The following is a 57,671-nucleotide window of genomic DNA, read 5'->3' as shown; positions in this document are numbered from 1 at the left end:
CCCCGGAAAAGGAATGTTGATCAAAGACATGTGGTCGACGCTGGAAACCGCCGAGCAACTGCTGTACGCGTTGCAGGGGGTGCTGCAACCCGAGCCCGGAAGCAGCCGTCCCCTCGTGGGCCAGTACTTTACTTCTCAGTTTCAGTGCGCCGCAGGCAGTAGCTTTCTGCGCGTAGAGCCGGGAAAAATCGTGCCCGCGCACCCGTTGGTGCAAGCCCACGGGCGGGTGGCGTACCTGACCGCCCACAACCCGGACAACGTGCGGCTCACCGACGTGGCCAACCGGGAGCGGCACGCGCAATTGCTGGCCGAGCTGGAGCAGCGGGGCATCGCGTGGCAGCCCGCGTACGGACGGGCGTGCCCTGCCGTGGGCGATGCCGAAGAGCTGGCCCGGCAAGCGCAGGCTGGCTTTTGGCGCGAAGACGGAGTGTGGCTGCTGGGTACCACTCGCCGGCTCGCCCAAGCAATTGGCAAACAGTTCGGGCAGCGGGCCGTGGTGTATGCTGAGGCTGGCGGCGTGGCCGAATTGCTGAAAGGCATCAGCCCGGGTAGCGGGCCTCGCGCCCAAGTGCCATAGGCCCAGGTGAGTCCACAGCCGAGGAAGGCCCTGCCTATCTGGCTACTCAACATCTTCCGCTGACCTTTCCCATGAGTACTTCTTCTACCCGTTCTATACCAAACATGACGCAGCCTTTATCCGACGCCGAGCTCGACGTCTTCCTCCAACCTGTGCCGGTAATGGCCCAACAACGGGAACAAGCCCTGTACGCGCACCTGCGTCCGGACTTGCCCGCGGACTACGCCGGCCCGGTGGCGCTCGCCGACCTGCGCCTGCGCCTCAGCCCTTGGCACTGGCTGCGGGGAGAGCTGGGCCACGACGATTTTTCGCGCCAACTTCAGCACCAACTCGCCGAAGCGCGCACCGATCCGGAGCAGGCCGAGGACCTGACCACCGTCGCAGGGGTGGCCTCCTGGGTAGGGAACCACCTCGAGGAAACGACCGACGAAGAGGTATCCTGCTTTCCGTGGGATGCCGAGGAGTGGGGCGAATGGGGTGCTTTATCGGAACTACGGGAAACTTCGCAGGGGCACTTTCTGCCCCAAGAGTTGGACCTGCGCGCCGTCACCTTTGATCGACCTTCCGACACGCGCACGATGGGGTTTGCCGTGCTGCAAATCCGTTGGCAAGCCGCGGAATCGGCTACGCCTTGCTGGGGCCCAGTTTGCATCTATGCAAACCCGGAAAAGGGGCCCCGCAAGGCGCCGTGGCTGATGAGTGCGGGCACTGTGCTGCTGGAGGACCCGGGCAGCGGCGAACAGGCCGAACTGACGCCGAGCTGGTCACTCGAGTTTGGAGACGAAGATCCGGATGGCAGAGCCGAATGGGTGGGGAAACAACCGCGCTTCGAAGCCGGCACGGTCGGAAAAGATGACCCGGGTGTTGCTCCCGCCTGGCTAGCTGCCGGCTTGCACTACGTGGCCGGTCAATTGTATCGGGCAGACACCAAGCAGGCCCTACGACTCTCGCTGCACTCTGCCTAGGAGTTTACCTCGCACGCATAACACGTTCAGTGCCTCTTTTCAATAGCAAGTAATCTATGACCATCCCTGCAGAAGAACCTTCGACAATCTCGCATGCCGGTTTCTTATGGATGAACCGGCAGTCCTACCGGGGGAGCACGTGGGTTGAACAGTTTCTGACCGGGTGGGCCGACCGCGGGTACCTGCTGGTAAGCGTGGCCCAAGACGTGGCTCCCCACGGCGATGCGCTCTTCCGGCAAACCCGGGGGCCGGCGGCCGCCCCGTTGGCGGCCGCGGACTACTGGCAGCGGCAAGGGGCGCTGCACGAGCAGTTGCGCCGCCACGGGCTGTTGCACATGCCCATCGGGCTGGGGCCCGATGCCGCCGCGCCGCTGGCGCTGGCCTGGTTGGTGCCCGCCCCAGCCCGGGGGTGGGCGAGTGCCTTGGCTGGCTTTCAGACGGAGTTGACGTTGGATGCGGGGCTGCGCATGCGCTGGCTGGGAATGCTGGCGGGGCAGCTCGTCACGCCCCAGCAGCCGGCTCAGCGCGCGTTGCTACAGCCCCCGGGCGCGGACCAGCCCGCTCGCTGGCGTTACGGCAACTACTTGGGCGACGAGCCCCTGCAGGGTACGCAATGCGAGCGCGTGCGCACCCTGCTCGGGGCCCTGCCCCGCTACGCCCGCGATGCCAGTACCCCGCCGCTGCCCGCGGACCCTGCTGCGGCCGAGGAGTGGCCATTCCTGTTTAACAAACCGGTGGGCGGCACCTTTGAAGGCATGTCCCGGGTCAACGGGCACAGGGAGCTGCTGGCCAGCGACGAGCAGCAGCCCGGGGATACAAAAGTCAATAGTTACTGGTGGTAATTATTTTTGTAAAGCATTGAAATATAATTATTTAACGACACCTCCTTGCCTTCCCACCCATAGCTCCTTCAAGCTGTAGCAGACGCTGAGCTCGATGTTTTTCTGCAGCCCGTGCCCACGGCTGCTCAACAACGCGATAAAGCCGTTATCGTGAATTTGCGCCCCGGCATGCCCACCAGCTTTGCCGGCTCCGTCGCACTGGGGACCTGCGCCTGCTCCTCAGCCCTTGGCACGGGCTGCAGAGGGAACTGGGCCACGACGACATCACGCGCCAGCTTCAGCTCGAGAAAGGACGTGCTGACCCGGGGCAGGCAGATGATTTATCCACCGTCAAAGGAGTGGCCTCTTGGGTTCAGCACCATTAATACTTTATGGGACGAGTGCAAGGAGAAATCTATAAGGGCTGCTTCCAGCGACTTTTGGTTTGTTGTTTAGAAGGAGGCGCGAAGAGGGGTATAACCTTGGTACTTAAATGGAATCGACTTCCCATAGTTCAATAAGCCGCTTGAAGACATTGTACGCTTCCGCCTGCTCTAACTCAGGCCAATGATTTGAGGAGTAGACTGTGCAGCCAAAGCTGCCGCGGTGCCGCTGAGAAGCCAATTTGGTTAAGCCAACCTTTCTTGCTTCCTTAGCTTGGCTAAACAGAAGGTCTTTAATTTTTCTTAAAGCACTTATGCTGCAGACCATAATTAAAGCACGGGGTATCAAGCAGAAATGGCTTGCCTCAAAGCTAGGCGTCTCCGAAGTAACCGTAAGCAATTGGTGTAGCGGTAAAACAGCGCCTACTAGTGAGCACCTAGAAAAGCTTTGTGCTATTCTCCAAGTAGAAATGCATTTGCTGAAGCCATAATGACAGAAAAGAAGTATCGATTGTCTTTCACGGCGGCTTCATTACGCCTGCCAGAAATGTCGAAGCTGGCGAAATTGTACCTAGATGACGAAGCAAGCAGCGTAAATAAAGAGCAAGTAATACGAGGAAGAAATACGCCCACAACCGAGAGAGAATTCAGGGAGATAAAACATAGAATTGATACATTAACTACTAAGCAAATAACAATTCTTGCGCACAGCGACGTTATTGGCCAGAAGCATATTGCCCTCTTGGCAATGTGTAAATTATACGGCTTCTTAAGAGACTTTATAATCGAAGTACTGCGTGAAAAGGCGATAGCTTTTGATTATCAAATCACCGAAGGAGAATACGCCACTTTTTTCAAAAGAAAATGTGAAACACACCCTGAACTGGAAGATCTAACGGATACTACGGCTAAAAAAATAAAGCAGGTAACGTACAAGATCCTGGAGCAGACAGGGCTCATTGATAACGTTGCATCAAAGAAAATAAATACACAAATTCTAGATCATACCGTTATCTCTGCTGTAGCCGAAGAGGATCCTGAATGGTTGAAAGTGTTCTTACTAACAGATTACGAATTGGTGAACTTGCGCGCATAATATGAAAAATACCACCGCTGCTTTCGAGCATCTATACCATTCTATTTCAGCAGATAACTTTCTAAGGATGAAGTCCTTAGGAGGCGAAATACCATTTTTCATTTTTCCCTTCGAGGCTACGGATCAGGTAGTAGTTGACAAAGCCACCAAAGGCTTGATAAATAAGCTAAATAACAATGGCGTTTCCGTATTAGAAATAAACTTATATGATTTAGCTCTGCAAATTATCAACGAAGCGCTCCAGGATAACGAAGAAATATTCGAACTTGAAAAGAGCATGAGTAAACAAGAATTTAAAGAAGCTATCCAGTCCCTTTTAGATATCAATGAAGTATTGATGCCCCGAATAAAAGGTTTAATTAATGCAAGCGATAAAAAGGTATACTTCTTAACTGGCATTGGGTTAGTGTTCCCTTTTATTCGATCCCATAACGTTCTAAATAATTTACAGAACATTGCCAAGCGAGCACCAACCGTTACCTTCTTTCCAGGAAAGTACAATGGGTACTCTTTGGAGTTGTTTGGCCTTTTGAAGGACGACAACTATTACCGAGCATTTAACATGGAAAATTACAACTACTCCGCATGAGCTTGCAAGAAATTTTTACAAAGTCTATTAATCGTCCCATTGAAACGGTAATTAAAGCGGATGACCAAGACAATATTCGTCAGGAAGTAGAAGAATATGTCGTAACAAATGAAGTGGCGAAGAAGATACGGGACTTCTTCGCCGCCTACACCAATTACTATGGCGCCAATGGCGTCTGGATTTCGGGCTTCTTTGGCTCCGGCAAGTCGCATCTGCTCAAGATTCTCTCTTATGTTCTGGAGAACCGAGAGGACAGTGGCCTTCTGCTGGGAGAGGTATTTGCAAGCAAGTTAGTTGGAGATGAGATGCTTAAGGCTGACGTGGTCCAGGCCACTCGCATCCCTTCGGAATCCATCCTCTTTAATATCGATCAGCAAGCCCAGATCACCAGCAAGCAAGAACAGGATGCGATTCTCACGGTCTTCTACAAGGTTCTAAATGATCACTTAGGCTTCTTTGGTGGACAAAACCATGTGGCGGACTTTGAAAGATGGTTAACTACGGAAGGGGTTTACGAGGCGTTCAAGCAGAAATTCGAGCACGATCTAGGCGAGCCCTGGACAACGGGCCGCCGGAAGTACTTCTCGCCGAAGGTCAAAGATGCCATAGACCGGGTCCTGACCGCACTTCATGGCCCGACTGCGGAAGGGTATAAGAACGTCATCGACGACTTACGGAAAGACAGTGCCATCTCCATAGAGGACTTCTGCACGAAAGTCAACCACTACATAGAGACCAAACCGAAAGGCTTTCGGCTGAATTTCTTTGTGGACGAGGTGGGGCAGTACATCAGCGACAATACCAAGCTGATGCTCAATCTGCAGACGATTGCCGAGACGTTAGCCACCCGCACCAAGGGCCAAGCATGGATCTTAGTGACCTCGCAAGAGGACATGGAAAAAGTAGTGGGCGACATGAACAAGGCCCAGCAAAACGACTTTTCCAGAATTCAGGCCCGGTTCAAAATCAAAGTTCCGCTTTCCTCGGCGAACGTGGACGAGGTGATTGAAAAGCGCCTGCTGGAGAAAAAGCAGGACGCGCAAAAGCTCCTGGTGCATACGTGGCAAAAGGAGCATGCTAACCTCGAAACCTTATTAACCTTTTCGGAGGTCGGGGTTCAGTTCAAAGGCTATAAAGAGGAGAAGAACTTTGTAAACAAATATCCATTTGTTCCTTATCAATTTGATCTTTTCCAGCAGTGCATCAAGGCCTTATCGCATCATAACGCGTTCCAAGGGAAGAATGCGTCGGTAGGCGAACGTTCCATGCTTGGTGTGTTCCAAGATGTGTTGATGCGGATGGGCAATGCCCAGGTGGATGCCCTGGTCACGTTCGACTTGCTTTACGAAGGAATCCGGTCGACGATTCGCGGGGAGATTCAAAGCTCCATTACGCTAGCCGAGCGTAACCTGGACGATGCCTTTGCAATCCAGGTGCTCAAAGCCCTCTTCTTGGTTAAGTATTACTCGAACTTCAAAACCACTCCCCGTAACATCTCGGTGCTCATGATCGATAACATCCATGTCGATCTGAAAGCGCATGAGCAAAGAATTCAACAGGCGCTGGGCCTGTTAGAGGCCCAGACCTATGTGCAACGGAACGGGGAACTGTACGAATTCCTCACCGACGACGAAAAGGATATCGAGGAGGAGATTAAGGCTACGGACGTAGATGAGTCGGCTATCACCCAGTTACTCAACGAACTGGCGTTTGATGAGGTAATCCGGGACACGAAGATCAAGTACAGTGAGAATAAGCAGGACTATGAGTTCGCGCACAAGATAGATGGCAGTGTTCTGGGGCGTGAGAAGGAGTTGGTAATAGACATCATTACGCCTAACCACGACGATTATGAGCATCGAGACCGGCTAGCGGCTCAGTCAATGGGACGCAACACGATGATGATGGTGGTGCTTCCGCCCAATGAGCGGTTGTTAAAAGATGTACGCCTGTATCTCAAAACGGATAAGTACATCAAGCAAAGTCAGTCCACCAACAACAAAGAGAGCATTAAGCGCCTGCTCTATGAGAAAGGAACCCAGAATAGCGAAAGAAGGCGGACACTTATTCTGCTTCTGAAGCAACTGCTCGGTGAAGCCGATATCCTACTCAATGGCAGTAAGTACGAAGTTGGAAATGCGGCTGATGGCCGCGTTAAGGTGACCAATGCCTTTCAGGGACTGGTTAAAATTGCCTATCCGAACCTGAAAATGCTGGGCTCGACAGCGTATTCAGAGGACACGATCAAGCAGACGATCAAAGCCAAGCAAAACGATCTGTTCGGCACGGATGACAGCACCATGTCAGAACCAGAAAATGAGGTTCTGAACTACATCATCCGCAGAAAGAAGCAATCGGAGCGCACCTCGCTTACGGAGGTGAAAGATCAGTTTGTCAAGAAACCCTACGGCTGGAGCCAGAATGCTATTTGGACGATGGTGGCCCGCCTGTACAAGCGAGGCAAGCTAGACGTGCGGCAAGATGGAGGCCTGCTAGGTGACGATGCCCTCTTAACCGCGCTGCTGAATAACCGCTTGCAGGCCACGACGCTGCTAGAGCCCCAGGTGGATATCGACCCGCAGCTAGTTCGGGACTTGAAGGAGGTCTACAGCGAGCTGTTTGACCAAACCTGTGCGGCCAGCGAGGCCAAGGAAGTTGCCACAGCTTTCCGGAGTAAACTGAGCGAGGAGCTGGTGTTTGTTAAAGAACTGGTGGCACAGCGTACCCACTTCCCGTTTCTGGCTTCTTTGGAGCCACTACGGGATACATTGGATAAGTTGAGCAGGAAGGAGCTCAACTACCTTCTGCTGAGCCGCAAGGAGTTCGAAGATGAGCTGCTCGATGCGAAGGAGAACCTTCTAGATCCGATAAAGCGCTTCTGGAGCAGTGAACTGAAAAAGATCTATGAAGAAATTAGAAGTTTCTTGAAGGGCGACTTATCAAATTTCGAGCACATCGATGGCGACGAGATGACAAAGTTGGAGGCCGCTTCCAGTCATACGAGACCCTATTCGGGCGCGATTATCCAAGAAGCCAAAGCAGCTATGGATTCAATGCGCACAAAGGTATTAGCTAAACTGAAGGAGGAGAAAGAGAAAGCGCTTGCTAGAATTGAGCAACATAGAGAGAGCCTCAAGGCTAACTCTGATTTTCAGAAGCTCACGAATGGGCAGCAGGAAAGCCTCCTGAAGCAACTCTCAGTTTTAGGCGAAAAAGTTGCCGATACGCGATACATCTCCAACATCAGAGGGCATGTAGTCAGCAGCAACGAGCTTTATGTAAGCCTACTGAATGAGATTCAGGCGCTGTTGCGCCGAAATACGCCCCAACCAGAGCCAGATTGTTACCAGAAGTCAGGCGAGGACACACCACCTGCCCAAGAGTCCAAGGTGGAATATGTGCAGCGCACTAAAGTTGAAGTCAGCTTCAAGAAAAGTACGCTCGAGACCGAACAGGATGTAGAGGACTATGTGAGTATCCTCAAGCAAGCCTACATCAAGCAGATCAAAGAAAACAAGCGCATTACGCTGTAGCCCCCTTTCTTCCAGATGAATACGAATAAGCTGAAAAAATTCGCACAGGACGCCCGCAAAAAGCTACTGGCGCAGGTGGTAGCCAAGCTGGAATACGTGCTTACCACCGACACCGCCGAGCTGCGGGAACGGGCGGCGCAGGTTAGCGCCTTGCGAGAAGAACTAAGCCGCACCGGCAAGCTGCAGCTGGTGGAGAAGGTGGCCTACACTTGGTTTAACCGCTTGGTGGCGCTGCGCTTCATGGATGTAAACGGCTATCAGCCGCTGGGCCTGCGCGTGCTCACGCCCAAAGAAGGACACACCCTGCCCGAGTTGCTGGACGAGGCCAAAACGGGGCACGTAGCGGAGGAGCTGAAGGTGAACAATCAGTTAGTATTCGACCTGCTTGACGGCCGCATGCCCAGCGCCAACCCGCAGAACGAGGCCTACCGTGTGCTGCTGATCGGGGCCTGTAACTATCTGCACACCCTGCTGCCGTTCCTTTTCGAGCGCATCAATGACTACACGGAGCTGCTGCTGCCGGACGATCTGACAAGCGACTTCTCTGTGGTGCACGACGTGCGCGAAGGCATGGCGGCCGAGGATTGCCAGCAAGTGGAGATTATCGGCTGGCTCTACCAGTTCTATATCTCGGAAAAGAAGGACGAAGTATTCGCTTCCAAAGCCAAGGTCAAGAAAGAAGATATTCCCGCGGCCACGCAGCTGTTCACGCCGCGCTGGATTGTGGAGTACATGGTGCAGAACACCGTGGGCAAGCTCTGGCTGCAGAACCGGCCCAGTTCCGCACTGCGGGAGCACATGACTTACTTCATCGAATCAGCCTCGTTGCAGAGCGAAGACTACCTAAAGCTGTCTTCTCCGCAAGAACTGACCCTGCTGGACCAAGCCTGCGGTTCGGGCCACATTCTGGTGTACGGCTTCGAGTTACTCTACCACATTTATGAAGAGGAAGGCTTCAACCCCAGCGAAATCCCGCAGCTAATCCTTGAGCACAACCTCTACGGCTTCGAGATAGATGAGCGGGCGGCGCAGCTGGCGGCCATGGCCCTGATGATGAAAGCGCGTAGTTACCAGCGCCGCTTCTTCAAAAAAGGCCAAGTGCCCCAACCCCACATCCTCTGCTTCCAGGACCTCAAACTCGACGAGAATCAGGTAGGAGCCACGCTGGCCAGCTTAGACGTAAAACCCTCCGACGCGCTGCGGCACGACTTGGGCCATATGCGACAGGCCACTAACCTCGGTTCCCTCATCGAACCTCACGCAAGCACGTCGGAAATACGCGCCCTGCTCAACCAGATCGAAGTACGAAAGCCTAGCCAAGCCGACCTGTTCGGCCAGTACGAACGGCTGCAACTACAGTCCGCATTGGCCCAGTTGCAGCCACTTAGCAAGAAGTATAGCTGTGTTGTTGATAACCCGCCTTATATGGGTGGCAACATGAATGTGCAACTAGCTGATTTTGTGAAGCGCAAGTACCCAGATAGTAAGGCTGATTTAATGGCTTGCTTTATGGAAAGGGGTTTGGCAATGCTTGACCCAAAGGGCTTCTTAGGAATGATTAATCAGCAAAGCTGGATGTTTTTAAGTAGCTATGATAATCTCAGAGGTAAAATCATTAATAATTATTTTATAGACACTCTATTGCAAATCGGATACAATAGCTTTCCAGAACTAAATTCCAAAGTTGTACAGGCGGCGACATTTGTCATACAAAATCAGGAAACCACAAAAAGGTTAGGCACTTACTATAACTTAAATGATGCTGCGCAATCAGCAGATAAAAAATCAGTTTTTGAAAGAAAACTAAACAGTAAACACCATTATTTATTTAATCAAAATGATTTTAAAAAAATCCCTGGAAGCCCTATCGGGTATTGGCTGAATAATAAATTCATTGAGATATTTTCCAAGGGTGTTCCCATTGGTGATATATCATCTCCAAGACAGGGCCTTGCATCAAGCGATAATAATCGATTTCTAAAAGATTGGTTCGAGGTTGCTTATTATAGAATCTCTTTCGCTTCTGATTCTCATAAATCCGCAGTTGAATCTAGAGCAAAATGGTTTCCATATAATAAGGGAGGCGCATTTCGAAAGTGGTATGGAAATAATGAGTACGTTATTAACTGGGAGAATGACGGGTACGAACTTCTGAATTATGCCGCAAAACTTTATGGTTCACCTACAAGAACTATTAAAAATATTCAGCACTACTTTAAAAAGTCTATCACTTGGTCGGCTTTAAGTTCAGGAGGGATTTCTTTAAGAAGAAACGGTATAGGATTTTTGTTTGACACAAAAGGACAATGCATATTTTCTGAGAGTGATATTATGCTAAACCAGTTAATGGCATTATTGAATTCAACTGTTAGTAGTGCTCTAATGAAAGTTTTAGCACCAACACTTGATTTTAATTCAGGAGTTATAGCTAAAGTGCCGTACATAGCCGCTAATTACAATAACGACCAAATAGAGCAGTGCGTCGCAATTTCAAAAGCTGAATGGGATTCTCACGAAACATCCTGGGATTTCATTCAGAATGAATTGATTCGAATCAAAAGCTTGGATTTAAAAGAAGCTTTCGATTTATATCAGCAGTATTGGAAAAACAAGTTTTTTCAGCTACACAAAAACGAAGAAGATCATAACCGTCAATTTATTGAAGTCTACGGATTACAGAATGAACTCACACCTGACGTTCCTTTAAAAAACATTACCATTCTGCAAGAAGAAACTAGCATCGAGAATGGCAAGCTAGTGTTTCATGCCGATGAAGTGATGGCCCAGTTCGTAAGCTATTCTGTTGGCTGCATGTTCGGGCGTTATTCGCTGGATGTGCCGGGACTTGTACTGGCTAACCAGGGCGAGACGCTGCAGGACTACTTTCAGAAATTGGAGAAGCAGGAGCAAGGGATTTCCTTTCTGCCGGACGCAGACAACATCATTCCCGTGCTCGACGATGAGTGGTTCGAGGATGATATCGTGGGCCGCTTCTGCGAGTTCCTAAAGGTGACTTTCAGTGAGGCCAACTACGCCAAGAATCTGGCCTTCGTGGAGGAGTGCTTAGGCAAGGACATCCGCAAGTACTTTGTTAAGGACTTTTATGCTGACCACGTGCAGCGCTACAAGAAGCGCCCGATTTATTGGATGTTTTCTTCCCCACAGGGCTCGTTCAACGTGCTCATTTACATGCACCGCTACACCCCCGACACGGTGAGTCACATCCTGAACAAGTACCTGCGCGAGTACCAGGAAAAGCTGCGCACCCGGCGCGAACACCTAGTTCGGGTGGAAGTCGGCGGCTCGGCCTCCGAGAAGGCAAAGGCTAGCAAAGAGAAGGCACGCCTCGATAGCGTGCTGCTGGAGCTGCAGGAGTACGAGCGCAACATTCTGTACCCGCTGGCCACCGAGCGCATTGCCATTGATTTGGACAACGGCGTGCTGGTCAACTATAACAAGTTCGGCAAAGCTGTGAAGCTGGTGCCGGGGCTGAACGACGCAAAAGCTAAGAAGCAGGTCAGCGAGTTTGATTGGGTGAAGGAGGAAGAGACGGTATGAGTCAAATAGCTGAGTCGCTGAAAAGACTCTTTGATAGTCATCGGATTATTTTCTGGCACGACGAAAAAGCAGAGCTCCTGGATAGTTTCCAGGAGCTCGTTTTGCCTGGCGTTGAGTGCATCCAGGTCAATAACAACGAGTTCTACATAAAGCACCGCGTGGTAAAGCAGGTGCCGGAGGGGAAGTTCCTGATTTACCGCTCCGGCCCTCGCCTTGCATTTATCAATAACTGGCTGCTAGACCTGGAACTAGCGCACTACGAATTCCACACCAACCAGGAAGCGACCTTCCTGCAAGAGCTGGGGCTGGAGTACGACTTTAAGGACTTGGTCAGCGAACATATCGAGTTCTTCAAGAGCAAAGACCGGCGGCAGAAGCTGAAAGGGCTCCTCGGCAAAGGAGACGCGCACAAGGATATCCGCTACAAGATGCTGGGTGTGGTGTTCAACACGCCCACTATCTCATTGCCGGCGTTCATTCAGGCGCACGCCAGTGCCTTCAGCGACGGCACGGACCGGCTGGACCGAGAATTTGCCCGTTACAACCTGGAGGCCTTTTACTGGCAGCTTATTGCGGACACTTATAAGTACAGCAACGGCTCCCCGAAAATCTATGACTTCCTGCTAGGGGTCTTTTCCAACGTTTTCTCCCTTACGCCCAGCAGTGGCCTGACCCGAGACGCGAATCTGCTGTTGTCGCTGTGGAAGGACAGCATCGCGTATCAGGAAGCCTTCCAAAATCTTTCGGATAGAATAGCGGTGGCTCTGAACGTCCAGGCACTGTTGGATGATGCTTCACTGGAGGACATTCTCGACGATGACCTGTTCCGCATCGTGGATTACAAAATCATCCACGAGCTCATCAGTCTGGTAGAATCCGAATCGATTAGCAATGACAGAGCCACTCAGGTCATCAAAAGCCGGGAAAACAAGTACTGGTACAAGGACTTCCGGGACTTCTACTCGGCTATTGCGCATGCCATTGAAGTCATTTCGCTCACCCGCAAGCATGCCTCCATCACCTTCTCCGGCATAGAGGATGTGGCTAAGCTGTACAGCCAGACCTTGTTTCAAGTCGATTTCCACTACCGGAAATTCATTTGGCACTACCGCAACAAAAACCAGGACAAGGCACTTGAGCTCCTCTTCGAGAAGGTGGAGAAAGTATACTCCAACGATTGGCTGCTGCCGCTCAATAACCGCTGGCAGGCATTGATTGACGCCCGAGAGGAATGGCCTTATGTACCGCTCCTCTCCCAGTCTAGGTTTTACAAGGATCACGTAGAGCCGGTGCTTAACAAAGGGCAGCGCGTGTTCGTGATCGTTTCCGACGCGCTGCGCTACGAATGCGGGTATGAATATCTGCAGAAGATAAATGCGGAAAACCGGTACGAAGGCGAGCTGCACTACCTGCTCACGGGGCTTCCTTCCTACACCCAGCTGGGCATGGCCTCTCTCCTACCGCACCAGTCCTTATCCATCATAGCAGGCACCGACAAGGTGAGCGTGGATGGGGTTCCGTGCCAGGGGGTACAGGGCCGACAGAAGGTGCTGGCAACGCTTGAGAACCGCAAAGCCACCGCCATTCAGGCCGAAGACTTCATGAAGATGAACTCCTCCTCGGAAGGCAGAGACTTTGTAAAGCAGTACGAGCTGATCTACATCTTCCACAACCAGATCGACAAAACGGGCGACGACAAAACGACAGAGGACAAAGTATTTGAAGCGGTTGACCGCGAATTGAACTTCCTCCTGGACGTAGTCAAGCGGGTGGCCAATATGAACGGCACTTACATGCTGGTGACGACAGATCATGGTTTCCTCTACCAACACACCGATCTGGACGAGTCCGACTTCACTTCCCTTAAGGTGGAAGGAGATGTCTGGAAAGAGAACAGGCGGTTTATTATCGGTAACAACCTGGCAGGCAGCGCCAAGGTCAAGAAGTTTAGCGCGCAAGCACTGAATCTCAGCGGCAACTTTGACGTGCTCTTACCCAAGTCTGTTAGTCGGCACCGGGTCATGGGTGCGGGTTCCCGCTTTGTGCACGGAGGCGCCTCCGTGCAAGAAGTGGTCATCCCCCTGATTAAGATTACCAAGAAGCGTCAGGACACGACTAAGCAGGTCGGCATCGATGTCATTCAGCAAACGAACAAGATTACAACCAACATCTTGTCCATCTCCTTCCTGCAGACGGAGTTAATCACGGATAGTATACTACCCCGCAGCATCAAAGCCGGGCTGTACGCTGGTAGCGAACTTATCAGTGATCAGTTCACCTTCCGATTTGATATTCAAGAGGGAAGCGAACGACAGCGAGAGGTAAAACACCGCTTCCAGCTGAGCAGCAAAGCCAGCGGCAAATACAAGAACCAAAGCGTGAAATTGGTGCTGGAGGAACCTGTAGAGGGATCTTCAATGTGGCGGCCATACAAAGAGTACACCTACACGCTAAACATTTCCTTCTCCAGCGACTTTGATGATTTCTAATGATGGTGTCCATTAACCACCTGTTGAATACCCACTTTTCGGGCAAAGTCGTCCGGAAGGACCTGACCAAGCTGGTGAAGGGCAATGCGATTGTCCCCACCTACGTACTCGAATACTTGCTGGGCCAGTACTGCGCCACCGACGTAGAGGATACCATTGCGGAGGGCGTGGAGAGTGTTCGCAACATCATCGCCCAGCATTTTGTGCACCGCGACGAGGCCCAGATGATCAAGTCAACCATTCGGGAGAAAGGCTCCCACCGGATCATTGACAAAGTATCCGTTCGGTTAAACGACCGCAAAGACGTTTACGAAGCCGACTTTGCGAACCTCGGGCTGAACAAGGTCGTCATCGACGACCAGATCGTTAAACAGCACAAAAAGCTCCTCTCGAGTGGGGTTTGGTGCATCGTGACCATGGGGTACATGCCGTCGGACGAACGCGACGTCTCCCCCTGGATCATTGACAACCTCAAGCCCATACAAATCGCGAACATCGACGTGGCCGAGTACAAGGACACGCGCCAACGCTTCACCAAAGAGGAATGGATAGATGCGTTGATGCAATCCCTTGGACTGAATCCGAAGGAGTTTTCCTTTCGTTCCAAGCTATTGCAGCTCTCCCGGCTAATTCCCTTTGCCGAGAACAACTACAATCTGGTTGAACTCGGGCCTAAGGGAACGGGGAAATCCCACATTTATTCCGAGATGTCGCCCCATGCCATCCTCATCTCGGGCGGGGAAGTATCCAAGGCCAAGTTGTTTGTGAACAACACCACCAATGACATTGGCTTGGTAGGTTACTGGGACGTGGTGGCGTACGACGAATTTGCCGGCAAGGATAAACGCGCGGATCGGGGCCTTGTAGACATCCTCAAGAACTACATGGCCAACAAGTCGTTCTCGCGCGGTACGCAGGTATATGGCGCTTCGGCTTCGATGGTTTTTGTGGGCAACACGGACCATTCCGTGCCTTATATGCTCAAGCACTCTAACTTGTTTGAGGCGCTGCCCAAGGACTACTACGATACTGCCTTTTTAGACAGGGTGCACGCTTACTTGCCCGGTTGGGAGGTGCAGAAGCTGCGTAACGAGATGTTTACCACTGCCTACGGCTTTATAGTCGATTACCTGGCAGAGGTACTGAAAGAGTTGCGCAAAGAAGATTACACGCAAGCCTACACCTCCTACTTCCGGCTTTCGGACACCATTACCACGCGCGACAAAGACGCCATTGCCAAAACCTTTTCGGGGTTGGTTAAGCTCATTTACCCGCATGGGCAGTTCACCGAAGCCGAAGCCAAAGAATTGCTCGACTTTGCCATCGAGAATCGAAAGCGGGTAAAGCAACAGCTCATCAAGATGGATGAAACCTTTGAAGAGGTTGATTTCAGCTATACCCAGCTCAGCAACAGGCAAGTAGTCAGCATAGAGACCTTGGAAGTGCTGGAGTTTGGCCCCAGCCGTTCAGAACCCGCTCCTTCGGATGCTTCCGATTACTTTCCCAGGCCCAACAACGATGTAGAAACTTCCGCTGCTGTTCCTGGCCAGCGAATTCTACGCGACAACCAAACCAACGTCACTTTCGCGGATCTTTTTGGACCTTACTTAACCGGTGCTACCAAAGTAGTCGTGAGGGATCCTTACATCCGTCTACCCTACCAGCTGCGTAATTTCATGGAGTTGGCGCAGCTGCTAGTAGCTTCGTTGCCGGTAGGGGAAGAGTTGACGTTGCACCTCATTACCTTCAACAACGAGGAGTATCTGGCAGACTCTCGGGGCGCTTTCAAAGAAATAGGGGATTCGCTGGAAGGCAATGGGATCCAATTTACCTACGAGTTTGACGAGACTAGCCATGACCGAGCCATTGAATGCAACAATGGGTGGAAGATCCTTTTAGGCCGCGGGCTCGACATCTATCAAAAAACCAACGGCCGATACGATCTGGCTGAATACATGCAAGAGAAGCGCTTGTGCAAAGCCTGTGAAATCACCTATCTACGAGTTTAGGGACCTTAATGAGTGCGTCGATGGACGTTTTAAAGCCGCCTGAAAACCGCGCTACTCGACAGTGGTAGTATAGGTACCTAGCGGAAGCCCTACTGTTAAAAATATGGCAAAGAGGCGAAAAGATCTTTTTTCGTCCTCCTAGCTTAACTCTTCGACATAGGAATTTACCTCTTACTTCGGGTCACGGCCAGGGCGACTACCAGTGGTAATCCAGGCTTGTAATTCCATGCGGTTGAAGTACAGCTTATTTCCACGTTTGGCATGGGGAATTTGCCGCGCCGACACTAAAGCGTAAAGGCGAGCCTTGCTTAAGCGAGTGATCTGCTGCGCCAGGTCGATCCCACCGACTTCCTGCATCTGAGTCGTCGCATGGGTCCGTAGGTGCTGGAGTACTTCCAACAGCAGCGCTTCCACATTACGCAGGCGGCTGTCCAAAACTTCGAAGGGATTGTCCATCGTTCAAGCATTTATTGACATAAGTTGATTGTACATCTTCCGTAGACAGAAGTAGCAAGCCATTCCCACAACGACTTCTGCTTAGTATGTGGCCGCTAAGGAAGGTAGTTACAACTGTTTATTAATTAAGCAGTTGTTGTACTTCTCCATTGCTCTTTCTCAGCCTGAATAGACAAGCAGGCTGGAAGTGAATACTTGCATCCTCGCCGTGCTACCCTCTCCAGTTTGAGTTGTAAGCGTTCCCAATAGGTGAGTTTATAGCATTTATACTCGTCCCGTTTCTTGAATGCTCGTTTACTGGGTGTGGCAAGAATTAGCTGTATCAGCTGTGTCAGGTTTGTTAAACGGAGCTCTAAGAAGGTGACAAAGCGGTCGGCTTGGCACGTGTCACCTTCTTAGAGCTCCTTTGAACGATGTGATAAGTCCATTTGCTTGTCAGTGTCACATTTATTGAACGGTGCAGCAGAAGTGTGACGCTCATTAATAAGCGCGACACATCGATTGTGGTTGTCCCATTCGCTTCCTGCAGGCGTGGCTGCGCCAACTCAAGCGGGAGGCAGGGCCCGTGTTCGTGTCCCTGCGCAAGGGCGAACGGATGACCGAGGCGCAGCTTTCCGATAAGAGCGTTAACGCCGTGGTGCAGCGTTACCTGGGCACCAGTTACTCCGACCACTCGCTGCGGGCTTACTTTGTCACGGTAGCCAAGCTGGCGGAGGACGATGACAGCGAAATTATGAACCAGACCAAGCATAAGACCAGTTCGATGATCCGGCACTACAACCGTCTGGATGATGTGCGCCGGCATAACGCGGCGCAGAAGTTAGGGCTTTAACAACTTAATTGAATAGCGTACTCTTGCTTTAGACCAAGATCGAATCACTATTGAAGATGCGAAATGTAACTTTCGTCCTATTCAATATATCATGAATGAGCTGAATACATTAACCCTGCTTAGCTTTTCAGAATATCATTATAGCAAGCTTTAAAGGGAATAATTAGAAATGAACATGTATATATCAGTAACTGCATCTGTATACACAAGGTTATACTAGCTCAAGTATACATAGCCAATACTTTGATGCTAAAACACTTGCTTGCTTGGAGGTAGAATGGCAACAGTTTGCCAAAAATATTAGCGTAAATTAGTGCGTATTTACTCCTTTTTTAGACAGAAGGAACCTTTCCCCAAGGCAATGGACAGAGATTACGGAACTATCCTTTCATTAACAAGCGACACACTTTCCGAACAGGTTCGAGCTCGCTCGCTTGAAGATTTTGCTCAAAGCTTCGGTTGGGTTCCAAGTGACATACTAGAAGAACCTTCCCTCTCAGCAGTTGCTAACGGCCATCTTATTGTTGAACATGGCCTTGAAACTTCCGCCGTTATATCTTTTTTAAGGACACCGTTTCGTGACTTAACAGCGCAAGACAAGAAAAAGCTAATATCGCTATCATACAACAATTTGATCGATTGGCATATTCAAGTAGATCCTAGTGATATAAGCTTTATTTATAATAGGGCCAAGACACCAGAAGTAGTTGAAAGCTTCCGACTTAGCCGTGATAAGTATGATTACTTACGTAGTAATGCTTTTGATAAAGTAACAGAAAGAAAGCCAAGTACCAATTTGCCATCCCTTGATAATGCTTTAATTAAGACAATTTCAAACTGGAAAAGGCTGCTTTCTGCAGAAATGAATTATGATGTACCAAATAAGGTGTTATCTGCACTATTTAATGCTATTATTTTTGCGAGAGCAGCTGAAGATCAGTATCGTTTTAGGAACTTTGTCTTATCAAATTCCAATGAAGTAAACGCGGTTCACTTTCACACTCTTCTTAGTACATGGAGAGAAGGAAATATCAATACTATCAGAGAGCTTATCATTCAAACAATTCATCAATTTGTAAAAGTAGTACCCGATTTTATTATCGATGAACCTGGGCTCGCTGTATTTGACGATCTTAACAAGTATACTGTAGCAGCACTTTTAAATGATTTCTATAGAAATAAATATGCTACATACTACGATTATGATTTTTCAATTATATCAAAGCATGCTCTCAGTAGAATATATGAAGGATATGTATCTGTATTAAGACTAGAAAACTCACCCCAAGGGAGCCTTTTCCCAGAACTTCCGAATGAAGAACGTGACCGCGCTTTTGGTAGTGTTTATACACCCCAGTATATAGCAAAGTTTTTTGCTAAATACATACGCCAATCAGTCCCAATTTCAATATTTAAGCAATTAAAAGTATGTGACCCAGCCTGTGGTTCTGGTATATTTCTAAGGACAGTCCTTGAAATGCAATCTGAACCTGAGGCAGGAGGATTCGACTTGGGTGCTATCAAGAACGCCTTTAGTAATGCGTCTGGTGTCGATGTTGACCAGAATGCAGCTCATGCAACTCAACTATCACTATCATTACTATACCTTGTTTTGACAGGAGTTTTACCGAGTAATTTAGATATAAAATCGGCTGAAGCAATAAAATATTTTAGTGCTAATATTCATTTAAACGAGACTTATGATGCTGTAATCGCTAACCCTCCCTATGTCGCTGTTGAAAAGCAAACTGCCGAGATGCAAGAAGTTATTTCAGATTTCCTTGGGCCTCATGGTAAAGGGAGAGTGGATATGTACATCCCTTTCTTGTCTATAGCGCTAAATATATTAAAACCGGGAGGATTTGGTTGCTTTGTGCTGCCACATAGCTTCCTTCTTTCTGAAAATGCAGCTCCTTTAAGGAGGCATATAGCCGAATCATCTATTATTCATTGTGTAGCAGATTTATCAGCAGTAAAAGTGTTTGGCGATGTTGGGATATATGTTGTGTTGATTATTTTTCAAAAAAATCCTCTCTACCATATCGGCCATCAATCAGCTACCATCGTGAAATGCCAGGAATTCCCTGGTCAAGCATTGCAGGATGTTCTTGACGACAGGGTGGTGGAAAATAAATTTTATAGTGTTTATAAAGCTGATCAAGATCTATTCAAACAAAACGAATGGATTTTACTGCCACCTATAAAAACCCAACTGCGTCAGAAATTATTAAATTTGCCGAAAATAAACCAGTTCTTAGCAATAAAACAAGGTATTATAACAGGAGCGGATAGCGTATTTATCAGAAAGAACGATCAAATACCTCATAAAGAAAAGATTATTTATACGCCTTTCCTGCGTGATAGAGACATGGTTCCATATAATATTGGAACAAGCGAGAGTTCTGTCTTCTACCCGTTTATCGAAGGCAGGAAGATAACTCAAGTTGAGCTAGAGAAGAATTTTCCTAAAACTTGGGCTCATCTATGCGCAAACGCAAGTATACTTCAAAAACGCAGCTCATTAGAACGTTATAGAAAAGAATGGTGGGAGCCTTTGTGGCCCCGTTCCCCCGATAAGCTGTTAATTCCTAAAATAATAAGCCCGCATTTGGCCTTTGTTCCGAGATTTTCCTGGGATAAAAATGGTGAATATGCCGTTTCTCGCTCTACGTTCCTTTCTCTTTTACCAGACATATATGGTCAAGACCAAGATGGACTTGAGCATGATATGCTACGGTATTTTCTTGCAATTCTAAATTCTTCAACTGCATTTTGGTACCTCTCATCCAATTCACATATATATCGTGGTGGTTATTTAATGTTAGAGCCAAAAAATTTAGCTGTATTGCCAGTGCCTGATCCTATAAAGGCAAATCCTAATACCTTGCTTGAGTTACTCAGCCTAGTTGACCTCAGAATGAGTATGACATCAAACAGTAACTTAGATGAGGCATTAATGCTCGAACGCTCTATTGACAATATAGTTGCTGAACTTTATGAACTTAATGTCAAGGAGAAAAGGGATGTGGGATTGTACACTAATTAACACTAATTAAATGTATTTAATTGAGCTATCTGATAAAGAAATAAAACGACGCTCATCTGAAATTAGAATACTACTAGGTATTCTCTTAACGAAAGAAGAAACAGCTAAACGAGGGGAAAAAACCACAATCTCATGTAATACTTATCCTCAAGCTCAACATTATATTTTAGGTACATACGATGGCTCGATTCCAAATAAATCTTATCGAGATTGGCGTTTTACATGCTACAATACTGAATTTAGATGCATGTATTTTGAAGATTGGGTTCCGTCTGATCTAGCCAAAACAAAGTGGGCACTTAATAACTTAAGCTTTAGCTTATTTCGTGTCCTAAGACAAAGTAGAGATGAAAGGGAAGTGTTAGCTATTCATTGCGAACCCAGAGAGACTGAACCTGCTGACAAAACCATCAAATCACATTATCAGTATAAACGGATTCCACATTTGCACGTAAGCTTAGCTACACAGCCTTTGCCTCATTCACATTTTGCTTTGCATCACACAAATGATATATCCATGATGAAAAACATAGAATCATTAACCTCCTTTATGAGAAATGTTTTAGTAATGATAAAGGATGAAGTCATCGATACAAACGATAAAGAATGGAAAATAAATACTTAAAACACACATATATAATATTTTGGACTTATATTGGTGAACAATGTAGTTGTAAACATGAAATTGCAGTAGATATGGACTACACTATTAGAATTTGCTTAAAATTTATCTAAGTAATAAGGTCTTATTTTGGCGAATTTGAAATATTAGGCATATATAGCGCCAGCTATTTTTAATATTTTTAATTATCACATCTCGATGGCTTATTTATTTATAGAGTGTAATATTTTATCTCAGCATGTCATTGACCATTCTAATCAACGCCTAGTTGCTATTATCCTATATAAGTAGTATTTCCGCGGCCATAACTATGTGCTATGCTTTTTAGGAAGTCAGCCGCTTCCTTTCCAAGAGTCCGAGATGCGACTAAATCTGCGTGGTTAAGCTCACAAATAAGCTAACGCTCAAACTAAAATAGAAAGGCATACAGGTTGTAGTTAAGTCGCCTTTAGACTACATCCTTTCTCCATTAGTTGGTCAAGTGCAGAGTTAACTTGAGGTAGCATACCTGGGTAATTTAGACTTTCCCTAAAAGATAGGCTCAAAGTTAGTTTGCCTGAGCGCATCAACCCGCAGGTCTAGCATTTGTTTAGAGACAGGGGCATGACCATTGTTCATAAGCAAGTGCAAATATTTCAATTAGAGGATAGTGTTTTACGTACTTTGCTCGCGGCACCAGTTTAGTGAACTGATTTTGGCTCCATTAGAGCCTTTTTCTTCGACTTTTGCAGCGAGTGAAGTTGTACAGAAAAACGAGGGTATATGTGCCAGCTTCTGTTACCTTGGGCCCTAGACTCAGAATGGCACCCTTACTCTCTCCCTTAACCGAAGAACAAAAGATCGAGCAGCTCGCCACCGAGCTGCAGGCCTACGGCAAGCGTGCCGCTGACACGTTATTTGCTCCCACTGATTTTTTCCAAGCCACTCGGTTGCACATCGTTAGGGACCCTGACGACGTAGCACGCTACCATAAAAAGGCTGGTTGCTACTTCGTTTTTAGTACGTTGCCCAAAACCCGGGTTCCGACCTTCAGCGATTACGGCCTCTTTGACAACTACCCGATCACGAAAGGTCCGCAAGTCTTTCGGTGCCTCTACAACGGTATTCATGGTAGTAGCGTTGGAGCGCGGCTTAAACAGCACCTGTTCAGCACGCAGACACCCGACCAGTTACGTATAGCGCCGCTCCGAAGAGGCGGCAAGGCGCGCACCCTAGCTGCAACAGGCGCCTTATCGCTTGAGCGCATTACGCCCGCAGAAATCAAGGAGCTTCGGCAGGAGTTTCCGGGATGTCACAGCCCAACAGCGGAAGGGAACCTCATTCACTGCCGACAACTAAAAACCGGCTCGCCAGCCCATTATCTCGGCATTGACGCGCGCTTGCTCAATGGCATCAACATCACCGAGTCTCAATGGCATAACGATGCTTTTGCTGTCATTGTGATCCCTGTTGTTGATCACAGCCTGCGTCCGTTACTCGAAGACGGTTTTCGTCGTCGCTTCGGCTGGCCTCCTTTGTGCAAGCGCTAAACCACCCGTGACTGCGGTGGTCAAGTGAGAACAGACAGTAACCTTAAGGTAGCTTATGGCACGGCCTACAATACTCAGGAGTCCGAGCAGTTACTCGGTGGCTGTCCGCTACACCCTGTAACTCCTTTCACCTGTTCAGTACCATGGCCGGTTCAATTAAAGGACCAGTGTCGGAGCGAACGCCATGAAGCGCCGTTGGGCAGCGATACAGGTTGTGCAGCTCTATAGGAGAATACCATAGCAAATCCTATTTTAGGTTCTGAACCCGGTACCCTTCCTTCCCAGTTGCTTCCCCTCCTCCTCACCCCTAACGGCAATGGCGACTACCCTTGTGCAGACCGAGCGGGATGCCCTCCTCTTCCTGGGCCTGCTGGCGTATGGCTTTACCCGATTCGATATCCCGGTAACGTACCCCTCCGAGGCGGCGCCTAGCCATGTGCTGGGACTGAACATCTTCGCGGCGATCGTTGATAACGTAGATGGCGAACTGCTCGCCCTGGAGCGCAACGCGATCCACGCCGAAGGCAGCCCGCTTCAGCACGGGGAGCAGCGCGCCTTGCGGACGGCGATCGCGCGGGTCAGTGCCAAGCGGCCCCGGCAGCCGGCCCAAGCGATCGAGGGCTACTACCGCTCGTCGATGTTCATGGGACCCGGGCACGAGCCCGATGACTTCTGCAACGCCGGCGCCACCCTGTATACCACGCTCGAGCCGTGTCCCATGTGCGCCAGTTCCGCGCTGGTGGCGCGCGTAAAACGGGTGAGCTATGTGTTAGCCGATCACAAATACGGTGGGGCTTGGCAACTGCTCAAGTCGAAGTTCTACGATAAGGACGAAGCAACGTACGCGCAGCTCGCGCTTTTGGGAACGGACAGCCCGGTGACGGGCCGGGCACTGCAGATTCACCAGGAACTGCTGACTCAGACCGACCAACTGCGAGTCGGCGGCATTCGCGATACCCACCTGCTGGACTTCTGCCGCCCGCAGCTGGAGCAAGCATTCCAAGTCTTGCAAGCCCTGCAGGGGGGCGACTTGGCTTCAGTAACCCCCGACGAGACCCGGAATGCGACCACGTTAACGCAGCTGCAACGTGCCTTGGGCATGCCGTTCGTCTAGCAGCCTCATCGAAACACTGGCGTGGCTAAATACGGGTTGTTCACTTAGAAGGAGCATTTGGCAAGACTGGTAATTGCATGTCATGCCCGCTAGTGGCTTCAGACTGCATAGCGAACCCCAAGGGGCACATTGCGAACGAGATGCGGGGACACGGAGAAGTCGCTAACGAAGTACACGCAAATGGTTGGTTCCGTAGAGCAATGGACTGTTCTAAGGGTCTGGTCTGACTACAGCGTGGAAATGGTGCCGGTCTTTACCCCCAAGTGGGCCAAGTAGCGGTAAATGGTGGCGCGTCCCACGCCCAACAGTTGGCCGATCTCGGGCACAGTCTTATCCTGCTGCAAATACAGCGTCTTGGCCGCCTGGGCCTTGCTCAGCGCTTCTTTGCTCAAGCCCTTGGGCCGCCCACCCTGCCGGCCCCGCGCTCGTGCGGCGGTGAGCCCGGCGTGGGTGCGCTCGCGGATCAGGTCGCGCTCGAACTCCGCGAGCGAGGCAAACAGGTTGAACATGAGCCTTCCCTGCGCGGTGGTCGTGTCCAAATGGTCCTGCAAGCTGACGAAGTGAATGCCTCGCTCCTGAAAGCCCGCCACCAGGGTCACCAGATCTTTCAAGGAGCGGCCCAGCCGATCCAGCTTCCATACCACTAAGGTGTCGCCTTTCCGCAACCCACTTATGAGTTGCTGCAGCTGGGGGCGTTCTTTCATCGAGGAGATTTTCTCCTGGACAATCGACGAGCAGCCATACGCCTGCAGAGCGTCTACTTGCAGGTGCAGTTGTTGGTCGGGGGTGCTCACGCGGGCGTAGCCACAAATCATAGTCGAGTTCTCAAGAAGTCAGCAAGCGCGAAGATAGCGAGACGTTGATTCCTGAGATCAACCTTTGAGACACTTTTTCGAAGGTTTTCGGAGGCGTTTCTTACCGGCGGGTTTGTCGCGGGAAAACGCCCGTTTTTCCACGACGGGCACAACATTGATCAATAATTAAATATTTGCTATATTAAGCTTGCTCTTGCATGCATGGGTATCCCCATGCATGCAGGAATACCCCAGCCTGAAAACCATCGGTAGCGTCGACGGGTCTGGCGTATTCCGTCGCGCTGTTGGACGGTGGTTGTGAAATCGTGCAGGAACGTTGCCCTTTTACTTCTTTTTTCAAAAACCGGAAAGGCCCGAATTGCCGCGCCACCGCCTTTCTCCTTCCCATAGCTACTTGCCTGCCCGAGTGGCGGGCTACGCCAGCGCGGGCCCTCCCTTCCGGACAGCACCGCTACGAGCGGCCTGTTCCCACCCATCGCCTTACCAGCACCAACGGCTAGTAAGCTAACGGCGATGCTCTACAACCGCAAAGTTCAGCAGGGGATCGCTTAGGCAGGAGTCAGGGGTGTAGGGCCGCTGCTACTTCCGGGCCAGCGACTCAACGACAGGGAAACGGTAAGACGAAGCGTGGACGTATGGAGCAATTTTCCTTTGATGCCCTGACGCGGCGCTTGGGCCAGACGACCTCGCGCCGTCAAGCACTGTACGCGATTGCCGCGGCCAGCCTGACGGGCGTGCGGGCCTTCATGGGAATTGGCTGCGGCTCGAAGCAAGACAACCCGTCGCCTGCGCCAGCACGCCGCCGAAGCGGCGGCCACAGCCCGGGCTAACTTTCTGGCCAACATGAGCCACGAAATCCGCACGCCCCTCAAAGGCGTGCTGGGCATCACCGCCCAGCTGGCCAAGACGCCCCTAGCCCCCCGTCAGCAAGAATTGCTGCGCATCGTGCAGGGGTCGGGTCGGCACCTGCTGGGCGTCCTTAACGACGTGCTGGACATGGCCAAAATCACCTCCGGCAAGCTGGAGCTGGCCCACGAGCCCTTTGACGTGTGCGAGATGCTGTTCCAGGCGGCGCAGCCGCTGTTCGTGCAGGCCCAGGAGAAGGGCATCGAAGTGGAAGCCATTCGCCTGCACGAGTCCTGCCCCAACCCGCAAGTCGTCGGCGACCCGCACCGCATCCGCCAGGTGGTGCTGAACCTGTTCTCCAACGCCATCAAGTTCACGCCCGCGGGCGGCAAAATCACGGCCGGCGGCTACCAGGTGGCCGAAACGGCCAAGGCGCTGACCATTGCGTTTCGCTTCACCGACACCGGCGTGGGCATCGCGCCCGACAAAGTGGAGCGCATCTTCGAGAACTTCACCCAGGCCTCCGCCGATACGGCGCGCCATTTCGGCGGCACGGGCTTGGGCTTGAGCATCAGCCGAGCGCTGGTGGAGCGGATGGGCGGCACGCTCACCGTGGATAGTACGCCGGGGGTAGGCAGCACGTTTGCGTTCCAACTCACGCTGCCCCGCGGCACGGCCCCGCCGCCGGTGCCCACCAGTCCGGAAACCGAGGGCGGCCGCCGGGGCCTGCAGGGCCGGCGGGTGCTGCTGGTGGAAGACAACGAAATCAACCGCCTGGTGGCCGGGCTGCTGCTGGAAGAGTGGGGCATCGCCTACGACGAAGCCGAAGACGGCCCCACCGCCATTGCCCAAGCGGCGGCCCACCCCTACGACGGGGTGCTGATGGACATCCAGATGCCGGGCATGAGCGGGCTGGAAGCCACCGCGGCCATTCGGGCCCTGCCCGATCCGGCGCGGGCGGCAGTGCCCGTCGTAGCCCTGACAGCCAACGCCTTCGAGGCGGACCGACAGCAGTGCCTGGCCGCCGGCATGCAGGCCTGCGTCTCTAAGCCCTTTGATGAAGCGCTGCTCTACCAAATCTTGACTGATCTGATGGTAGCGGACTAGAGTTGCTGGGTAGCGCCCGCGCGACCGAGCGGGTATTTTCGCAGGCCCGGCCCTACTCACTGGCGGCGGGGCGGCAAGGGCACGGGTCCCTGCTGGCGGCGCTGGAAACGGTCCTCTCCGCGCGGCCTCCACCCGAGCAGGAAGGTGACGCGGGGGCGCCGGGAGCCCGCCGGCCCTGGACGAACCCGCTTCGCTTTCCAACGCGTTGCGTGAGCGCGAGATCACGGTGGGCTTGTCCCGTATCTGGCTGGGTAGGCTTGCCACGAACGGAGCGGGCGGGCTTCAACTCCTTTACCGGGCGAGCGCGGCCAGTACCCGCAGGGCGGCGCGCACCCGCGTTTTGACCGTTCCCAAGGGCAGCTGCAGGTGCGCGGCGGCTTCCACGTGCGTCAGGCCGCCGAAAAAAAGCAAGTCCACCAAGCCCCTATCCCGGGGCGGCAATTGCGCCACCAACTCGCGCACGCCCACGTGGTCGGGGTTAAATGTCGGGCCACTGGCCTGACGCCACGCGGCCGCGCTGCCCGCCAAGGGTTCGGTGCGGCGAGCCAACTGCTGCTGGCGGGTGCGCAGCTGGTCTATGGCGGCGTGGCGGCACACGTTCAGGGCCCAGGTAAACACCCGCCCCCGGGACGGGTCGTAGGAGGCGCAGCCGGCCCAGATTTTGAGCATGGCCTCCTGGAGCACGTCCTCGGCCAAGCCCTCGTCGCGCACGATGCGCCAAATGATGCGGTAGAGCACCGGCCCGTAGCGGTCGTAGAACACGGTCATGGCCGCTGGTTCGCGCGCCTGCAGGCGTTGGACCAACTGGTCGTCGGGGGAGAAAGGCATGGGCAAATGCAGCGAGTTGGGTGGAGCAGGGTCCTACGGAAAAAGGCAACGGGTGGGCTACGCCGTGGGATGGATGGGCCGATTTGCGGGATGAACGGCAGTGCCCGGCCCTGGGCGGTGGGGGCCGGGCCGGGGAGCGTCAACTTCCGCCGCCGTTTTCCGTTGGAGAAGGCCTACCCGGGAATCAGAGTGCATGCTCAAGTTGGAGAAAATCAAGTGGGGCCGCGTGGCCCTGGCGTGGGCGCTGTTCACCGTGTTCATGGTCGCGCTGGTATATGCCCAGGCCCTGACCAGCGGCACCCGCGTGCCGTGGCGCACGGCCGTGCTCGGGCCCTTGGTTTACGGCGGGCTCTGGACGCTGCTTACGCCGGTCGTGTTTTGGCTGGCCGCCCGCTTCGACTTGACCGCCGGCCGGCGCCGCATGCTCCCTTACGCGCTGGTGCACGTGGGGAGTAGTGTGGCGCTCACGGCCGTGTTTCGCACCCTGTACGTGGCGCTGCTGTACCTGCTGGCCGTGCCCGGCACCGTGCTCTCGTGGGCTGCCATCTTGTCCAGCGTCAACGTCTGGGTGCCCGGGTATTGGATGCTGCTGGGGGTGGCCTACGCCCTGGACTTCTCCGGCCGCTACCAGCGCCGCAACCTTGACGCCGCCCGCCTGGAAGTGCAGCTCGTCCACGCCCAGCTGCAGGCCCTGAAAATGCAGCTTCAGCCCCATTTTCTGTTCAACACGCTCAACGCCATTGCCACGCTCATCGGCGACGACCCCCAGGCGGCCCAGCGCATGACGGCCAAGTTGGGCGCGTTTTTGCGCTTGATACTGGACCATACCGACGAGCAGCAGATCCCGTTGGCCCAGGAGCTGCAATTCACGGGATTGTACCTGGACATGGAGCAAATCCGCTTTGCCGACCGCCTCGCCATCACCTACGAGCTGGACCCGGCCGCGCTGCCAGCACTGGTGCCCAACTTGCTGTTGCAGCCACTCGTGGAGAACGCCGTCAAGCACGGGCTGGCTTCCGCTACAGGGGCCGGGGCCATTCACATCCAGGCCGAGCGGCAGGGCGAGCGCCTCGTGTTGCACGTGCGCGACAACGGCCCGGGCACCGACCGGACCGGGCCGCGGGGCATTGGCCTGCGCAACAGCGAAGACCGGTTGCGCGCGCTTTACGGCGCGTACTATGCCTTGACCATCCACACGGCTCCGGCGCAAGGCTTTGCCGTGCGCATTGAACTGCCGTATCAGCCCCACTCCTAACTGCTTTGCCTTGGCCCCTGTAGAGCCCATTCGTACGCTGATTGTGGATGACGAACCGCTGGCCCGCCGCCGCTTGGGACAGCTGTTGGCCGCTGCGCCCGGCTACGTGGTCGCCGGCGAATGCAGCAACGGCACCGAAGCGGTAGCGTGGCTGGAAGGCGAGGCCGGCGTCGACTTGGTGTTTCTGGACGTGCAAATGCCCGACTTGAGCGGCCTGGAAGTGCTGCAGCGGGTGCGGGGCCGGTCCTTGCCGCTCGTCGTGTTCGTCACGGCCTACGACCAGTACACGCTGCAGGCCTTCGAAGCCCGGGCGATCGATTATTTGCTTAAGCCCTTGGACCCCGACCGGTTTACGGCGTGCCTGGCGCATGCCCGCCACATGTTGGACCAGCGCAGCGCCCATCAGACCCGCCACCATCTCACGGCCTTGCTGCGCGCGTGGCCGCAGCAGGAGCCCGCCCCTGCCCCCGCGCCGGGAGCCGATCAGTTTTTGCTCAAGCACCAGGGGCGCTTATACTTTGTCAAAGCCGACCAGGTGCTGTATCTGGAGTCGAAGGGCAATTACGTAACGCTGCACACGCCGGGCCAACAGCACCTGCTGCGCACGACGCTCAGCCAACTCGAAGGCAAGCTCAACTCGAGGGTATTCCTGCGCATCCACCGCTCGGTTATCGTTAACTCGGCTTACATCAAGGAATTGCGACCGTGGTCGCACGGCGAGTACCTGATTACCCTGCACGACGACACGCACCTAACCTCTTCGCGCAGCTACACCCAAGACATCCAGCGCTTTCTCCAGCGCTTTGCCTCGTAACCCCCCCTCCCCGCTCCCGCGCCGACAGCCCATCACGCCGCGCGAACACGGCAACTCGGCCCCAAAAGCAGCCGCTTCGTCCCGCCCGCAGCCCAAGGGCGGGCTGCGGGCCGTATGCAATTCCAACCAAGCGGGCCTGACCGGCGGCTCGGGGCAGGTCGGGCCCGCTTAGGCGAACCGCCCGGCCTGAATGTTTCATCTTTTCCTACCGCACCCCATGCCCAGCACCTCCGACACGCAGCTTCAGGCCCTTCTGGACCAATTGGCCTGGGGCGCAGCCAACGCCCCACAACGCCCCACAACGCGCGCAACAAACCCACGCTGAAAAACGCCGTGGAGGACTTTGTCGCCCGGCCCGCCGCGGCCCGCGCATCGATTTGGTCAACGCCGACCTGAGCGGGTTGCCGCCCGCGTTGGTCCTCACGGCGGAGCTGGACGTGCTGCGGGCCCAGCGCCTCAAGGCGGCCCGCGTGCCCACCAAGCACGGGTGCTACCCCGGCATGACGCACGAATTCTTCGGCACCGCAGGCGTGGCCGATACGGCCAAGAACGCCTTAGCTGAAGCCGCCAACGGCCTAAAGGCCGCGTTTAGTGTCGTGCCGGCTTCGCACCGCTCAACCCTATAAGGCATTGATAATAAATAACTTACAACTGTTTCTTAAGTAGTCTAAAAACAGCTTTCTTTCTCCCTAATACGAACATGAAAACAAACAACTGCGTGGCACTCAGACTCCGGGGCCGAAGCTTCCTGCACGGCATGATCGTGCTGTTGGCCCTCGCCTTCTCCGCTTGTAACGACGATGATGGCGCTTCGCCCGTCACGACTATCATGCCCAAAGGCCCCAAACCCGAATGGGGGCCGACCATCAAGCCCGAGATGCAAACCGTCATCGAGAAGCTGGACGAGCTGAGCAAAGGCGTGCCGCTGTACACGCTCACGCCGCAGCAGGCCCGCCTGGCCCCGTCGGCCACCGACGCCGTGATGGCCGTGATGAAGGATTATAACCTCCCGATGCCCACGCCCCTGGTGGATACCACGGGGCAGCGCATTCCCGTGGCGGGCGGCACCATTCGGGTGCGCATCTACACGCCCAAAAACGCGGCGGCTTCCAACCCGGGCCTCGTGTACTACCAAGGCGGGGGCTGGGTGATTGCCAACCTGAACACCTACGATCCGTCGGCCCGCGCGTTGGCGGAGCAAACGGGCGCGGTGGTGGTGTCGGTGCAGTACCGCAAGGCGCCGGAAAACAAGTACCCCACGGCCCACAACGACGCTTTCGCGGCCTATCGCTGGGTGCGCGACAACGCTACTGCTTTGAAAATCAACGCGCAGCGCATTGCCGTGGCCGGCGAGAGCGCGGGCGGCAACCTCGCCGCTGCCGTGTGCCTGATGGCCCGCGACGCGAGCGTGCCCCTGCCGGTGCACCAACTGTTGGTGTACCCCATCGCCCGCTACGACATGACCACGCCCTCCTACGCGCAGTACGCCACCGCCAAACCGCTGAGCAAGCCGCTGATGCAGTGGTTTTTCGACAAATACCTCAACTCGGCCGCCGACGGGGCCAGCCCGCTGATTTCGCTGGTGAACGCGCCTAACCTGACGGGGTTGCCTCCAGCCACCGTCATCAACGCCGAAATTGACCCGCTGCAAAGCGAAGGACAAGAGTATGCCGCCAAGCTCAAGGCCGCGGGCGTCGCCGTCACGTCCAAAGTGTACGCCGGCGTCACGCACGAGTTCTTCGGCATGGCCCCGGTAGTGCCCGAGGCCCAAGAAGCCCAGGCGCTGGCCGCCGCCGAACTGAAAAAGAGCTTTCAGTAAGTTTCATTGGCTTAGGGCCCGGCCTTTTGGTAGCAGCGGGGGATACGGACGCCCGGTGGCCGTCTCGCTCCATTCCCCGGGGAACCTCCCAGGGCTACACCGCCAAAACGTTTGCCCAGCCCCGGCGCCGCGTGCCCCGCCCCGACGAGTACTTGCAAAAAGACAAGCCCGGCTGTGAGCGCACCACCCAGGGGCAACCAGAGAATGCACCTCCCCCGAACAGCCCCGACTTACCGCGCTCCCCTGGAAAAATCCGTCGCCTCGGCAGCGCTGGCGGGCGAACCGCTTTGCTTTGTTGCTTTTCACGCTGACGACCTGCGCGGGATTGGCCGTCAAGTATTGGTTCTGCCGAAGCCCTGAACCTAGAAAAGCCCCGGCATACGTCGGGGCTTTTTTAGGTCGCGTGGTGCCCGGCGGCTGTGCCTTTTTATTCCTGGTTTGGGCAGCGCCCCACGTCGTCGATCAACCTGTAACATTGCAGTATTCCCGATCGACTAACTCCCGCACTTGCGCTTGTCAATACGCTCCTTGCTCCTGCTCGGCGACATCAGCGGTCTTTTGTCTACGGTAGGGGTAACGCTTTTAGCAGGGAGCCTAGTAATGGCAGCCGGGAGGGTGGCTGCTCACGGGGTCCCGGTTGCCAAACGGGCCTCTACACCTTATGAGCCGGGTTCTGCCCTTGCACTAGCGGCAGTAAGGGGAGTTGTCACGCTGCTGGGCCTCGCCTTTCTTGTGTAGACGCGAATTCCAGAAGCTGTCTTCGGCTTTGCTTACCGCCGCGTGAGGAAAACCGAAGGGCAATGCCCTGACCGAGCCGCGAGCGTAGAAAATGGGTTACTCCGGGCAGGTACCATTCTTCAGCCCCGTGCCCAAACCGCTGGCCCGGCCCCGTACGTACGTAGCTTTCTTTTGGCGCGGGCAACGGGTGGTATATGGCAATTTCTCAGGAAGCATTCCAGGCTTTGCCGCTGCTGAAGCAAATCAGCTTGGTTTCTTTGGACGGCCTCTTTTTGACCATCCGCCGCGACGGCCCCGACCTGGTCAGCCTGTTTCACCTGCCCGGCGGCTTTTTTGCCGAAGTGTACTACAACCCCATCATTTACGAGATACGCACCTTTACCAGTTGGGCATTCTTAGAACCGTATGTTACGCATGTTGATTTAAGCGAGTTGCCGTTGTAACTACGTCTTGGTTAGTAGGGAGTTGGAGCCCCGACCACCGAGCGGCCGCCCGTTTAACCTTTGTACCAAACTTTTACCCAAGGCCATAGTAGTCCAAATACCCTACTGCTATTTTCTCTGCCCGCCTCTCCTGCGTTGTGAGACTGGTGATATTGAGGTTAATGCTATGTCCAGCTTAGCAAGACCACCTCAACAAGTGGGCTACTTTTGAGGGCGTAACGATTCGGACTTAAATCCGCCGTCGCATTTACATCGTTTGTCGGGCAACGTCTCGGCGGTTGTGGCTGCCATAACGGAATAACTATGCGTCCTTTTTCGGTCCATCATCCCTAGCTCCCCCTGTTGTAAATTGCCAAAATTTCTTTTTTTCAATACTTCCCCTATATGCGAACAGTACTACTCGTTGCCTTTCTTTGCGTAGTATCCGCATCCGTATTTGCCCAGAAACTCACCGGGCAGGTTGTAGACAGTACCTCATCGCAACCGATTGTGGGGGCCACCGTGCAGGTAAAACGTACGCAGGCGGGTACGCTCACGAATGCCACGGGCACGTTCACGCTCACCAATCTGCAGCCCGCCGACGTACTAGTTTTTACCTCCCTGGGCTTCAAATCGCAGGAAATTCAGTATACGGGCCAAACCAACATGACGGTTAAGCTAGTTGTGGGCCTTGTTCTTAACGAGGTCGTTGTGACGGCCCTGGGGCTGGAGCGCAACGCCCAGAGCCTGGGCTACGCGGTGCAGAAACTAGATAGCCGGCAGGTTAGCGAGGTGAAAGCTGCCAACTTTCTCGACAATCTGGCGGGCAAGGTAGCGGGCGTCATGGTCACGGCCGGCTCAACGGGGGTGGGGGCGTCGTCGCGCATTACCATCCGGGGCGAATCGTCCTTCACCAACAACAATCCGCTCTTTGTGGTCGACGGTATTATTATCAACAACGCCACGGTGGTCAACCGGGTCGACGACGATGCCAACGGGTTTCAGGAAATCGATTTCGGCAACGGGGCCGGGGAAATTAACCCCGACGACGTGGCGTCGGTATCGGTGCTGAAAGGACCCAGCGCGGCCGCCCTTTACGGCACCCGGGCGGCCAATGGGGTCATCCTGATTACGACCAAAGACGGTTCGGGGGCGGGCAAAGGCATTGGCGTGAGCTTCAACAGCACCTTCTACGCCGAGCAGCCGTTTCAGCTGCCCCAGTTTCAGAACAGCTACGGGCAGGGCAACAGCGGGGCATTCAAGTACGGCGACGGCCTGGGCGGGGGTGTCAACGACAACATTTCGTACAGCTACGGCCCGAAGCTGGACGCGGGCGTGTTGACGCCGCAGTACGACAGCCCCGTAACCCTGCCCAACGGCCAGGTGGTGCGCGGCGCCGATACGAAGCTTTACAGCGGACTCCCCGTCACCCCGACGCCGTTTGTGTCGCACCCCAACAACCTGCGCGATTTTTACCAGACGGGGCATACAGCCATCAACAACCTGGCAGTGTCGGGCGACTATAACAAAGGCAGCTACCGGCTCTCCTACACGGACCTCAACAGCCAGTCGATTATTCCGGGCGTGGACCTGAAGCGCAAAACCCTGGCCGCCCGGCTGCAGTTCGACCCGACCCGGCGGCTAAAGATTAGCTCCTCGATTAACTACATCAACAGCGGCAGCGACAACCGCCCCGCGACCAAGTACGGTTCGGAAAACACCAACTACGCCCTGAGTGCCTGGTTGGGCCGGCAAACCGATATCAACTCCATGAAACAGTACTGGCAGCCGGGGCTGGAGGGTATTCAGCAGTTTTCCTACAACTACACCTACTTCGACAACCCGTATTTTACGCTCTACGAAAACCAGAATTCGTTTAACCGCGACCGCCTCATCGGCAATCTGGCCCTGACGGCCGAACTGGTCAACAACCTGACGCTGCTGGTGCGGAGCAGCATGGACTACTCCAATGAGAACCGCCAGTATCGGCGGGCCTTCAGCAGCAACCGCTTCAAGAGCGGCGCTTACGCCGAGAACGGCGTTTTTTTTCGGGAAATCAACACCGACTTCCTGCTGAACTACACCCGCAGCTTGGGGCCGCTCTCGCTCGATGTATCGGCCGGGGGCAACCGCCTGGACCAAGCGACCTCATTCGACCAATACCAAGCGCTGACGCTGGCGCAGCCGGGCGTGTTCAAGCTCAACAACGCTGCCTCGCCGGTGGAGGTGTACCAGCAGAGTGGCCGCAAGCGCATCAACAGCCTGTATGCCCTAGCCAAGCTGGGGTATAAAAACCTCTTGTTTGTCGACATCACCGGGCGCAACGACTGGTCGAGCGCCCTGGCTACGCCAACTTCTACGGCCAATACGGCCTTCTTCTACCCGTCGGCATCGGCCAGCTGGGTGCTGTCGAACCAGTTCCAGCTGCCCGCGGTCGTGTCATTCGCCAAAGTACGGGCCAGCGCCGCCAACGTCAGCAACGACACCGGTCCGTATCAGACCGCGGGGGTATACACCGCCCGGAACCCGGTTTTTTCGCAGCCTGCTTTCGGCGCCCAGAGCAGTATTGCCAATACAAACCTGAAACCGGAATCCATCACCTCGCTGGAAGTAGGAGCGGATGTCCGCTTTTTTAACGACCGGCTGGGTTTCGACCTGACCTATTACGATTCCCGCACCAGCAACCAGATTCTGTCGCTGCCCATCGCCATCTCGACGGGCTACAGCGAACGGGTCATCAACGGGGGTGAGGTGCGGTCGCGGGGCCTCGAGGCGGTGGTGAACGCCACGCCCGTGCAGGCGAACCGCTTCCGGTGGAATGTGAACCTGAATTTCAGCCGGAACCGGACCACCGTGGTGTCCCTGCCCGCAGAAGCCGGTACCTTGACGCTGGGCTACAACCGCATCTACGACAACGTGAACCAGACGGTCTGGTACCAGGTGCGGCAGGGCGACCGCATGGGCGATATGTGGGGCACGGGCTACCTGCGCAGCCCGCAGGGCGACTTCATCGTGGGCAGCAACGGGCAGTACATTGCCGACAACACGCTGAAGAAGCTGGGCAACTACAACCCCGACTTCATGGTGGGGCTGTCGAATCAGTTCAGCGTGGGCGATTTTAATCTCGGCTTTCTGCTCGACTGGCGGCAGGGCGGCATTCTGGTGTCGCGCACGCTGGCTCTGGCCGGCGTGGCGGGTCAGCTCATTGAAACGGCCGACCGGCCCGATGCGGGCATCATAGCCAAAGGCATGGTGAACATCGGTACTCCCGAAAACCCGAACTACCAGCCTAATACGAAGGCCATTCCGGCCGAAACCTACTACCGGATGTATTATGACCGCAACAACGAGGAGAACAGCACCTACAATGCCTCGTATGTCAAGTTACGGGAAGTGACCATCGGCTATACCGTGCCTCAAACGGCCTGGCTGACCAACAAGCTGCACACGCAGCGGCTGACCGTGGCCCTGGTCGGACGGAACCTGCTGGCCCTCTCGCACATCCCGCACTTCGACCCCGAGCAGACCTCGTTCCAACAAAACCAACTGCAGACCGGCGTCGAGGACATGACCTACCCCACCACCCGTAACCTGGGCTTGAAGCTGAGCGCGAACTTTTAAGCTCTACCACCCCACCATGAAACGGAAATTATATAGCATCCTGCTGCTGACCGCACTGGCGGGCTTTCTGCCCGGCTGCAAGGACGGCTTCGAGGACATCAACACGAACCCCAACGCGCCGGTCGACGTGCAACCGTCGCTGCTGCTGCGCAAAATCACCTTCGACTACGGCGAGCAGATGTCGTACGAAGCCTTCGTGGCGGGCAACCTGCTGGGGCAGTACTTCACGGCCATCGACTTCAACCTGTTCGACCGGCACAGCCTGAACGAACCGCAGTACGGTGGCAATCCGTGGCCGTTTCTGTACAGCAACCTGCGCGACAATGAGATTCTGCTGCAGAAAGCGCGCGCGAACACGGCTTTTGGGGTGTACGAAGGACCGGCCCTGATACTGAAAGCCTACATCGCCGCCGAGCTGACGGACCTGTACGGCGACGTTCCTTACAGCGAAGCGCTGCAGGGCAAAGCCGGGGTGATTACGCCGGCCTACGACACCCAGGAATCCATCTACACGGCACCCGGCGGCATCCTCGACAACCTCGACAAGGGCATCGCCTCAATCAACAATTACAAAGGGCCGACGGCGCTCGACGGTGACGTCATCTACGGTGGCAACCGCAGCAAATGGATACTTTTTGCCAACTCGCTGAAAATAAGGGCACTGATGCGTATATCGGGCAAGGTGAACGTGCAGGCTGCCCTGCAAAAAGTCGTGACGGATGGCAATTACATCAAGACGAATGCGGACAATGCCGTCTACCGATTCTCGCTGACCCAGCCCAACAATTTCCGCATGTCGACGGCTCGCATCGGTGATTTCAACCTGTTTATCATGTCCAAAACCAGCGAGGAGCTGCTCACGGGACTGGGCGACCCCCGGATAGCGACGTACTTCCGACCCACGGCGGCTAATCCGGCGGTTTACAAAGGCCTGTTGAACGGACCGGATGCCTCTAAGCTCTCCATTTCGCTGGCCGATTACTCGCTCACGGGGACCATCTTCCGCGAAAACTCCGACCGTTTATCGGCCAACTACATGACCGCAGCCGAAACCAGTTTCTGGCTGGCCGAAGCCGCCCAGCGGGGCCTAGTGTCCGCCTCGGCCAGGACCTTGTATGAGCAGGGCATTACCCAGTCGTTTGCCTACTGGGGCGTGGCACTGCCCGCCAGCTACCTCACCAGCAGCCAGGTGGCTTACAATCAGAATGGCCAGAACCCCATCGAGCAAATCCTGACGCAGAAATGGCTGGGCAACATCAACCACGCCTACGAAGGCTGGACCGAGTACCGCCGGACGGGTTTTCCCCGCCTGAAAACGGTTTCGGCCAGCCTCAACAACGGACTGATTCCCAAGCGAATGCCCTACCCCGGCACGGAAAGCGCGCTGAACGCGGTGGAGTATCAAAAAGCGGCCGCCAACACCCAGAATAACAGCATCAACGTTCCCGTATGGTGGGCTCGCTGATTACCTTCCTTTCGCTAGATTGGACCGTTCTCGTGAACACTTGCCAACAGGCACTTTATTGCTGAATGAAACCATCCGTCATCGGCCTTTTGGCAGTGGTAACCGCTTCAGGCTGCACCTCACCAGACCAAACACCACGGGAGCAGCTGACCATCGTTCAGCGCCCCAAGGCCACGCCACGCCGCACGTATTGGCCGCTGGATTCGGTAGTGGAACGGCGCGACACCTTGTTGCCAGGGCCGGAGCGGTACCGCGTGCAGGTGGTGACCACATGCTTGAATGATAGTGCCGTGGTCAACCCCATCGTGGAGGACGCTGGCCCTGCATTGGACGTCTCACACAATTACCAGAGCGAGCTGATTGTGTTCCGGGGCGATAAGCCGTGGCTGCACCAACGGCTGACCAAGGCGCTGTTTACGGGAAACCCTGTTGTTAAACAATTAGGCTCGGCACAAGAATGGGCCCTGTCGCGGACCGCTTTTGTGGGGTGCCAGCAGGGAGAATTTCGCTTTTATACGCGCTTGGGCGTTCCAGATTCAGACGTCTTCATGGAAGCGCAAGTGGCACTCAGCCCCACGCAAGGGATACAAGTAATAAGCGTTCAACAACCCGTAGTAGAAGCGGAAGATTAACCCCCGTATGAGTACAACCCTATGGCAGTGGGCGTTGGTGCTGGCATCCAGCATTACGTTGTTTTTCGTGTCCCCGCTGTCCCGGACCGCGGCCGAATTTTTCCGGGGAGCCCGCCAGGAGCGGACCCCCAATACGGTTTTCCTGACGAGTAGCCTGGTCATTTCCTGGCTGTTTGCCAAGTCGATTACCAATGCCGCCAACCTGGGCCAGAGCTTCGGGTTGGTGGGGGGCGTGGCCTACGCGGGGTATTACCTGTCGTTTCTGGTGGCCGGGTTCGTCATCGTGTCCATGCGCAACCGAGGGGGCTACCGCAGCATCCACCATTTTCTGGAATCGAAATATGGCGCGGGGGCGGTGGTTGTCTTTACCTTCCTGATTATCATTCGGCTGTACAACGAAATCTGGTCCAACACCATCGTCATCGGCTCGTATTTTGGCGGGCAGGGCACGAGCAGTTACTACGTCGCCATTGTGGTGTTCACCCTGCTCACGCTGGCCTACACGCTCAAGGGCGGCATGAGCAGTTCGATTATGACCGACGTGATTCAGCTGTCGCTCTTTGTGGTGTTGCTCGCGGTGATTCTGGGGTTTATCCTGCCCCAGTACGGGAGTAGCCTGCAGCCCTTTCTGCGCAGCGGGGAATGGACCTTGGGGCAGGGCGTCGATTTGCTGCTGGTGGCGCTGGTGCAGTGTTTCAGCTACCCTTTTCACGACCCAGTGCTCACCGACCGGGGGTTTATCTCCGATACGCGCACGACGCTGCGGTCGTACCTCTGGGCGGGGGCCATCGGTTCGGGCTGCATCATTTTTTTCAGCTTCGTGGGCATCTTCGCCAAGCTCAACGCCCTGACGGGCGAAGCCCCGGTGGCCGTGGCGCGGTACTTCGGCGTGCCGATGCTGCTGCTGCTGAACCTCATCATGGTTACCTCCGCCTCGTCGACCCTCGATTCGGCCATGGCCTCGTTCTCCAAACTCATCAGCATTGACCTGAGCAAAAGGGCCGTGCCCAGCGTATCGAGAGGACGGTGGGCCATGGTGGTGTTAACGGTACTGGGCACCATCCCGGTATTTTTCAACCCCGCCATTCTATCGGCTACTACCATCAGCGGGACGCTGGTGCTGGGGCTGGCCCCCGTGTTTTTGTTCTGGTATGTGCCCGTCCCGCGCCTGGCCTTTCACCTATCGGTCATCGGGGGGCTGGTGCTGGGCGGCTTGCTGACGATATTCCCCCTGTCCGATACCCTGCGCCTGGGCGACGGCAAGTACGGGGCGCTGCTTAGCGCGAACCTGCTTACGTCGGGTTTCTGTTTCGGGGTATTCGGACTTTGTGTGCTTCTCCAAAAAAAGCCTGCTCATGGATAACCTCCTTCCCACCGACCTCGGCTCGCGCAGCGGCCGGCTACTAGTTTTCGGGGGGCCCTACTCGAACTTGCAGGCCCTGGAAGCGCTTCAGAACATTGCCGACCAGCTGCCAATTCCAGCGGGCAACATCATCTGTACCGGCGACATCGTGGGCTACTGCGCCCAACCCGAAGCCACGGTGCAGCGGGTAAAAGCCTGGGGGGTGCACGCCATTCAGGGCAATGTAGAGCAGAACATTATCCGGGGTGAAGACGACTGCGGCTGCAATTTCGCCGAGGGCAGCCGGTGCGATTTATTGTCCCGTGCCTGGTTTCCCTACGCGGTGCGGAGCCTGTCGGCCGGCTCGGTCGCCTGGCTGAGCACCCTGCCTCTTCAGCTCTCTTTCCGGTATGCAGGCCAGACGGTAACTGTGCTGCACGGGGCGGCCACCGACATCTCCGATTTCGTGTTTGCTTCTACCCCCTGGCCTGTGAAAGAAGCTAGCTTTGCCGCTACCGGGGCCGCAGTGATACTGTCCGGCCACGCCGGCCTGCCCTTTGTCGATGAGCGCGCGGGGCACTGCTGGCTCAACGCGGGCGTGATTGGGATGCCAGCCAACGATGGCACCCCGCGCGTATGGTACCTGCTGCTCGACGATACTGATGGCCTATTCAGCTACTCCTTTCACACCTTCACCTACGACAACGGCAAGGCTCATCAGCTGATGCGGGCTAATGGGCTCCCTGACTCCTATGCGCAAACGCTCCTGACGGGCATCTGGGATAACTGCGAGATTTTGCCAGAGGCCGAGAAGGCTTTACAGGGCCGAGCCATTACGTTGCAGTAGAAAGCGAGCCAACTAAACGGCTCTTTTCACTGAATCGCTGGTGTAGAAGGCCTGCACGCGATGCCAGAAGCGTCGACCACGGGGCGGCTCAGTGTATCCTACATCGTCAAGCGGGCAGAAGATGGCTCAGATTGTGCGCGAGTACGGCTTGAGCGAGGCCATTAGTACTCTCGGACAACCACTTAATGCGCTGGCTAAACGCTAATAATTCAACTCTTCTAGCGGACGGGGCGGGCTGCTACCGGCTGTCCTTCGATTATCCACACTGGTTTTTGCGGTTTAGCGCCTGGTGCTCCCGGCTGCCGTTCACGGGCCGTGCGCTTCGGCGACCAAAGCTTGTTTGTGCGCCGCGACTTATTTGCCCGCATTGGGGGCTACCGCGAAGATTTATTGGTGATGGAAGTTCAGGACATAGTGGCCCGCCTGCGGGCGCGGGGCCCGTTTCAGCTGCTACCCCGCGCTGTGACCACCTCGGCGCGCAAGTACCTGGTAAACGGCGTTTTTCGACTGCAATGGATTTTTATACTGCTTGTGATGCTGTATAAGCTGGGCGTGTTGCAGCGCCGCCTGGTGCAGCTTTACCGCCGGCTCGTTCGGCAAGGGAAGCTGTAGCTGCAGCTTTCAAGGGGGATGGCCGTATCTTGCCGCTCTGCTTTTACTACATAATTTGTCTAGGTATGTCCACCGCCCTGCCCCCTCACTTGTTAGTCTTTGCCCGCGAGCCGGAGTTGGGGCGCGTTAAAACCCGCCTGGCAGCGGGCATCGGTGACGAGGCGGCCCTAGCCGTGTACCGCGAGCTGCTAGCCCTCTCGGCGGCGGCCGTAACGGCGGCGCAAGTGCCCGCCACGGTCTGGCTGGCCGAGGCCCCGGCCGGGGCCGACCCAACCCAGCCGCGGCCTGAGTGGCTTGGCTTACCTTGGCGCGTGCAACCGGCCGCAGGCACGCTGGGCGAGCGTATGAGGCAGGCCTTCAGCGAGGCACTGGCGGCGGGCGCGGGCCGGGTCGTTATCATTGGCACCGACTGCCCCGGCCTGAGCGCTGACTTGCTCCGGCAGGCATTTGACCAGCTACTAAACCATGAGCTAGTGGTGGGTCCGGCCGATGATGGCGGGTATTACTTGCTAGGCATGAACAAGTTGCATCCCGAGCTGTTCGCCAACAAAGCCTGGAGCATGGCCAGCGTCTTGCCTGACACCCTGGCCGATGCCGCCCGCCTCGGCTTGCGCGTGGCCCACCTGCCAACCTTGCACGACGTGGACTCGGCCCAGGACCTGGCTACTTGGCGCGAGCACGCCGGCTCTGGCGGCGGGCACAAAGGCGCGGCCCCGGCCAGTGGCCCAGATAGCACTCGGCAGCAGCCCAGACCAGCACCACCCGTATTCGAGGGCCAGCCTCCCCGCCCGCCGCGCCAGCCATAGCGCGAAGCCGGCCGCGCCCAGCCCCAACAGGGGGGCCTAACGTGCTCACTAAGTTGTAGCCCAGCAGCCACTTGCCCAGCGCCCGCTCCGGCGGCGGAGCTGATTACCACCGCGTTTTGGCGTTTATTTGCGGCTTATGCACCCAGTTATCATTGGCAACGGCATCACAGGCGTTACGGCGTCCATCACAGCGCTGCGGCTGGCCACCGGCGTGGAGCCCACCTCACGCTGGCCTGCGCCGCCACCTCTCCGACAAAAGCCGGCAGGCCTGGCGCTGGGAAGTGCGCCTCATCTATCGCATTCTGGGGCTGATAACGCTGCTCACGGCGCTACTTTGGCTGGGGGCCTCAGGCGCGGTGCCGGCGCTGGGCGTAGCCGCTAGGCCAGTTCTACGGCTTCGTGATTGGCAGCGTGTTTTCGGGGGTGGTTGGGGTGAGCTTTTACCCGCTCATGGGCTCGCGGGTGTGGTACCGCTTCGGCTGCCCGATGGCCGCCTACCGGGGCTGCTGCAAAAGCACTTCTCGCGCTTCCTCATCAGCACCAACGGCGGGCAGTGCATCTCGTGCGGCAACTGCTCCAACGCTTGCGAAATGGGCATTGACGTGAAGCAGTACGCCCAGCGCGGCGAGCCCATCGTGCGGCCTGCCTGCATGGGCTGAGGCCTCTGCGCCACCACCTGCCCCCGTGGCGTGCTCAACCTCAAAAATGACCCCGGCGAGGGGCGGCTGACTGGCTCCGCATTTATTCACGCCGATTTGCTCCGAATTTTATAGGACAATTACCGTCGGTAATCTTCTCACTATAAACTTAGTGCCTGTCCTTTTAAGAAGCCGGCCTAGTCGTTGTGTACGGCCTATGCCTGGTCTTCATGCTCGGGTTCACTATCACGCAGGGACGACTGGCGTGGTTGGCGCGGCCCCACCCGCTACCTGGCCCTTGGTCGCGGTGCAACTGCCCCTCTACAACGAGCAAAACGTGGTGGAGCGAATGCTCGATGCCGCCGCCCTCGACTACTCGTACCCGGCCAACCGCCTGCTCATCCAGGTGCTCGATGACTCGACCGATGCAACCGTGGCGCTGGCCGCCCGCGTGGCCCATTACCAAGCGCAGGGCCTGAACATCCGGCAGGTGCGCCGGCCCACCCGCCAGGGCTACAAGGCTGACGCGCTAGCCCACGGCCTGGCCGAAACCGGGGCAGAGTTCGTGGCCATTTTTGACGCTGACTTACTGCCCGCGCCGAACTTTCTGCGACGCGTCATTCTCTACTTCACCAGCCCCGGCATCGGGACGGTGCAAACCCGCTGGGGCCACCTCAACGAGTACGCTTCGCTGCTCACGCGCATGCAAGCCTTCGGGTTGAAAGCGCATTTCTTGGTGGAGCAGGTAGGCCGGCAGGCGGGCGGGCACTTCTTCAATTTCAACGGCACGGGCGGCGTGTGGCGGCGCGTCTGCATCGAAGATGCCGGCGGTTGGCACGCCGATACCCTCACCGAAGACCTTGACCTGAGCTACCGCGCCCAGCTGAGCGTGGCGCAGTTGCAGCAGTTGCCCGGCCCGGTGCTGCTCGACACCCGCGAAGCCCCGGAGTTTGCCGTCAGCCACTTGCGCGGGGCGCGGCTGGTGGGTTGCGATACCTTTCCGCTGGCGGCGGTGCACGATGTGCCCAAAACGCGCCCATCGTGGTGTACTGCTCGGTAGGCGCGCAGCGAAAAAATCGGCGCGCAGCTTCAGCAAGCTGGCTTTACCAATGCGCGCAACCTATACGGCGGCATTTTTGAATGGGTCAACGAGGGCCAGCCGGTCGTGAAGGCAGCTGATGAGCCCCCGACCGCGTGCACGCCTACGCGCGCACCTGGAACGTCTGGCTCCGGCAGGGCCAGCCAGTGTAGTAGGCAACCGGCGCAATAAATTTGCCAGATTATGCCGTTGTTTATCAGCTTATTCTGGTAGCAAGCGAATGATAAAGTTCTTGAGCGGATTTTTTTTGATAATGGCTACCAGCTGGCCGTTGGCGTACTGGTATTCATCCTCACGCCCGTCGCGTAAGGCCCGCCAGTTGTCGGCTTTGGCCCGGTTCAGGACAAAGTAGTCGCCAAAATATTCGGCAAACGCCCGCGCCTGGCTGGCCGGTAGCTCGCCAAAAAACATGTTAGTCACGGTGTAGCGAATAGGGGTCGTTTCGGTGGCCTTGTAGTGGTGCTCGTACTGGTCGGCCACGATGTCGTAATGGTCGCCCTTCCACTCGGTTCGCGAAGCAAAATCACCCTGGTTGGTGTGCGCCTCCACCGTTGAGAGCAGCAGCTGGCCGTTGCGGAAGCGGTTAATCACCAAGTAGTAAATCTTGAGGTGATAAAATAAAAAATTCACCTGCACGTCGCTTACCAGCGAGTACGTCGCGTCGGCACCCACCGGGGCATGGCGCGTGGCCGTCATCGTTCCCACCCGCAGGCCCGCCACCTCAATACCGTAGTGCCGCACCTCAGCCGCCGTGCTAGCTTTGGGCACTTGCGCCGCAGCCGCCAAGGGCAGAACGGGGAGGAAAAGCAGGATTAGCGGCTTCATTTATTTGGGTGAATTGTAAGTCAAAAAAGAACGCCATGCTGGCTTTCTTTTTAACCGTTAAATGAAAACTTAGCAGCAGCAGCCACCGTCGTAGTGGTAGGTTGAGGGCAAAATGAAAATATCGTCGCGGCCCAGCGCGGCCAGGTTACCGGCGGTTTTATTGCACACGGCCAGGGGCTGGTGCTGCATTAGCACGTGGCCTTTATGGTCGTCAAAGTACTCCTCGCCACCGTAGTAGATGACCGTGCGGCCCGTAAAAATGCAGGGTTTCATCGGCCGGCATGGGATCTTTGATGGCGCACACTTCTACGCTCTCAACGAATATAACCTCGTCGGTGGCGTAGTGCTGGGGCGAGAGAACGCGGTAGGCGCGCTTGAGGTCGTCGAGCTTGAAGATGTTAAAAAGACAGTTTTGGGCGGCCACGTCCACGCTTTTGTCGGCCACAGGCAGGGTGCAGGGCGTCGCCGGCGCGCAGGTCGATAAACCTGCTTTTAAACCAGTCGTTCTGCGCTTCGGCCGTTTGCATGTTTTCGCGCGAGGCGTCGAGCATCTCGCTCACCACGTCCACGCTAATTACGGCGCCCGGCCGGCGGCTGAAACAGGCAAATTGCAGTGGCTCCATGCCGCCGCCCACGCCCACGTAGAGCACGGCAAGCGAGTTGGTGAGGTCACGCGGGTTCACGGTGCTGCCGCAGCCGTAGTTCATGCTTAGCATGCGCGGCGGAATGCTGAGGCCGGACAGCTGCCACGCCAGGTTGGTGGTGTAGCAAAGGCCCACCTGGGGTTCCTGAGTGGCCTGGCGGTACACGTCGGCAATGGTTTCGAGGCAACTCATGTGGAGAGGGAAAGCAGGTAATTACAAGAATTTACGCTGGAACTACTGCTTGTTCAGGTTCCAGTTGTAGTCCAGGTAGGTAACCTTAGTGTTGGCGTCGATTTTGGTGGTCGAGTACCGGTTGACCCACTTCACCACCGACTGACCGTTCTTCTGCCAGTCGCCCTTGTACCAGTCAAAATACTTCGAGAGCTGGGCTTCCGACTTGCTAATCTTGTTCTTGGCCGGGTTGTTCAGAAAGTCGCGGCCTTGGTCGTCGAGCTGCTTTTCGAGCTGAGCGGCGGTGTAGGCCTCGTTGCGCAGGCGCGGGCATGAAATGGACGCGCACACCAGCGTGAAGTGAATACGCGGGTCGTCAAACTTCTTGCGCAAAATGCCGTGCTCAATGTTGTCGAGGCTCATTTGCCCGCCGCCGAGGCTGAAAAACTTGGCCGCCCAAGGCGTGGTCACGAACGGAATCTTGATTTTCGAGCCAATATCCTTGATGCTTTGCACCGGGTAGTGGTCGAGGATGAGGCGGATAGTGTAGGCGTTGTAGGCGTTAATCCAGTAGGCCATTTGGTCGGCCTTGGGCCAGTTGGCGGCTGGCGGGTTTTTGCTCAGTTGCGCCAGGTACTGGTTGAAAGCCGCTTCATCGGCCTGAAAGCCCTTGTAATTAACCAAGCCCTGGGCGTTGACATGCTTTTTGAGCAGCTTATCGTAGGCGCTGTGGTCGACAAGGCCGCCGGTGGCGACCTCGGCGTAGGTGGGCGTGGGCACGGGGGTGAGGCCGGGCACCACTACGGCCACGGCGGTGAGCGTTCCGGCCGCCAGCACCAGGGCGGTTAGGATCGAGGTTTTCATGAGTTTGTTCATTGGAAGCTACATACGGCAAAGATGGGCCGTAAAGATTGCCGGGCGGCAATCTCCCGGCCACCGCAATTTCGTAGGCTCTGGAAATTAGTTTTGCTGCCGTGATCCTTTCCACCATATTGCTGGCCCTGGCCGGGCTAGCCCCCGCCGATACGGTGCGCCCCAAGCGCCTGGCCCTGCTGCCAGTGCCCCTGGTGTACTACACGCCCGAAACCCGGCTAGCCTACGGCGTGGCCGCCACGGCCACTGTGCATTTCCGGCGCGACGACGGCTTTGCGGCGGCCCGGCCTTCGCAGTTCACCCTGGCCCTGGCCTACACCCAGAACCGGCAGCTGCTGCTGTACGTGCCCTTCCAGGTTTTTTACGACCACAACCGCTACTACGCCTATGGCGAGGCCGGCTACTACCGCTACAATTACTACTTCTACGGCGTGGGTCAGCGCAAGGTGCCGCGCGAGCTGTTCGGCGTCAATTTCCCTAGGGTTCGGGTCAACGCCTTCCGGCGTGTAGGGGCCGGGGTGGGGGCGGGCAAACTCTACGCGGGCCTGCGCTACCAGTACGAAGACTACCGCGTGAGCAGCGTGGAAGCGAATGGGCTGCTGGCCAGCGGCAACGTGCCCGGTGGCCTCGGCAGCCGCCTCACGGGGGGCGGGCTGGGCCTGTTTTACGACTCGCGCGACAACGTCTTTTTCCCCACTACAGGCGTGGTGGCCGACCTCAGCGCCTTTATCCGCAACCGGGCCGCCGTGGGCGCGGGCGCGGCGGGCGCCACCACCCGCTTCGACCGCTACGTGGCCGACGTGTCGGGCTACCGGGCCCTAGGGGCGCACGCGGTGCTGGCCGCCAACGCCTACGGCAGCTTTATCTTGGGCACGGCGCCTTTCAATGCCCTGTCGCTGCTAGGCGGCTCGCGGCGGCTACGCGGCTACTACGAGGGCCGCTACCGCGACCAAAACGTAGCCCTGGCGCAGGCTGAGTTGCGCTTCGACCTGTACAAGCGCCTGGGCGCGGTGATATTTGGCGGCGTGGGCACCCTGGGCGATGCGCAGGCGCTACTGCGCCTCGGCCAGCCGAAAGGCGCCTACGGGGCGGGCCTGCGTTTCACGGCCAACCGCCGCGACCACCTCAACGTGCGGCTCGACTACGGCCTGGGCCGGCAGTCGGGCGGCTTTTATCTCACCGTGGGCGAGGCATTTTAAGCTGGCTAGCCCCTTCTTTGCTACTTAATTCGGAAGTTGCAGCTTCGTAGCCATTTCAGCCTTCATGCTTAGCGTCATTATTCCCACGTACAACGAAGCGACCAACATCGGCCGGCTGGTGGCCGACCTGCGCCACCACGCCCCGCCCGGCACCGTAGAAATTTTGGTAGTGGACGCCAACAGTCCTGACGGTACCGCCGAAGCCGCCCGCGCCGCCGGGGCTACCGTGCTGGCCGCGCCCAAGCCCGGTCGCGCCGCCCAGCTCAATTACGGGGCCAGCCAGGCGCGCGGCGACGTTTTCTACTTCGTGCACGCCGACGTGGGCATCCACCCCGGCTACGTGGCTACTATTGCAGCGGCCGTAGCCCAGGGCCACGCGGCGGGCTGCTACCGCTTCCGATTTGACTCCCCGCACCCGCTGCTGCGCATTAACAGTTATGGCACTCGTTTTAAAGGGATCATGAGTCGGGGCGGCGACCAGACGCTGTTTGTCACGCGGGCGCTGTTTGAGCAGCTGAACGGGTTCAACGAGCGATTTGTCATTATGGAAGACTTCGAGATTATCCAGCGCATTCAGCGGTTGGCCAGCTTCCACATCGTGCCGCTCGACGTGGTAGTATCGGCCCGCAAGTACGAAACCAACGGCTGGCTGCGCGTGCAGCTGGCCAACCTCACAGCCTTTGCCATGTATTTTCTCAAGCTGCCGCCGCCCCGCATTGCCCGCACCTATAAGGCCCTGCTCAACTACCGCTAATGCCCCCGCCCCCGCTTCCCCGCGTGCTCGTAACGGGCGCCAACGGCTTTTTAGGCCGCCACCTCGTGGCCGAGTTATTGCGCCGCGGCTACCCCGTGCGGGCACTGGTGCGGCCCGGCGGCGCGGCTAGTCCGGCGCTGCCGCCCTTGTCGTCGCTGCCCATTGAAGTAGTGGAGTTTGATATCTCTCAACACGGTAAAAAAAGCGGTCCGTTTGCGCTAATTGCTGGCTGTGGCGCCGTTATCCACGCCGCGGCACTGGCACAGGTAAATCCTGCTCGGAATCGTGCCGTATGGGCGGCCAACTTGAGCGGCACTGAACGCTTACTACGGCTAGCGCGCAAGGCACGCGTAGGCCGCTTCGTGTACGTGGGCACCGCTAACGTATACGGCTTTGGCACCAAGGCTAGGCCCGGCGACGAAACCCGGCCATACGCCGGCCGCCGCTACGGCCTCGACTACATGGACAGCAAGCGCGCTGCCACTGACCTTGTGCTGCGGGCCGTAGCCCGCGAGCAACTGCCCGCCGTGCTGGTGCACCCCACGTTTATGCTGGGCCCCGGCGATGCCCGGCCCACCTCGGGCGCGCTGCTACTGGCGCTGCACGCCGGCCAGCTGCCCGGCTATCCGCTGGGGGGCAAAAACTACGTGCACGTGCAGGATGTGGCCGTGGCCATCGTCAACGCCCTCACCCAGGGCCGGGTGGGCGAGTCATACATTTTGGGCAATGAAAACCTGAGCTATAAGGAGGCTTTCGGGCTGATAGCCGGCGTGCTCGGGGTAGCGTCCCCGCGCTGGCCGGTGCTACCACCACTGGCCAACTTCTACGGGCTGTTCTGCGACTGGCGAGCCACGCTCACCGGCTGCCCGGCCCCGGTGAATGCGGCCATGGCGGCCGTAGCCAACGACGGCCACTACTTCACTGCCCAAAAAGCCCACACCGAGTTAGGTATGCCCCAAACCCCCATCACCCAAGCCGTGGCCGAGGCCTTCGATTGGTTTCTCACCCACGGGTATGTTCAATAAAACCCCTACTCCCCTGGCGGGCCAGGTCGCCTTGATTACGGGGTCCGAATCGGGCATTGGCCGCGAAACGGCCCGCGCCTTTTGCCACCTAGGGGCGGCCGTGGTGCTCAATGGCCGCCAGGCCGAGCGCCTCGAAGCCACCCGCCAGGCCCTGGCCGCTGAGGGCTACCAGGTGGCCGCCTGCGTGGCCGACATCACCGACTACGACGCCTGCGAGCGCCTCGTGGCCACGGCCATCGCGGCGTTCGGCCGGCTCGACATCCTGATTACCAACGCCAGTATTTCGCAGCGGGCCTACTTTGCCGATATGCAGCCGGCCGTATTTCGGCAGGTGCTCGACAGCAACGTGTACGGCTCAGTGTACCCGCTCAAGGCGGCGCTGCCCCACCTCATCCAAGCCCGGGGAAGCGTCACGTTCATTTCCTCCATATCTGCCCTTAATGGAATGCCCAGCGGCTCGGCCTATTGCGCCGGCAAGGCCGCTCTGGCCAACCTGGCCCACACGCTGCGCCTGGAACTAGCTGCCACCGGTGTGCATTTCGGAGTGGTGCACATCGGCTTCACCCAAAATGACCCCGACAAGCGCGTGCTCAACGCGGCCGGCCAGCCCGTTCCCATTGCGCACCGCCCGCCGCGCTGGCAAAAGTCGCAGGCGCAGGTGGCTGCCATCATCCTGAGCCACGTACGGCGGCGGCGGCGGCGCACTGTTATTTCGGGCCTAGGTCGCCTCATTTTAGTGGTGCATGCGCTATTGCCCCGCCTCGGCGACTGGGTGGTACTAGCTTCCCAGCACCGGCTGCGCAATTTCTACGAGTAGCCCGCCGGCAATCTGGTTCTTAGTCTTTTTCGTATCTTAACCTAAACCCACGCATGGAATCATACTACAACCCCGCCGACCTCAAGAAATTTGGCAACATCGGTGAGTTTCAGAAGGAGTTTGCCGATAAATTCTTTGCCTACTACGGCGCCGTTTTTGCCGAGGGTGCCCTCACGGCCCGCGAAAAATCGCTCATAGCCTTGGCCGTATCCCATGCCGTGCAGTGCCCCTACTGCATCGACGCCTACACGTCGGACACCCTCGAAAAGGGCTGTACCGAACCCGAAATGATGGAAGCCGTGCACGTGGCAGCGGCCATTCGTGGCGGCGCTACCCTGGTGCATGGCGTGCAGATGATGAACAAGGTGAAAGAGCTATCGATGTAGTAGCGTAGCGCGGACGCTAGGGCGCCGCGTGTCAAATGATTTCCACCCGGCCTACGCGCGAATTCGCAGCGTACGCGCCACTTCTTTGCTATGATAAAATCCCTCAAAGCCACGGGCAACCAGCTCGCCAACTCGGCTTTTCAGCTCACCGTACTGCGCCAGGAAGTGGTGGACGTGCTGCACCTGCCGCCCTTCCGCGCCAAGATGCAGGAAGCGGGCCTGTTTCCGCTGCGACCGCTAGCCCCAGCGGTGCTGCAAATCAACGTGGGCAAGATGTGCAACCAGGTGTGCAAGCACTGCCACGTCGATGCCGGCCCCGACCGCAAGGAAATCATGACCCGCGAAACGATGCAGCTCTGCCTCGACGCGCTGGCTGCCACCGACATTCCGACGGTGGACCTAACTGGCGGCGCCCCCGAGATGAACCCCGATTTCCGGTGGTTTGTGGAGCAGATTTCGGCGCTGGGCCGCAAGGTGCTGGTGCGCTGCAACCTCACTATCATCGTGGCCAACAAGAAGTACCACGACCTGCCCGAGTTTTTCAAAAAGCACAGCGTGGAAGTCGTCAGTTCGCTGCCCTTCTACTCGGCCGACAAAACCGACCGCCAGCGCGGCGACGGCGTGTTCGACGATTCCATCCGGGCGCTGAAAATGCTGAACGCCGTGGGTTACGGTCAGCCCGGCACTGGGCTGGTCCTCAACCTGGTATATAACCCGGCCGGCGCGTTTATGCCCGGTCCCCAGGCGGCTCTGGAGCGACAGTTCAAGCAAGCGCTGCTCAAAGACCACGGCATTGTGTTCAATAGCTTGTTTGCGATTACCAACCTGCCGGTGAGCCGCTTTCTCGACTACCTGGTCGAGTCGGGCAACTACGCGGGCTATATGGAGAAGCTCGTGACGGCCTTTAACCCCACCGCCGCCGCCGGCGTGATGTGCCGCGACACCATTTCGGTGGGCTGGGACGGTGGCCTCTACGACTGCGACTTCAACCAGATGCTCGACCTGCACGTGGCCAGCGCCAGCCAGCACATCCGCGACTTCGACGCCGCGGCCCTGGTCCAGCGCCCCATCGTGCTTAACCAGCACTGTTACGGCTGCACGGCAGGCGCAGGCTCGAGCTGCGGCGGCACGGTGGCGTAGCGCTTTTCAATTGGGTCTTCTCAGAGGAGGGAGGGAAATAAAAATTCTACCAAGCCCAAGTTACCCTACGACCCGCAGGCCGACCCGTTTACCTGTCCGGCGGGGAAGGCGCTTCCCTTCCGGACTTACGAGACCACCGCGGATGGCGCCCTGCTGAAGATCTACCGGGCTCCCTACCGAGGCAGCCAGCACTGCCCGCGCAAAGCCACCTGTGCGCCCAAAAGTAAATGCCGCCAGCTTATGCGCACGGCCTACGACCCAGCCTACCGTCGGGCCCTGGCCCGGCAGCACAGCCGGCTGGGCCAGCACCTGCGGCGGCTCCGTCAGAGCCGCGTGAAGCCCGTGTTTGGGAACTTACTGCACCACTACGGCTTGCGCCGCGTCGGTGTCCGAGGCCGCGCCAGGGCCCACAAGGTCATGCTCGTGGCCGCGGCGGCCTACAACGTGAAGAAACTACTTTACCACCGACCCCAGCAGGCGCTCGCGCTGGCGGTGGCCCTGCGAACGCTGCCGGTTGGGCTAGCCCGTACCCCTTTTCAGCGGCGGCCCAAGCCGCCGCCAGCGCGAACGCCGCGCCGAACCTTCGCGGTGGCAAAACGGGGCAAGAGTTCTGCAACCGCCACGCCCGTTTCAAAAATGCCACACGTCCCCAGGGCCAGACCCCGTGGTCCTGGGGACGCTACTGGAGGCGTTGCATCCGACCGGTGAAGATCAGGCCGCCCGCTTCCGACCAGTAAGTGTACGTGTCGCCCTGCACGCCCGTGATGCGCACCCGAATCACCTGCGCCTGCAGGGAGCCCGCCGCCGACTCGCTCCGGGCCGATACGACCGTGGTGGCGGTGCGCACCATCCGCCCGCTGCCCGCCGCCGAAGTGCAGCGCCTTACGCAGTGGCTCACGGCCCGCGCCGGCCGCCAGCCCGTACGCTTGCTGCTGGAAACCGCGAAGTAGGAGCTGGCTAGCGCTGGCTTTCCAGCCGGGCGATGGCGGCTTTCATCTCGGCAATTTCGCGCTCTTGCGACTGGATGATGCCTTCCGAGAGCTTTTTCACTTCGGGGTCCTTCAAGTCGGCCGAGCGGCTGACCATGATGGCCGACGAGTGGTGCGGAATCATGGCTTTCATGTACTGCACGTCGCCCACCGGAATCTGGGCGCGCAGCAAGGTCAGCACCAAGGCAAACACGGCCACGCTGCCGCCGGCAATGAGCAGGTTCAGGCGCTTGTCGGGATACATGTGGCGCATGAGGCCCAGCATCACCAGGGCCATGGCGGCCACCATGAGCAGGCTCATGTAGGTGCGCGTCAAACTCAGGTAGATGTGGTCGACCTGGTCCACATTCAGAAACATCACCGCGTACATGACGACGAAGGAAACGGCCAGCATCAGGGCAAAGCCACGATATGGGTGCGGCGACATGGGCATGGGAGCGTTGGAATTCATCATACCGAACTAATTATGAAGGGTTAAGGGGATAAGGCAGCAGGCCCGCCGGCGCGCTTTCATACGCAGGCCGGGCGGGAGGGGCTGCGTGCGTGCAAAGCCCGTGGTGTCGTGCCCGGCGCGGCAAATGGTACGGGTAGGCCAGCTGGCCCATCGAAAGCATTTCCAACCCTGCCCTTCCCATCCGCGTCTTACCAAGTAACTCTTCTTCACTTCTTGCATGGAATTATATAATACCCTGGCCTTGCTGATTGTGGTGGCCGCCGTGTTTGGCTACCTCAACCACCGTTTTCTCAGGCTGCCGGCCACCATCGGGCTCATGGTGCTGGCGCTGGTGTCGTCGTTGGTGGCCATCGGGCTGGGCAAGCTGGGCGTGGACGGGGTGCTGACGGCCAGCCAGCTGGTGCGCGGCCTCGACTTCCACACCGCCCTCATGCAGGTGATGCTCAGCTTCCTGCTCTTCGCCGGCTCGCTGCACGTGGATGTGCGCGCGCTGGGGCGCGAGGGACTGGCCGTGGGCGCCATGGCCACGGTGGGCACGGTTCTTTCTACAGTGCTGGTGGGCGGGGCGTTCTACTACTTGCTGCCGCTGTTCGGGCGGCCCACCGAATTCAGTTACTGCCTGCTATTCGGCGCCCTCATCTCCCCCACCGACCCCATCGCCGTGCTGGGCATTCTCAAGGAAGCCCGTATCGATAAGCGGCTGGAAATCCGCATCGTGGGCGAGTCGCTGTTCAACGACGGCATTGCGGTGGTGGTGTTCGTGAGCCTGCTGCAGATTGCCCAGTTTGGGGCGGCGCAGGCCACGCCGACGGCCATCGGGCACCTGTTTCTGGTGGAGGCGGTGGGCGGCATAGTGCTGGGCGGGGTGCTGGGCTACGGCGGTTTCTGGGCCCTGCGCAGCATCGACAATTACCAGGTGGAAATAATGATTACGCTAGCCCTGGTGATGGGCGGCACGGCGCTGGCCACGGCCCTGCACACCTCGGGCCCGCTGGCCATGGTGGTGGCCGGGCTCATTGTGGGCGACCAGGGACGGGAATTGGGCATGTCGGACGAGACGCGCGAATACCTCGACAAGTTCTGGGAGCTGCTGGACGAGATTCTGAACGCGGTGCTGTTTGTGCTCATTGGCCTCGAAATGCTCATCCTCGACATCAGCCGCACCACGCTGGTGGTGGGCCTGGTGGCCATTGTGGTGGTGCTGGCGGCGCGCTGGCTTTCGGTGGGGCTGCCGCTGGTGCTGCTCAAGCGCTTCTACCCCTTCGACCGGCAAACGCTGCGGGTGCTCACCTGGGGCGGGCTGCGGGGCGGCATTTCGGTGGCGCTGGCCCTGTCGCTGCCCGACTCCATGCCCCGCGACCTACTGGTGGGCATCACCTACGTGGTGGTCGTGTTCAGCATCATCGGGCAGGGCCTCACCATCGGCCCGCTGGTGAAGCGGCTGGGCCTGAGCACCGGCCCGCCTGCCGGTGGTGGCCCCAACAGTTCCGCCCACTAGCCCTTGCTGCTCATGAACCGCCTCCGTGCCCTGTGGCAAAACCTGAACTCCAGCCTGTGGTTTGTGCCCACGCTGATGGTGGCCGGCGCGCTGCTGCTGGCCTTCGGGCTGGTGATTGCCGAGTCGCGGACGAACTACGAAGGCCTGCGCGACTACCCGCTGCTGTTCGGGGCCGGGGCCGACGGCGCGCGGGGCATGCTCACGGCCATTGCGGGCTCGATGATAACCGTGGCGGGCCTGATCTTTTCGCTGACGCTGAGCACGCTGGCGCAGGTGTCGAGCCAGTATACCTCGCGGGTGCTGCGCAACTTCATGCGCGACCGCACCAACCAGGTGGTGCTGGGCTTTTTCGTGAGCATTTTCGCTTACTGCCTCATCGTGCTGCGCACCATCCGGGGCGGCGACGAGGGCCGGTTCATTCCCTCGTTGGCCGTGGGGATGGGCCTGGTGCTGGCGCTGGTGAGCATCGGGGTGCTGATTTTCTTCATTCACCACATGGCGTCCGCGCTCCAGGCGTCCAGCATTGTGCGCAACGCCACCGAAGAAACGGAGGCCGCCATTGCGCTCCTCTTTCCCGACGAGCTGGGCGATGAGGCCAGCGCCGCCCAGGCCCAGGAACTGCTGCGGCAGGCGGGCCAGCTCACCTGGCAGCCGGTGCTGGCGAAGGCCACAGGCTACGTGCAAAGCATCGACGAGGAGCAATTATTGGCTGTGGCCAACGACCTGCAGGGCGTCGTGCGCCTGGAGCACGGCATAGGTGGGTTTGTGGCCCGGGGCGCGGTGCTGGTGTCGGTGGCCCGCTACGAGGACCGCCCGGCCGCCCTACCCGCTGACCTGACCGACCAAGTGAACTCGCTCGTCAACCTGGGCCGCCAGCGCACCATTGAGCAGGATGCGGGCTTTGGCCTGCGCCAGATTGTGGACATTGCCCTCAAGGCCCTCTCGCCGGGCATCAACGACACCACCACAGCCATTATCTGCGTCGACCACCTGGGGGCGCTGCTGGCCCAGCTGGCCGACCGGCAGCTGCCCGACCCGCTCCGCGTGGACCAGCAGCGGGTGCGCGTCATCGCCGTGCGGCCGGCGTTCGGGCAGTTCCTGGCCACGGCGTTCGACCAGATTCGCGTTAGCGCCGAGGCCAACCTGGGCGTGTACCTGCGCCTGCTCACGGCCCTGGCCACCATTGCCCAGCGCACGCAGAACCTGGAGCGGCTGGATGCCCTGCACCAGCAAGCCGACTTGGTAGCTGAAGCCGCGCAGCGCACCCTAACCACCGACTACGAGCGCAAGCAGGTGCGCGAGCAGCTCGCCGCCTTGCTGCTCGATTTGCACTGATTGCCAACTCTGCATCCGGCGTAAAAGCCACCGAGTCTTATCCTTTTACTCTCCCCCAGTCGTATGGAAAACGCCTTTTTTACCTCCTGGACCAGCCTGGCCCGCACCCTGGTGGTGGGCGTGGCGGCGTATGCCGGGCTTATCGTTCTGCTGCGGATATCGGGCAAGCGCACCCTGACCAAAATGAACGCCTTCGACTTGGTGGTGACCGTGGCGCTGGGCTCTGTTCTGGCCACGGTGCTGCTTACCAAAAGTGTGGCCCTGTTGGACGGGCTGGTGGCCTTCGCTCTGCTCATTGCCCTGCAATTCAGCATAACCTGGCTGTCGGTACGCTCCAAAACCATTAGCCGGTTGGTGAAATCCGAACCAACCTTGCTCGTGTACCAGGGCCGGTTTCTGCCGGCTGCCCTGCGCGCCGAGCGCCTCACGGAAGAGGAAATAATGGCCGAGCTGCGGGCGCAGGGCCTGGCCAGCCTGACAGAAGCCGCCGCCGTGATACTGGAAAACAGTGGCGACCTGAGCGTGCTGAAGCAAACCACGTCCGGCCCGCAGTCGGTGTTGCAAGGCGTGCGGGGCTTCACCAACAGCAGTAGCGCCCAGCATAACACCTACTAGCTCCCTCTGAAGGGGGCCGGGGTGAGGCTGCGGGGCCGTTTCGAATAAGAAACGGTTTGCGTTAACAAAAAGGTCCTGCTGAGCGCAGCCGAAGCATCGCTACCGCGATAGTAATCAGTTACTTTCTCAGTAGCGATGCTTCGGCTGCGCTCAGCAGGACCGTGCGACTATCTAAAGCAACTTTTGTCGGCTAACCCGCCGGCTGGGTATCGCCTGGGGCCACCTCAGCGCGGGCCGGGGGCACATCGCCCTTGCCGGCGGGCCAGCCTTCGCGCTGCTGCCGGCGGTTGCCGTCGGTGGCTTCGGTCTGGTTGTGAAACAGGATTTGCTGGGTCGGAAAGGGCAGGTCGATGCCGTTTTCGGACAGCTTGTTTTTGATGGCTTCCAGCACCCGGTCCTGGGCGTCGAGCACGTCGGCCTGGCGCGGCGGGTCTACCCACCAGCGGGCCCGGATGTTGACTGAGCTGCCCGCAAGGTCGACCACAATGGCTTCGGGAGCTGGGTCAGTAAGCACTCCATCTACGCCCTTTATGGCTTCGATGATGAGTTTCCGGGCGGTGGCGATGTCGTCGCCGTAGCCGATGCCTACGTCGTATTGCAGCCGGCGCTTGTCGTAGGCCGTGTTCACGGTCACGGCGTTGGTGAACAACTCCGCGTTGGGGATGATGACGCGGCGGCCGTCGTAGGTTTTGATGGCCGTGGCCCGGGTCTGGATGTCCTCCACCGTGCCCTCAAAGTCCTTGTACTTAATCTGGTCGCCAATCTGGAAGGGCTCGGTCAGCAGCAAGAGAATGCCGGCCAGGAAGTTCTGGAAAATATCCTTGAAGGCGAACCCGATGGCAATGCCGCCCACGCCCAGCGCGCTGATGAGGCTGGTGGGCGTGAAACCCGGCAGCACAATGGTCGCCGTCACTAGCACCGCCAAAATGAGCATGCCCACGTAGGAGAGGCGGCTTAACAAACGGCCCAGACTCGGCCGGCGGTGACTGGTGATGCGCAGCACCAGCAGGCGCACCCCCCGGGCCACAACGATAAAAACGGCAAATACGACCAGGCCAAACCCGATGTTGGGCAAGGCCAGCATCAGGTCACGGCCAATCTGGTGCAGCTTCTGCCAAGCGAGCGAAAAATCCATAGTGCTCTGACATACGTGCCCGCAAGGAAAATTGCTAGATTTATTCGCCAGATAGAGGCGCAGCGAGTCGGGCCGGAAGTTGGGGCGGGTTTCTAGGCGCTTTACTTTCTCAGCGATCAGGGCGGCCCGCTCGCGGGGCAAAAACGGCCCCAGCTTGGTGTACACGCGGAACAGCGTGTCGGCGCGGAGTACCACGGGGTAGCCCCGGGTCGTGGCCCGCAGCGCCAGATCGGAAAAATTTCATTCTAGGCCACCCTGTAGCAATGGCCCAAGTTGCTACTTTTCCTAGGCGGGTCCGAGAACTTCGATTATCCTATGTTCGCCTGTGCCTCGTACTTGGGGCTGATGAGAAGGAAAAGAGAGGAGTAAGATTCATCGATTATGGAGTACTCAAGCTCGTTTTACAGGCCAATCCCCTCTCTTTTCTAAGGCTACTTTGGACCGTTCCAGGAGGCCGTAGAGCCTGTATCAGGATAGGTAAAGATT

At 56.9% G+C, this 57,671-nt stretch carries 52 protein-coding genes (1 of these 52 running past the window's edge); 42 read left to right on the top strand and 10 right to left on the bottom strand.

The window, feature by feature from the left end; all coding sequences use genetic code 11:
- The 10 genes from H9I52_RS21305 to brxL all read left to right on the top strand — a co-directional run.
- Positions 1-577, top strand: the 3' end of a protein-coding gene (locus H9I52_RS21305) for a DUF3293 domain-containing protein (protein WP_187455535.1). It extends 833 nt beyond the left edge of the window; 577 of the gene's 1,410 nt are visible here — the last part of the coding sequence; its start codon lies beyond the left edge, outside the window; it ends in the stop codon at positions 575-577.
- 104 nt (positions 578-681) lie between these two features.
- Positions 682-1,542: a hypothetical protein gene (locus H9I52_RS21300; protein ID WP_187455534.1), complete on the top strand. Its 861-nt coding sequence runs from the start codon at positions 682-684 to the stop codon at positions 1,540-1,542.
- A gap of 56 nt (positions 1,543-1,598) precedes the next feature.
- Positions 1,599-2,384: a hypothetical protein gene (locus H9I52_RS21295; RefSeq protein ID WP_187455533.1), complete on the top strand. Its 786-nt coding sequence runs from the start codon at positions 1,599-1,601 to the stop codon at positions 2,382-2,384.
- A gap of 676 nt (positions 2,385-3,060) precedes the next feature.
- A complete protein-coding gene (locus tag H9I52_RS23335) occupies positions 3,061-3,237 on the top strand; it encodes a helix-turn-helix domain-containing protein (protein ID WP_187455532.1) in 177 nt (58 codons plus the stop codon).
- Entirely contained in the window at positions 3,237-3,842 is a 606-nt protein-coding gene (locus H9I52_RS21285) for a DUF1819 family protein (RefSeq protein WP_187455531.1), read from the top strand. The genes H9I52_RS23335 and H9I52_RS21285 overlap by 1 nt, the downstream gene beginning before the upstream one ends.
- Position 3,843: 1 nt before the next feature.
- Positions 3,844-4,431, top strand: a complete 588-nt coding sequence (locus H9I52_RS21280; protein ID WP_187455530.1) for a DUF1788 domain-containing protein — start codon at positions 3,844-3,846, stop codon at positions 4,429-4,431.
- The gene (gene brxC / locus H9I52_RS21275; protein ID WP_187455529.1) at positions 4,428-7,964 is read left to right on the top strand and encodes a BREX system P-loop protein BrxC; all 3,537 of its coding nucleotides are present in this window, start codon (positions 4,428-4,430) and stop codon (positions 7,962-7,964) included. The genes H9I52_RS21280 and brxC overlap by 4 nt, the downstream gene beginning before the upstream one ends.
- Positions 7,965-7,979: 15 nt before the next feature.
- On the top strand, positions 7,980-11,522 hold the full coding sequence (gene pglX, locus H9I52_RS21270; RefSeq protein WP_187455528.1) for a BREX-1 system adenine-specific DNA-methyltransferase PglX: 3,543 nt from the start codon (positions 7,980-7,982) through the stop codon (positions 11,520-11,522).
- The gene (gene pglZ / locus H9I52_RS21265; RefSeq protein ID WP_187455527.1) at positions 11,519-14,011 is read left to right on the top strand and encodes a BREX-1 system phosphatase PglZ type A; all 2,493 of its coding nucleotides are present in this window, start codon (positions 11,519-11,521) and stop codon (positions 14,009-14,011) included. Before pglX ends, pglZ begins: the two co-directional genes overlap by 4 nt.
- On the top strand, positions 14,011-16,020 hold the full coding sequence (brxL, locus tag H9I52_RS21260; RefSeq protein ID WP_262386171.1) for a BREX system Lon protease-like protein BrxL: 2,010 nt from the start codon (positions 14,011-14,013) through the stop codon (positions 16,018-16,020). The genes pglZ and brxL overlap by 1 nt, the downstream gene beginning before the upstream one ends.
- A gap of 171 nt (positions 16,021-16,191) precedes the next feature.
- On the opposite strand, the gene H9I52_RS21255 is transcribed toward brxL, so the two are convergent.
- Positions 16,192-16,476 carry a helix-turn-helix domain-containing protein gene (locus tag H9I52_RS21255; protein WP_187455526.1) on the bottom strand — a complete coding sequence of 95 codons (285 nt, stop codon included), beginning with the start codon at positions 16,474-16,476 and terminating at the stop codon, positions 16,192-16,194.
- Between the two features lie 571 nt (positions 16,477-17,047).
- On the opposite strand from H9I52_RS21255, the gene H9I52_RS21250 reads away from it, so the two are divergent.
- The 5 genes from H9I52_RS21250 to H9I52_RS21230 all read left to right on the top strand — a co-directional run bounded on the left by H9I52_RS21250 (position 17,048) and on the right by H9I52_RS21230 (position 23,619).
- Positions 17,048-17,308 (top strand): hypothetical protein, encoded by a 261-nt coding sequence (locus tag H9I52_RS21250; protein WP_187455525.1) that lies wholly within the window; start codon positions 17,048-17,050, stop codon positions 17,306-17,308.
- A gap of 361 nt (positions 17,309-17,669) precedes the next feature.
- Positions 17,670-20,354, top strand: a complete 2,685-nt coding sequence (locus tag H9I52_RS21245) for a class I SAM-dependent DNA methyltransferase (protein WP_187455524.1) — start codon at positions 17,670-17,672, stop codon at positions 20,352-20,354.
- Positions 20,355-20,364: 10 nt separating this feature from the next.
- Positions 20,365-20,979 carry a hypothetical protein gene (locus H9I52_RS21240; RefSeq protein ID WP_187455523.1) on the top strand — a complete coding sequence of 205 codons (615 nt, stop codon included), beginning with the start codon at positions 20,365-20,367 and terminating at the stop codon, positions 20,977-20,979.
- Positions 20,980-21,776: 797 nt separating this feature from the next.
- A complete protein-coding gene (locus tag H9I52_RS21235; protein WP_187455522.1) occupies positions 21,777-22,505 on the top strand; it encodes a hypothetical protein in 729 nt (242 codons plus the stop codon).
- A 316-nt stretch (positions 22,506-22,821) separates the two neighbouring features.
- Positions 22,822-23,619 (top strand): nucleoside deaminase, encoded by a 798-nt coding sequence (locus H9I52_RS21230; protein WP_187455521.1) that lies wholly within the window; start codon positions 22,822-22,824, stop codon positions 23,617-23,619.
- 227 nt (positions 23,620-23,846) lie between these two features.
- Here H9I52_RS21230 and H9I52_RS21225 read toward each other — a convergent pair whose 3' ends face one another.
- Positions 23,847-24,434, bottom strand: coding sequence for a recombinase family protein (locus tag H9I52_RS21225; protein WP_187455520.1), 588 nt, complete (start codon positions 24,432-24,434; stop codon positions 23,847-23,849).
- A gap of 635 nt (positions 24,435-25,069) precedes the next feature.
- Here H9I52_RS21225 and H9I52_RS21220 point away from each other — a divergent pair.
- Together H9I52_RS21220 and H9I52_RS21215 are read left to right on the top strand one after the other, a co-directional pair.
- Complete coding sequence (locus H9I52_RS21220) at positions 25,070-25,264, top strand: hypothetical protein (RefSeq protein ID WP_187455519.1); 195 nt, start codon at positions 25,070-25,072, stop codon at positions 25,262-25,264.
- A 13-nt stretch (positions 25,265-25,277) separates the two neighbouring features.
- Positions 25,278-26,387 (top strand): ATP-binding protein, encoded by a 1,110-nt coding sequence (locus tag H9I52_RS21215; RefSeq protein ID WP_187455518.1) that lies wholly within the window; start codon positions 25,278-25,280, stop codon positions 26,385-26,387.
- A 291-nt stretch (positions 26,388-26,678) separates the two neighbouring features.
- Here H9I52_RS21215 and H9I52_RS21210 read toward each other — a convergent pair whose 3' ends face one another.
- A complete protein-coding gene (locus tag H9I52_RS21210; RefSeq protein WP_187455517.1) occupies positions 26,679-27,215 on the bottom strand; it encodes an RNA polymerase sigma factor in 537 nt (178 codons plus the stop codon).
- 193 nt (positions 27,216-27,408) lie between these two features.
- On the opposite strand from H9I52_RS21210, the gene H9I52_RS21205 reads away from it, so the two are divergent.
- The 15 genes from H9I52_RS21205 (at position 27,409) to H9I52_RS21135 (ending at position 43,286) form a co-directional block, all read left to right on the top strand.
- Positions 27,409-28,470, top strand: a complete 1,062-nt coding sequence (locus tag H9I52_RS21205; RefSeq protein ID WP_187455516.1) for a sensor histidine kinase — start codon at positions 27,409-27,411, stop codon at positions 28,468-28,470.
- Between the two features lie 10 nt (positions 28,471-28,480).
- Positions 28,481-29,284 (top strand): LytR/AlgR family response regulator transcription factor, encoded by an 804-nt coding sequence (locus H9I52_RS21200; RefSeq protein ID WP_187455515.1) that lies wholly within the window; start codon positions 28,481-28,483, stop codon positions 29,282-29,284.
- The gene (locus tag H9I52_RS21195; RefSeq protein WP_187455514.1) at positions 29,274-29,456 is read left to right on the top strand and encodes a hypothetical protein; all 183 of its coding nucleotides are present in this window, start codon (positions 29,274-29,276) and stop codon (positions 29,454-29,456) included. Before H9I52_RS21200 ends, H9I52_RS21195 begins: the two co-directional genes overlap by 11 nt.
- A gap of 25 nt (positions 29,457-29,481) precedes the next feature.
- Positions 29,482-29,910 carry an alpha/beta hydrolase gene (locus tag H9I52_RS23280; RefSeq protein ID WP_187455555.1) on the top strand — a complete coding sequence of 143 codons (429 nt, stop codon included), beginning with the start codon at positions 29,482-29,484 and terminating at the stop codon, positions 29,908-29,910.
- Positions 29,911-30,002: 92 nt separating this feature from the next.
- Complete coding sequence (locus H9I52_RS21185; RefSeq protein WP_316248062.1) at positions 30,003-31,103, top strand: alpha/beta hydrolase; 1,101 nt, start codon at positions 30,003-30,005, stop codon at positions 31,101-31,103.
- Between the two features lie 932 nt (positions 31,104-32,035).
- Entirely contained in the window at positions 32,036-32,284 is a 249-nt protein-coding gene (locus tag H9I52_RS21180; RefSeq protein ID WP_187455512.1) for a hypothetical protein, read from the top strand.
- A gap of 384 nt (positions 32,285-32,668) precedes the next feature.
- Entirely contained in the window at positions 32,669-35,884 is a 3,216-nt protein-coding gene (locus H9I52_RS21175) for a SusC/RagA family TonB-linked outer membrane protein (RefSeq protein ID WP_187455511.1), read from the top strand.
- 16 nt (positions 35,885-35,900) lie between these two features.
- Positions 35,901-37,349, top strand: a complete 1,449-nt coding sequence (locus tag H9I52_RS21170) for a SusD/RagB family nutrient-binding outer membrane lipoprotein (RefSeq protein ID WP_187455510.1) — start codon at positions 35,901-35,903, stop codon at positions 37,347-37,349.
- 65 nt (positions 37,350-37,414) lie between these two features.
- Positions 37,415-37,981 (top strand): hypothetical protein, encoded by a 567-nt coding sequence (locus tag H9I52_RS21165; RefSeq protein ID WP_187455509.1) that lies wholly within the window; start codon positions 37,415-37,417, stop codon positions 37,979-37,981.
- Between the two features lie 7 nt (positions 37,982-37,988).
- Positions 37,989-39,344 carry a sodium:solute symporter family transporter gene (locus H9I52_RS21160; RefSeq protein ID WP_187455508.1) on the top strand — a complete coding sequence of 452 codons (1,356 nt, stop codon included), beginning with the start codon at positions 37,989-37,991 and terminating at the stop codon, positions 39,342-39,344.
- Positions 39,337-40,170, top strand: coding sequence for a metallophosphoesterase family protein (locus H9I52_RS21155; protein ID WP_187455507.1), 834 nt, complete (start codon positions 39,337-39,339; stop codon positions 40,168-40,170). The genes H9I52_RS21160 and H9I52_RS21155 overlap by 8 nt, the downstream gene beginning before the upstream one ends.
- 315 nt (positions 40,171-40,485) lie before the next feature.
- The gene (locus tag H9I52_RS21150) at positions 40,486-40,782 is read left to right on the top strand and encodes a hypothetical protein (RefSeq protein ID WP_187455506.1); all 297 of its coding nucleotides are present in this window, start codon (positions 40,486-40,488) and stop codon (positions 40,780-40,782) included.
- 65 nt (positions 40,783-40,847) lie between these two features.
- Positions 40,848-41,588: a TIGR04282 family arsenosugar biosynthesis glycosyltransferase gene (locus tag H9I52_RS21145; protein WP_187455505.1), complete on the top strand. Its 741-nt coding sequence runs from the start codon at positions 40,848-40,850 to the stop codon at positions 41,586-41,588.
- A gap of 152 nt (positions 41,589-41,740) precedes the next feature.
- Positions 41,741-42,247 carry a hypothetical protein gene (locus H9I52_RS21140; RefSeq protein ID WP_222940596.1) on the top strand — a complete coding sequence of 169 codons (507 nt, stop codon included), beginning with the start codon at positions 41,741-41,743 and terminating at the stop codon, positions 42,245-42,247.
- Between the two features lie 196 nt (positions 42,248-42,443).
- Positions 42,444-43,286, top strand: a complete 843-nt coding sequence (locus tag H9I52_RS21135) for a glycosyltransferase (protein ID WP_187455504.1) — start codon at positions 42,444-42,446, stop codon at positions 43,284-43,286.
- A 240-nt stretch (positions 43,287-43,526) separates the two neighbouring features.
- Here the strand turns inward: H9I52_RS21135 and H9I52_RS21130 are convergent, their stop codons facing one another.
- From H9I52_RS21130 to H9I52_RS21120, 4 genes are all read right to left on the bottom strand, one after another.
- On the bottom strand, positions 43,527-44,150 hold the full coding sequence (locus tag H9I52_RS21130; protein WP_187455503.1) for a DUF6134 family protein: 624 nt from the start codon (positions 44,148-44,150) through the stop codon (positions 43,527-43,529).
- A 69-nt stretch (positions 44,151-44,219) separates the two neighbouring features.
- Positions 44,220-44,423, bottom strand: coding sequence for a hypothetical protein (locus H9I52_RS23140; RefSeq protein ID WP_262386170.1), 204 nt, complete (start codon positions 44,421-44,423; stop codon positions 44,220-44,222).
- A gap of 125 nt (positions 44,424-44,548) precedes the next feature.
- Positions 44,549-44,986 carry a hypothetical protein gene (locus H9I52_RS23135; RefSeq protein ID WP_262386169.1) on the bottom strand — a complete coding sequence of 146 codons (438 nt, stop codon included), beginning with the start codon at positions 44,984-44,986 and terminating at the stop codon, positions 44,549-44,551.
- Between the two features lie 42 nt (positions 44,987-45,028).
- Complete coding sequence (locus tag H9I52_RS21120) at positions 45,029-45,829, bottom strand: DUF547 domain-containing protein (RefSeq protein ID WP_262386168.1); 801 nt, start codon at positions 45,827-45,829, stop codon at positions 45,029-45,031.
- A gap of 110 nt (positions 45,830-45,939) precedes the next feature.
- On the opposite strand from H9I52_RS21120, the gene H9I52_RS21115 reads away from it, so the two are divergent.
- The 7 genes from H9I52_RS21115 (at position 45,940) to H9I52_RS23330 (ending at position 51,867) form a co-directional block, all read left to right on the top strand.
- A complete protein-coding gene (locus tag H9I52_RS21115) occupies positions 45,940-47,037 on the top strand; it encodes a BamA/TamA family outer membrane protein (RefSeq protein ID WP_187455501.1) in 1,098 nt (365 codons plus the stop codon).
- A 64-nt stretch (positions 47,038-47,101) separates the two neighbouring features.
- On the top strand, positions 47,102-47,791 hold the full coding sequence (locus H9I52_RS21110) for a TIGR04283 family arsenosugar biosynthesis glycosyltransferase (RefSeq protein WP_187455500.1): 690 nt from the start codon (positions 47,102-47,104) through the stop codon (positions 47,789-47,791).
- On the top strand, positions 47,791-48,816 hold the full coding sequence (locus H9I52_RS21105) for an NAD-dependent epimerase/dehydratase family protein (RefSeq protein WP_187455499.1): 1,026 nt from the start codon (positions 47,791-47,793) through the stop codon (positions 48,814-48,816). Before H9I52_RS21110 ends, H9I52_RS21105 begins: the two co-directional genes overlap by 1 nt.
- Positions 48,806-49,633 carry an SDR family oxidoreductase gene (locus H9I52_RS21100; RefSeq protein WP_187455498.1) on the top strand — a complete coding sequence of 276 codons (828 nt, stop codon included), beginning with the start codon at positions 48,806-48,808 and terminating at the stop codon, positions 49,631-49,633. Before H9I52_RS21105 ends, H9I52_RS21100 begins: the two co-directional genes overlap by 11 nt.
- 53 nt (positions 49,634-49,686) lie before the next feature.
- Positions 49,687-50,019: an arsenosugar biosynthesis-associated peroxidase-like protein gene (locus H9I52_RS21095; RefSeq protein ID WP_187455497.1), complete on the top strand. Its 333-nt coding sequence runs from the start codon at positions 49,687-49,689 to the stop codon at positions 50,017-50,019.
- 93 nt (positions 50,020-50,112) lie between these two features.
- A complete protein-coding gene (gene arsS / locus H9I52_RS21090) occupies positions 50,113-51,159 on the top strand; it encodes an arsenosugar biosynthesis radical SAM (seleno)protein ArsS (RefSeq protein WP_187455554.1) in 1,047 nt (348 codons plus the stop codon).
- Between the two features lie 9 nt (positions 51,160-51,168).
- Positions 51,169-51,867, top strand: coding sequence for a transposase (locus tag H9I52_RS23330; protein ID WP_187455553.1), 699 nt, complete (start codon positions 51,169-51,171; stop codon positions 51,865-51,867).
- Here the strand turns inward: H9I52_RS23330 and H9I52_RS21080 are convergent.
- A complete protein-coding gene (locus H9I52_RS21080) occupies positions 51,839-52,006 on the bottom strand; it encodes a hypothetical protein (protein WP_187455496.1) in 168 nt (55 codons plus the stop codon). The two genes, H9I52_RS23330 and H9I52_RS21080, sit on opposite strands and share 29 nt — an antisense overlap.
- 110 nt (positions 52,007-52,116) lie before the next feature.
- The gene (locus H9I52_RS21075) at positions 52,117-52,602 is read right to left on the bottom strand and encodes a DUF305 domain-containing protein (protein WP_262386167.1); all 486 of its coding nucleotides are present in this window, start codon (positions 52,600-52,602) and stop codon (positions 52,117-52,119) included.
- A 217-nt stretch (positions 52,603-52,819) separates the two neighbouring features.
- Here H9I52_RS21075 and H9I52_RS21070 point away from each other — a divergent pair, with 217 nt between their 5' ends.
- The 3 genes from H9I52_RS21070 (at position 52,820) to H9I52_RS21060 (ending at position 56,050) form a co-directional block, all read left to right on the top strand.
- On the top strand, positions 52,820-54,100 hold the full coding sequence (locus H9I52_RS21070; RefSeq protein ID WP_187455495.1) for a cation:proton antiporter: 1,281 nt from the start codon (positions 52,820-52,822) through the stop codon (positions 54,098-54,100).
- Between the two features lie 12 nt (positions 54,101-54,112).
- On the top strand, positions 54,113-55,435 hold the full coding sequence (locus tag H9I52_RS21065) for a DUF2254 domain-containing protein (protein WP_187455494.1): 1,323 nt from the start codon (positions 54,113-54,115) through the stop codon (positions 55,433-55,435).
- 63 nt (positions 55,436-55,498) lie between these two features.
- Positions 55,499-56,050 carry a DUF421 domain-containing protein gene (locus tag H9I52_RS21060; RefSeq protein ID WP_187455493.1) on the top strand — a complete coding sequence of 184 codons (552 nt, stop codon included), beginning with the start codon at positions 55,499-55,501 and terminating at the stop codon, positions 56,048-56,050.
- A 190-nt stretch (positions 56,051-56,240) separates the two neighbouring features.
- On the opposite strand, the gene H9I52_RS21055 is transcribed toward H9I52_RS21060, so the two are convergent.
- On the bottom strand, positions 56,241-57,380 hold the full coding sequence (locus H9I52_RS21055) for a mechanosensitive ion channel family protein (RefSeq protein WP_316248061.1): 1,140 nt from the start codon (positions 57,378-57,380) through the stop codon (positions 56,241-56,243).
- Between the last annotated feature and the right edge of the window lie 291 nt (positions 57,381-57,671).

Source organism: Hymenobacter sp. BT491, assembly GCF_014349165.1.
Lineage (GTDB): Bacteria > Bacteroidota > Bacteroidia > Cytophagales > Hymenobacteraceae > Hymenobacter > Hymenobacter jejuensis.
The sequence above is the reverse complement of the archived record's forward strand: the minus strand, read 5'-3'. Positions and strand labels throughout refer to the sequence as shown.

Excerpts from the sequence above, each read along its gene's own strand:
- H9I52_RS21075 (WP_262386167.1), bottom strand. The coding sequence starts at position 52,602 with ATGATGAATTCCAACGCTCCCATGCCCATGTCGCCGCACCCATATCGT.
- H9I52_RS21170 (WP_187455510.1), top strand. The coding sequence starts at position 35,901 with ATGAAACGGAAATTATATAGCATCCTGCTGCTGACCGCACTGGCGGGC.
- H9I52_RS21130 (WP_187455503.1), bottom strand. The coding sequence starts at position 44,150 with ATGAAGCCGCTAATCCTGCTTTTCCTCCCCGTTCTGCCCTTGGCGGCT.
- H9I52_RS21295 (WP_187455533.1), top strand. The coding sequence starts at position 1,599 with ATGACCATCCCTGCAGAAGAACCTTCGACAATCTCGCATGCCGGTTTC.
- H9I52_RS21105 (WP_187455499.1), top strand. The coding sequence starts at position 47,791 with ATGCCCCCGCCCCCGCTTCCCCGCGTGCTCGTAACGGGCGCCAACGGC.
- brxC (WP_187455529.1), top strand. The coding sequence starts at position 4,428 with ATGAGCTTGCAAGAAATTTTTACAAAGTCTATTAATCGTCCCATTGAA.
- H9I52_RS21065 (WP_187455494.1), top strand. The coding sequence starts at position 54,113 with ATGAACCGCCTCCGTGCCCTGTGGCAAAACCTGAACTCCAGCCTGTGG.
- H9I52_RS21100 (WP_187455498.1), top strand. The coding sequence starts at position 48,806 with ATGTTCAATAAAACCCCTACTCCCCTGGCGGGCCAGGTCGCCTTGATT.
- H9I52_RS21210 (WP_187455517.1), bottom strand. The coding sequence starts at position 27,215 with ATGCCTTTCTCCCCCGACGACCAGTTGGTCCAACGCCTGCAGGCGCGC.
- H9I52_RS21220 (WP_187455519.1), top strand. The coding sequence starts at position 25,070 with ATGGAGCAATTTTCCTTTGATGCCCTGACGCGGCGCTTGGGCCAGACG.
- H9I52_RS21165 (WP_187455509.1), top strand. The coding sequence starts at position 37,415 with ATGAAACCATCCGTCATCGGCCTTTTGGCAGTGGTAACCGCTTCAGGC.
- H9I52_RS21300 (WP_187455534.1), top strand. The coding sequence starts at position 682 with ATGACGCAGCCTTTATCCGACGCCGAGCTCGACGTCTTCCTCCAACCT.
- H9I52_RS21285 (WP_187455531.1), top strand. The coding sequence starts at position 3,237 with ATGACAGAAAAGAAGTATCGATTGTCTTTCACGGCGGCTTCATTACGC.
- H9I52_RS23140 (WP_262386170.1), bottom strand. The coding sequence starts at position 44,423 with ATGAAACCCTGCATTTTTACGGGCCGCACGGTCATCTACTACGGTGGC.
- H9I52_RS21180 (WP_187455512.1), top strand. The coding sequence starts at position 32,036 with ATGGCAATTTCTCAGGAAGCATTCCAGGCTTTGCCGCTGCTGAAGCAA.
- H9I52_RS21160 (WP_187455508.1), top strand. The coding sequence starts at position 37,989 with ATGAGTACAACCCTATGGCAGTGGGCGTTGGTGCTGGCATCCAGCATT.
- pglZ (WP_187455527.1), top strand. The coding sequence starts at position 11,519 with ATGAGTCAAATAGCTGAGTCGCTGAAAAGACTCTTTGATAGTCATCGG.
- H9I52_RS21070 (WP_187455495.1), top strand. The coding sequence starts at position 52,820 with ATGGAATTATATAATACCCTGGCCTTGCTGATTGTGGTGGCCGCCGTG.
- H9I52_RS21110 (WP_187455500.1), top strand. The coding sequence starts at position 47,102 with ATGCTTAGCGTCATTATTCCCACGTACAACGAAGCGACCAACATCGGC.
- brxL (WP_262386171.1), top strand. The coding sequence starts at position 14,011 with ATGATGGTGTCCATTAACCACCTGTTGAATACCCACTTTTCGGGCAAA.
- H9I52_RS21230 (WP_187455521.1), top strand. The coding sequence starts at position 22,822 with ATGGCGACTACCCTTGTGCAGACCGAGCGGGATGCCCTCCTCTTCCTG.
- H9I52_RS21240 (WP_187455523.1), top strand. The coding sequence starts at position 20,365 with ATGTATTTAATTGAGCTATCTGATAAAGAAATAAAACGACGCTCATCT.
- H9I52_RS21155 (WP_187455507.1), top strand. The coding sequence starts at position 39,337 with ATGGATAACCTCCTTCCCACCGACCTCGGCTCGCGCAGCGGCCGGCTA.
- H9I52_RS21255 (WP_187455526.1), bottom strand. The coding sequence starts at position 16,476 with ATGGACAATCCCTTCGAAGTTTTGGACAGCCGCCTGCGTAATGTGGAA.
- H9I52_RS21225 (WP_187455520.1), bottom strand. The coding sequence starts at position 24,434 with ATGATTTGTGGCTACGCCCGCGTGAGCACCCCCGACCAACAACTGCAC.
- H9I52_RS21145 (WP_187455505.1), top strand. The coding sequence starts at position 40,848 with ATGTCCACCGCCCTGCCCCCTCACTTGTTAGTCTTTGCCCGCGAGCCG.
- H9I52_RS21280 (WP_187455530.1), top strand. The coding sequence starts at position 3,844 with ATGAAAAATACCACCGCTGCTTTCGAGCATCTATACCATTCTATTTCA.
- H9I52_RS21095 (WP_187455497.1), top strand. The coding sequence starts at position 49,687 with ATGGAATCATACTACAACCCCGCCGACCTCAAGAAATTTGGCAACATC.
- H9I52_RS21215 (WP_187455518.1), top strand. The coding sequence starts at position 25,278 with ATGAGCCACGAAATCCGCACGCCCCTCAAAGGCGTGCTGGGCATCACC.
- H9I52_RS23135 (WP_262386169.1), bottom strand. The coding sequence starts at position 44,986 with ATGAGTTGCCTCGAAACCATTGCCGACGTGTACCGCCAGGCCACTCAG.
- pglX (WP_187455528.1), top strand. The coding sequence starts at position 7,980 with ATGAATACGAATAAGCTGAAAAAATTCGCACAGGACGCCCGCAAAAAG.
- H9I52_RS21175 (WP_187455511.1), top strand. The coding sequence starts at position 32,669 with ATGCGAACAGTACTACTCGTTGCCTTTCTTTGCGTAGTATCCGCATCC.
- H9I52_RS21235 (WP_187455522.1), top strand. The coding sequence starts at position 21,777 with ATGGCACCCTTACTCTCTCCCTTAACCGAAGAACAAAAGATCGAGCAG.
- H9I52_RS21135 (WP_187455504.1), top strand. The coding sequence starts at position 42,444 with ATGCCTGGTCTTCATGCTCGGGTTCACTATCACGCAGGGACGACTGGC.
- H9I52_RS21060 (WP_187455493.1), top strand. The coding sequence starts at position 55,499 with ATGGAAAACGCCTTTTTTACCTCCTGGACCAGCCTGGCCCGCACCCTG.
- H9I52_RS21120 (WP_262386168.1), bottom strand. The coding sequence starts at position 45,829 with ATGAAAACCTCGATCCTAACCGCCCTGGTGCTGGCGGCCGGAACGCTC.
- H9I52_RS23335 (WP_187455532.1), top strand. The coding sequence starts at position 3,061 with ATGCTGCAGACCATAATTAAAGCACGGGGTATCAAGCAGAAATGGCTT.
- H9I52_RS21205 (WP_187455516.1), top strand. The coding sequence starts at position 27,409 with ATGCTCAAGTTGGAGAAAATCAAGTGGGGCCGCGTGGCCCTGGCGTGG.
- H9I52_RS21245 (WP_187455524.1), top strand. The coding sequence starts at position 17,670 with ATGGACAGAGATTACGGAACTATCCTTTCATTAACAAGCGACACACTT.